The 57,201-nt window shown below is 47.3% G+C and carries 57 protein-coding genes, 5 tRNA genes and 3 pseudogenes; 29 read left to right on the top strand and 36 right to left on the bottom strand.

What is annotated here, in order from left to right:
* Positions 1-78: 78 nt before the first annotated feature.
* The 5 genes from Q0238_RS03635 (at position 79) to Q0238_RS03615 (ending at position 4,035) form a co-directional block, all read left to right on the top strand.
* Positions 79-519, top strand: a complete 441-nt coding sequence (locus Q0238_RS03635; protein WP_297942984.1) for a GNAT family N-acetyltransferase — start codon at positions 79-81, stop codon at positions 517-519.
* Positions 520-606: 87 nt separating this feature from the next.
* Positions 607-858 (top strand): hypothetical protein, encoded by a 252-nt coding sequence (locus tag Q0238_RS03630; protein WP_297942982.1) that lies wholly within the window; start codon positions 607-609, stop codon positions 856-858.
* Positions 855-1,136, top strand: coding sequence for a type II toxin-antitoxin system RelE/ParE family toxin (locus tag Q0238_RS03625; protein WP_297942981.1), 282 nt, complete (start codon positions 855-857; stop codon positions 1,134-1,136). Before Q0238_RS03630 ends, Q0238_RS03625 begins: the two co-directional genes overlap by 4 nt.
* Before the next feature lie 251 nt (positions 1,137-1,387).
* Positions 1,388-2,710, top strand: a complete 1,323-nt coding sequence (locus Q0238_RS03620; RefSeq protein ID WP_297942979.1) for an MATE family efflux transporter — start codon at positions 1,388-1,390, stop codon at positions 2,708-2,710.
* Positions 2,686-4,035, top strand: coding sequence for a M48 family metallopeptidase (locus tag Q0238_RS03615; protein ID WP_297942977.1), 1,350 nt, complete (start codon positions 2,686-2,688; stop codon positions 4,033-4,035). Before Q0238_RS03620 ends, Q0238_RS03615 begins: the two co-directional genes overlap by 25 nt.
* Positions 4,036-4,208: 173 nt before the next feature.
* On the opposite strand, the gene Q0238_RS03610 is transcribed toward Q0238_RS03615, so the two are convergent.
* The 3 genes from Q0238_RS03610 to dnaJ form a co-directional block, all read right to left on the bottom strand.
* Positions 4,209-4,649, bottom strand: coding sequence for a hypothetical protein (locus Q0238_RS03610; protein ID WP_297942975.1), 441 nt, complete (start codon positions 4,647-4,649; stop codon positions 4,209-4,211).
* A gap of 212 nt (positions 4,650-4,861) precedes the next feature.
* Positions 4,862-6,106: a hypothetical protein gene (locus tag Q0238_RS03605; protein ID WP_297942973.1), complete on the bottom strand. Its 1,245-nt coding sequence runs from the start codon at positions 6,104-6,106 to the stop codon at positions 4,862-4,864.
* Between the two features lie 225 nt (positions 6,107-6,331).
* Entirely contained in the window at positions 6,332-7,423 is a 1,092-nt protein-coding gene (gene dnaJ / locus Q0238_RS03600; protein WP_297942971.1) for a molecular chaperone DnaJ, read from the bottom strand.
* 128 nt (positions 7,424-7,551) lie between these two features.
* Between dnaJ and Q0238_RS03595 the strand changes: the two genes are divergently transcribed.
* The 10 genes and pseudogenes from Q0238_RS03595 to Q0238_RS12255 all read left to right on the top strand — a co-directional run.
* The gene (locus Q0238_RS03595; protein ID WP_005870149.1) at positions 7,552-8,223 is read left to right on the top strand and encodes a response regulator transcription factor; all 672 of its coding nucleotides are present in this window, start codon (positions 7,552-7,554) and stop codon (positions 8,221-8,223) included.
* Positions 8,220-9,461 carry an ArsS family sensor histidine kinase gene (locus Q0238_RS03590; protein ID WP_297942969.1) on the top strand — a complete coding sequence of 414 codons (1,242 nt, stop codon included), beginning with the start codon at positions 8,220-8,222 and terminating at the stop codon, positions 9,459-9,461. Before Q0238_RS03595 ends, Q0238_RS03590 begins: the two co-directional genes overlap by 4 nt.
* Positions 9,458-10,027 (top strand): recombination mediator RecR, encoded by a 570-nt coding sequence (gene recR / locus Q0238_RS03585; protein WP_297942967.1) that lies wholly within the window; start codon positions 9,458-9,460, stop codon positions 10,025-10,027. The genes Q0238_RS03590 and recR overlap by 4 nt, the downstream gene beginning before the upstream one ends.
* 130 nt (positions 10,028-10,157) lie before the next feature.
* Positions 10,158-10,373, top strand: coding sequence for a hypothetical protein (locus Q0238_RS03580; RefSeq protein WP_297942965.1), 216 nt, complete (start codon positions 10,158-10,160; stop codon positions 10,371-10,373).
* 111 nt (positions 10,374-10,484) lie between these two features.
* The gene (gene murC, locus Q0238_RS03575; RefSeq protein ID WP_005870158.1) at positions 10,485-11,792 is read left to right on the top strand and encodes a UDP-N-acetylmuramate--L-alanine ligase; all 1,308 of its coding nucleotides are present in this window, start codon (positions 10,485-10,487) and stop codon (positions 11,790-11,792) included.
* Between the two features lie 61 nt (positions 11,793-11,853).
* The gene (locus tag Q0238_RS03570) at positions 11,854-12,624 is read left to right on the top strand and encodes a hypothetical protein (RefSeq protein WP_297942963.1); all 771 of its coding nucleotides are present in this window, start codon (positions 11,854-11,856) and stop codon (positions 12,622-12,624) included.
* Complete coding sequence (locus Q0238_RS03565; protein WP_297942961.1) at positions 12,614-14,821, top strand: endonuclease MutS2; 2,208 nt, start codon at positions 12,614-12,616, stop codon at positions 14,819-14,821. The genes Q0238_RS03570 and Q0238_RS03565 overlap by 11 nt, the downstream gene beginning before the upstream one ends.
* Positions 14,822-15,607: 786 nt before the next feature.
* Entirely contained in the window at positions 15,608-16,327 is a 720-nt protein-coding gene (locus Q0238_RS03560; protein WP_297942959.1) for a CorA family divalent cation transporter, read from the top strand.
* Between the two features lie 17 nt (positions 16,328-16,344).
* Positions 16,345-16,758 carry a hypothetical protein gene (locus Q0238_RS03555; RefSeq protein ID WP_297942957.1) on the top strand — a complete coding sequence of 138 codons (414 nt, stop codon included), beginning with the start codon at positions 16,345-16,347 and terminating at the stop codon, positions 16,756-16,758.
* A 444-nt stretch (positions 16,759-17,202) separates the two neighbouring features.
* Positions 17,203-17,601, top strand: a pseudogene (locus tag Q0238_RS12255) (methylated-DNA--[protein]-cysteine S-methyltransferase); the annotation flags it as partial.
* 809 nt (positions 17,602-18,410) lie between these two features.
* Here the strand turns inward: Q0238_RS12255 and Q0238_RS03540 are convergent.
* Positions 18,411-18,527, bottom strand: coding sequence for a hypothetical protein (locus Q0238_RS03540; protein ID WP_297942951.1), 117 nt, complete (start codon positions 18,525-18,527; stop codon positions 18,411-18,413).
* Positions 18,528-18,699: 172 nt separating this feature from the next.
* Between Q0238_RS03540 and Q0238_RS03535 the strand changes: the two genes are divergently transcribed.
* Together Q0238_RS03535 and pepE are read left to right on the top strand one after the other, a co-directional pair.
* The gene (locus Q0238_RS03535; protein WP_297942949.1) at positions 18,700-19,236 is read left to right on the top strand and encodes a hypothetical protein; all 537 of its coding nucleotides are present in this window, start codon (positions 18,700-18,702) and stop codon (positions 19,234-19,236) included.
* A 229-nt stretch (positions 19,237-19,465) separates the two neighbouring features.
* On the top strand, positions 19,466-20,299 hold the full coding sequence (gene pepE / locus Q0238_RS03530; protein WP_297942947.1) for a dipeptidase PepE: 834 nt from the start codon (positions 19,466-19,468) through the stop codon (positions 20,297-20,299).
* A gap of 155 nt (positions 20,300-20,454) precedes the next feature.
* Here pepE and Q0238_RS03525 read toward each other — a convergent pair whose 3' ends face one another.
* Positions 20,455-20,622, bottom strand: a complete 168-nt coding sequence (locus tag Q0238_RS03525) for a hypothetical protein (RefSeq protein ID WP_297942945.1) — start codon at positions 20,620-20,622, stop codon at positions 20,455-20,457.
* Positions 20,623-20,784: 162 nt separating this feature from the next.
* On the opposite strand from Q0238_RS03525, the gene Q0238_RS03520 reads away from it, so the two are divergent.
* Positions 20,785-21,039 carry a hypothetical protein gene (locus tag Q0238_RS03520; protein ID WP_297942943.1) on the top strand — a complete coding sequence of 85 codons (255 nt, stop codon included), beginning with the start codon at positions 20,785-20,787 and terminating at the stop codon, positions 21,037-21,039.
* A 366-nt stretch (positions 21,040-21,405) separates the two neighbouring features.
* Here the strand turns inward: Q0238_RS03520 and Q0238_RS03515 are convergent, their stop codons facing one another.
* Together Q0238_RS03515 and Q0238_RS03510 are read right to left on the bottom strand one after the other, a co-directional pair.
* Positions 21,406-21,975, bottom strand: a complete 570-nt coding sequence (locus Q0238_RS03515) for a nitroreductase family protein (RefSeq protein ID WP_297942941.1) — start codon at positions 21,973-21,975, stop codon at positions 21,406-21,408.
* Between the two features lie 70 nt (positions 21,976-22,045).
* Positions 22,046-22,612 carry a glutathione peroxidase gene (locus Q0238_RS03510; RefSeq protein WP_297942939.1) on the bottom strand — a complete coding sequence of 189 codons (567 nt, stop codon included), beginning with the start codon at positions 22,610-22,612 and terminating at the stop codon, positions 22,046-22,048.
* A 351-nt stretch (positions 22,613-22,963) separates the two neighbouring features.
* Here Q0238_RS03510 and Q0238_RS03505 point away from each other — a divergent pair, with 351 nt between their 5' ends.
* A complete protein-coding gene (locus Q0238_RS03505) occupies positions 22,964-23,707 on the top strand; it encodes a DUF4272 domain-containing protein (protein WP_297942937.1) in 744 nt (247 codons plus the stop codon).
* 567 nt (positions 23,708-24,274) lie between these two features.
* Here Q0238_RS03505 and tpx read toward each other — a convergent pair.
* The 20 genes and pseudogenes from tpx to Q0238_RS03405 all read right to left on the bottom strand — a co-directional run bounded on the left by tpx (position 24,275) and on the right by Q0238_RS03405 (position 42,654).
* Positions 24,275-24,790: pseudogene (gene tpx, locus Q0238_RS03500) on the bottom strand (thiol peroxidase).
* A 645-nt stretch (positions 24,791-25,435) separates the two neighbouring features.
* A complete protein-coding gene (gene fusA / locus Q0238_RS03495) occupies positions 25,436-27,511 on the bottom strand; it encodes an elongation factor G (RefSeq protein WP_297881524.1) in 2,076 nt (691 codons plus the stop codon).
* Positions 27,512-27,520: 9 nt separating this feature from the next.
* A complete protein-coding gene (gene rpsG, locus Q0238_RS03490) occupies positions 27,521-27,991 on the bottom strand; it encodes a 30S ribosomal protein S7 (RefSeq protein WP_177386837.1) in 471 nt (156 codons plus the stop codon).
* Positions 27,992-28,060: 69 nt separating this feature from the next.
* Positions 28,061-28,435: a 30S ribosomal protein S12 gene (rpsL, locus tag Q0238_RS03485; protein WP_005872613.1), complete on the bottom strand. Its 375-nt coding sequence runs from the start codon at positions 28,433-28,435 to the stop codon at positions 28,061-28,063.
* A gap of 83 nt (positions 28,436-28,518) precedes the next feature.
* Positions 28,519-28,908 carry a DoxX family protein gene (locus Q0238_RS03480; RefSeq protein WP_297942935.1) on the bottom strand — a complete coding sequence of 130 codons (390 nt, stop codon included), beginning with the start codon at positions 28,906-28,908 and terminating at the stop codon, positions 28,519-28,521.
* A 35-nt stretch (positions 28,909-28,943) separates the two neighbouring features.
* Positions 28,944-33,458, bottom strand: a complete 4,515-nt coding sequence (gene rpoC / locus Q0238_RS03475) for a DNA-directed RNA polymerase subunit beta' (protein WP_297942933.1) — start codon at positions 33,456-33,458, stop codon at positions 28,944-28,946.
* Complete coding sequence (rpoB, locus tag Q0238_RS03470; protein ID WP_297942931.1) at positions 33,455-37,591, bottom strand: DNA-directed RNA polymerase subunit beta; 4,137 nt, start codon at positions 37,589-37,591, stop codon at positions 33,455-33,457. Before rpoB ends, rpoC begins: the two co-directional genes overlap by 4 nt.
* Before the next feature lie 90 nt (positions 37,592-37,681).
* Entirely contained in the window at positions 37,682-38,065 is a 384-nt protein-coding gene (gene rplL / locus Q0238_RS03465; protein WP_297942929.1) for a 50S ribosomal protein L7/L12, read from the bottom strand.
* Positions 38,066-38,085: 20 nt separating this feature from the next.
* Positions 38,086-38,565 carry a 50S ribosomal protein L10 gene (rplJ, locus tag Q0238_RS03460; protein ID WP_295152864.1) on the bottom strand — a complete coding sequence of 160 codons (480 nt, stop codon included), beginning with the start codon at positions 38,563-38,565 and terminating at the stop codon, positions 38,086-38,088.
* A gap of 113 nt (positions 38,566-38,678) precedes the next feature.
* Entirely contained in the window at positions 38,679-39,380 is a 702-nt protein-coding gene (gene rplA, locus Q0238_RS03455; RefSeq protein ID WP_291939398.1) for a 50S ribosomal protein L1, read from the bottom strand.
* Between the two features lie 56 nt (positions 39,381-39,436).
* Positions 39,437-39,862 carry a 50S ribosomal protein L11 gene (gene rplK, locus Q0238_RS03450; protein ID WP_005872629.1) on the bottom strand — a complete coding sequence of 142 codons (426 nt, stop codon included), beginning with the start codon at positions 39,860-39,862 and terminating at the stop codon, positions 39,437-39,439.
* 20 nt (positions 39,863-39,882) lie between these two features.
* On the bottom strand, positions 39,883-40,413 hold the full coding sequence (nusG, locus tag Q0238_RS03445; protein ID WP_291939405.1) for a transcription termination/antitermination protein NusG: 531 nt from the start codon (positions 40,411-40,413) through the stop codon (positions 39,883-39,885).
* A gap of 13 nt (positions 40,414-40,426) precedes the next feature.
* Positions 40,427-40,600, bottom strand: a complete 174-nt coding sequence (gene secE, locus Q0238_RS03440) for a preprotein translocase subunit SecE (protein WP_005872632.1) — start codon at positions 40,598-40,600, stop codon at positions 40,427-40,429.
* A 12-nt stretch (positions 40,601-40,612) separates the two neighbouring features.
* Positions 40,613-40,688, bottom strand: a tRNA-Trp gene (locus tag Q0238_RS03435).
* A 7-nt stretch (positions 40,689-40,695) separates the two neighbouring features.
* A complete protein-coding gene (rpmG, locus tag Q0238_RS03430) occupies positions 40,696-40,869 on the bottom strand; it encodes a 50S ribosomal protein L33 (RefSeq protein WP_005872634.1) in 174 nt (57 codons plus the stop codon).
* Between the two features lie 55 nt (positions 40,870-40,924).
* Positions 40,925-42,124, bottom strand: a complete 1,200-nt coding sequence (tuf, locus tag Q0238_RS03425) for an elongation factor Tu (RefSeq protein ID WP_040304280.1) — start codon at positions 42,122-42,124, stop codon at positions 40,925-40,927.
* A gap of 56 nt (positions 42,125-42,180) precedes the next feature.
* Positions 42,181-42,255 (bottom strand) — tRNA-Thr (locus Q0238_RS03420).
* A gap of 113 nt (positions 42,256-42,368) precedes the next feature.
* Positions 42,369-42,445 (bottom strand) — tRNA-Gly (locus Q0238_RS03415).
* Positions 42,446-42,457: 12 nt separating this feature from the next.
* Positions 42,458-42,542, bottom strand: a tRNA-Tyr gene (locus tag Q0238_RS03410).
* A gap of 36 nt (positions 42,543-42,578) precedes the next feature.
* Positions 42,579-42,654 (bottom strand) — tRNA-Thr (locus Q0238_RS03405).
* A gap of 126 nt (positions 42,655-42,780) precedes the next feature.
* Between Q0238_RS03405 and Q0238_RS03400 the strand changes: the two genes are divergently transcribed.
* Entirely contained in the window at positions 42,781-42,993 is a 213-nt protein-coding gene (locus tag Q0238_RS03400) for a hypothetical protein (protein WP_297882846.1), read from the top strand.
* Positions 42,994-43,609: 616 nt separating this feature from the next.
* Here the strand turns inward: Q0238_RS03400 and Q0238_RS03395 are convergent.
* The 7 genes from Q0238_RS03395 to hemB are packed head-to-tail and all read right to left on the bottom strand — an operon-like array spanning position 43,610 to position 49,294.
* Positions 43,610-44,914, bottom strand: coding sequence for a (Fe-S)-binding protein (locus tag Q0238_RS03395; RefSeq protein ID WP_297942927.1), 1,305 nt, complete (start codon positions 44,912-44,914; stop codon positions 43,610-43,612).
* Positions 44,915-44,925: 11 nt separating this feature from the next.
* On the bottom strand, positions 44,926-46,290 hold the full coding sequence (gene hemN / locus Q0238_RS03390; RefSeq protein WP_297942925.1) for an oxygen-independent coproporphyrinogen III oxidase: 1,365 nt from the start codon (positions 46,288-46,290) through the stop codon (positions 44,926-44,928).
* Positions 46,283-46,765 carry a DUF2603 domain-containing protein gene (locus Q0238_RS03385; protein WP_297895436.1) on the bottom strand — a complete coding sequence of 161 codons (483 nt, stop codon included), beginning with the start codon at positions 46,763-46,765 and terminating at the stop codon, positions 46,283-46,285. Before Q0238_RS03385 ends, hemN begins: the two co-directional genes overlap by 8 nt.
* Before the next feature lie 14 nt (positions 46,766-46,779).
* Positions 46,780-47,703 carry an ornithine carbamoyltransferase gene (argF, locus tag Q0238_RS03380; RefSeq protein WP_297942923.1) on the bottom strand — a complete coding sequence of 308 codons (924 nt, stop codon included), beginning with the start codon at positions 47,701-47,703 and terminating at the stop codon, positions 46,780-46,782.
* Positions 47,700-48,092 (bottom strand): type II toxin-antitoxin system death-on-curing family toxin, encoded by a 393-nt coding sequence (locus Q0238_RS03375; RefSeq protein ID WP_297942921.1) that lies wholly within the window; start codon positions 48,090-48,092, stop codon positions 47,700-47,702. Before Q0238_RS03375 ends, argF begins: the two co-directional genes overlap by 4 nt.
* A 9-nt stretch (positions 48,093-48,101) precedes the next feature.
* A complete protein-coding gene (locus Q0238_RS03370; RefSeq protein ID WP_297942919.1) occupies positions 48,102-48,317 on the bottom strand; it encodes a hypothetical protein in 216 nt (71 codons plus the stop codon).
* Between the two features lie 2 nt (positions 48,318-48,319).
* Positions 48,320-49,294 (bottom strand): porphobilinogen synthase, encoded by a 975-nt coding sequence (gene hemB, locus Q0238_RS03365; protein WP_297942917.1) that lies wholly within the window; start codon positions 49,292-49,294, stop codon positions 48,320-48,322.
* Between the two features lie 63 nt (positions 49,295-49,357).
* Between hemB and ribA the strand changes: the two genes are divergently transcribed.
* From ribA to Q0238_RS03345, 4 genes are read left to right on the top strand one after another with little or no spacing between them, the layout of a single operon-like run.
* Positions 49,358-49,918 (top strand): GTP cyclohydrolase II, encoded by a 561-nt coding sequence (gene ribA / locus Q0238_RS03360; RefSeq protein ID WP_297942915.1) that lies wholly within the window; start codon positions 49,358-49,360, stop codon positions 49,916-49,918.
* Positions 49,915-50,493, top strand: coding sequence for a 16S rRNA (guanine(527)-N(7))-methyltransferase RsmG (rsmG, locus tag Q0238_RS03355; protein ID WP_297942913.1), 579 nt, complete (start codon positions 49,915-49,917; stop codon positions 50,491-50,493). The genes ribA and rsmG overlap by 4 nt, the downstream gene beginning before the upstream one ends.
* Positions 50,493-50,699, top strand: coding sequence for a hypothetical protein (locus Q0238_RS03350; protein WP_295153197.1), 207 nt, complete (start codon positions 50,493-50,495; stop codon positions 50,697-50,699). The genes rsmG and Q0238_RS03350 overlap by 1 nt, the downstream gene beginning before the upstream one ends.
* A complete protein-coding gene (locus Q0238_RS03345; protein WP_297942911.1) occupies positions 50,696-51,238 on the top strand; it encodes a hypothetical protein in 543 nt (180 codons plus the stop codon). Before Q0238_RS03350 ends, Q0238_RS03345 begins: the two co-directional genes overlap by 4 nt.
* Positions 51,239-51,543: 305 nt before the next feature.
* On the opposite strand, the gene Q0238_RS03340 is transcribed toward Q0238_RS03345, so the two are convergent.
* Positions 51,544-51,696, bottom strand: a complete 153-nt coding sequence (locus tag Q0238_RS03340) for a hypothetical protein (protein ID WP_297942909.1) — start codon at positions 51,694-51,696, stop codon at positions 51,544-51,546.
* Positions 51,697-51,821: 125 nt separating this feature from the next.
* Between Q0238_RS03340 and Q0238_RS03335 the strand changes: the two genes are divergently transcribed.
* The 4 genes from Q0238_RS03335 (at position 51,822) to Q0238_RS03320 (ending at position 55,399) form a co-directional block, all read left to right on the top strand.
* Entirely contained in the window at positions 51,822-53,024 is a 1,203-nt protein-coding gene (locus Q0238_RS03335) for a chloride channel protein (protein WP_297942907.1), read from the top strand.
* A gap of 199 nt (positions 53,025-53,223) precedes the next feature.
* The gene (gene lysM, locus Q0238_RS03330; RefSeq protein ID WP_291939442.1) at positions 53,224-53,646 is read left to right on the top strand and encodes a peptidoglycan-binding protein LysM; all 423 of its coding nucleotides are present in this window, start codon (positions 53,224-53,226) and stop codon (positions 53,644-53,646) included.
* 286 nt (positions 53,647-53,932) lie between these two features.
* Positions 53,933-54,604, top strand: coding sequence for a hypothetical protein (locus Q0238_RS03325; RefSeq protein ID WP_297942905.1), 672 nt, complete (start codon positions 53,933-53,935; stop codon positions 54,602-54,604).
* A 273-nt stretch (positions 54,605-54,877) separates the two neighbouring features.
* Positions 54,878-55,399: a hypothetical protein gene (locus tag Q0238_RS03320; protein WP_297942903.1), complete on the top strand. Its 522-nt coding sequence runs from the start codon at positions 54,878-54,880 to the stop codon at positions 55,397-55,399.
* A gap of 88 nt (positions 55,400-55,487) precedes the next feature.
* Here the strand turns inward: Q0238_RS03320 and Q0238_RS03315 are convergent, their stop codons facing one another.
* Positions 55,488-56,546, bottom strand: a complete 1,059-nt coding sequence (locus Q0238_RS03315; protein WP_297942901.1) for a DUF3137 domain-containing protein — start codon at positions 56,544-56,546, stop codon at positions 55,488-55,490.
* 498 nt (positions 56,547-57,044) lie between these two features.
* On the opposite strand from Q0238_RS03315, the pseudogene Q0238_RS03310 reads away from it, so the two are divergent.
* A pseudogene (locus tag Q0238_RS03310) lies at positions 57,045-57,201 on the top strand (radical SAM protein); the annotation flags it as partial.

Genomic DNA, 57,201 nt, shown 5'->3' with positions numbered 1-57,201 from the left:
TAATTGATATTTAATGCCGTTTTAAAGCTACGGCGATATACTTGCGATTTGAAAAGTTATTTCAATTAAGGAGCGAAGATGGAGTTTGAAATTTTAGAAAATTCCGCCGATTTTAAGCCTAGCGATATAGATGAGATAATGATCTCGATCGGCTGGGATACGGAACAAAACGCAGCCTCCGTGCCGCCGCACGAAACATACAGGGTGTGGCGAACCTATGATTACGTGGCGATCGCCAAAACGCAAGGCAAGACCGTGGGGGTGCTGGAGGCGTTTTGCGACCGCGACAACTTCGCTACAAGCTATCTTTACTGCGTGATAGTTCATAAGGATTATCAAAGGCGCGGTATCGGCACGGCGCTCGTGAATGCCTTTAATAAACGCTTTGCGCACACCACCACCTTTGTCGTGACCCCTCTACACAAGGCCGAGGGTGCCGGAGAATTCCTGCAAAAATGCGACTTTAAGGACGCGTCGGAGCACTTTACGATCCACATGAGGAAGCGAAATTCGATCTAGCGAGCATAAATTTTAAAATTTTATGAGCTTTGGCTATATTAAATTTAGCTATGAGCTGCTATAATCGCTAAAATTTAAGGAGCCAAAATGATCACTATGCAGATTCAAAGCGGCGTCGATCGCGATACTCTCGAAACTTTTAAGAAGCTTTTTTTAAAAATTGATCCCTCCGCACAGATCACTCTAAGCGGCGAGAAAAGCTTAGAAATGATTCTATCGGAGTTTAAATCCGGCGAAAGTTACGACGAGATAAAAAACGGAATGGATGTAGATTTAAAATCATACGCAAACGGCGATCTAAGCGGCTTTGAGAAGCTAGGCAAGGGCTGGAAAAATTGAAAATAATCCAGTCTAAAAGATTTCGCGCGCAGCTTAGCAAGATCGTAGAATTTATCGCAGAGCGCTCAGAGGATGCGGCGGAAAATTTTAAAAACGAGCTTTTTGCGCGGGCAGGCGAGCTTGGCTTTATGCCGTATAAATTTCGTAGATCAAAAAGCTTTGACGATAATAAAATTAGAGATTTCATATTTAAGGGTTTCGTAATCCCGTATCTAATAGACGAACCCGACGATACGATCGTTATCCTGGCGATATTTAAGCAAAATTTATTGAGATAACTTGATGTTTATTTAAAAACATCCGCGTTTAAATTCCGCGCTCCATTTATTAAAACCGCTCATTCGCCGCTGCTACAGCGCCAAAGAAAATCAACCGCTCATCCGCACTAAATCACCGCATATTCGCGCACGGCGCCGTAAATTTCAATTCTACGCGCAGCGTGCGAAAACAACTCCGCTCGCCCCCCCCCTGCGCAAAAGCAAACCTAAAAGAATTTTCGGCTACAATTTCCCCCAAATAAAGGCAAAATATGAAAGAAATCTCGCTACTCAGGCTCTCGCTAGCAATCTACGTCGATATGTTTTTGCGCCTAGTAACCACGTTTATCAACACCTACATGATCTCGCGCGTGGACGTCTCGCTCGTGGGCGCGCTGGGGGCGGGCAACGAGATATTTTTGCTCTTCGTCACCGTTTTCGGCTTCCTCGCCGTGGGCTGCTCGGTACTCGTAGCGCAGGCGCTGGGGGCGAAAAACAAAGTCCTAGCCATGCGCGCGATCCACACGAGCATCGCATTTAACGCGCTTGTGGGGCTTTGCAGCGGCGTTTTCGTCTTTAGCTGCGCGCCGTTTTTACTCCGCGCGCTGCAGGTGCCCGCCGAGCTTTTAAGCGAAAGCGCGATCTATCTTAAGGTCATTAGCATCGTCTTTGCGATAGACGCCGTCGCGATCGTGCTTAGCGCCATCGTGCGCGTTTACGGATACGCAAATTTCATCATCGCGGTCTCCGTGGTTATGAATTTAGTAACGCTCGCGGGCAACTACGTCGTGCTCTTTCGGCCGTTCGGACTGCCGTACTACGGGCTTGAGGGCATCGGCGTGAGCACGATCGCGGGGCGCATGATCGGCGTATTTTTATTCTTCCTCATCATCACGAAGGTGCTAAAGATAAAATTTTACCTCACGATGTTTTTAAAGATCAAGCTCGCCACGCTGCGTAAAATTCTATCCGTAGGGCTTCCGAGTGCGGGCGAAAACATGCTGTGGATCGTGCAGTATCTCGTCGCCTTCGCCTTCGTCGCGAGCATGGGCGAGGCGAGCCTTACCGTGCAGACGATCTATTTTCAAATTTCATCATTCATATTCTTCGGCGGAAGCGCGATCAGTATGGCAAACGAAGTGATCGTAGGCCGCCTCGTAGGCGCCGCCAAGCCGCAGGAGGCGTACCGACACACATTTACCGCGCTGCGCTTCGGACTCGGGGCGACGGCGCTTTTCGTCGCGATCGTGTTTTTGGCGCGCGAGCAGATCATGGAGATGTTGAGCCTAAGCGAGGCGCACAAACAGGTCATGCGGCTGCTTTTTTACCTCACGCTGGGGCTTGAGTTCGGGCGGACGCTTAATATCGTGTTCGTAAACGCCCTGCGCGCAAGCGGCGACGCGAGGTTTCCCTTTGCGATGGGCGTGATCTTTATGTGGGGCGTCTCGATCCCGGTGGGCTGGCTTTTGGGCATTCATCTGGGGTATGGAATTTTGGGCGTTTGGATCGGGTTTTTCTGCGACGAGTGGCTGCGCGGCAGCGCGAATACGGCGCGATGGATAAGTAAAAAATGGCAGAGCAAAAAGTTAGTTTAAATTTGCTAGGCTTGCAGATCAGCCTGCGCTTTAAGCGGATGAAATACGCGCGCATCCGCATTAGCAAGGACTGCGAGATCAGCGTCAGCGTGCCGTGCTCCTACACCGTGACGCAAGCGAAAGACTTCATCCTAAAGCACGAAAGCTGGATTCGCCAAACGCTAGAGCGGCTGCGAAGCAAACTACTAGCGAGCGATCAGGTTAGAATTTTAGGCAAAATTTACAAGCTGAAATTTAGCCGCGAGGGCGGGCTCGGTACAAACTGCGGCGCGAATGAAAATTTAGGAGATAGCGGCGCGGGCGGTGCAAATTCAGCTCATTTACAAAGCGGCGCGAGCATAGGCGGTAGCGGCGACGACGTGAGAGGCAGCGCAAATAACGGCACGGGCGGCATGAATGACGGTGCGTGCGGCGGCACGGGAAGTGAAATTTTAAAATTTCACTCGGGCGAACGCACTTCGCAAAGTAATGCGGCGGGCGAGGATTTGAAATTTAACCTGCACGGTGATGCGGTGCAAGGGCTCGTACAGCAAAGCGCAATGCGACAAAGCGGCGGGTTTATAGATACGGCGTCGCAAAGTGTTCGTAAGCAATCCTACGGCAAAAATTTAAAATTTCACTCGGACGGGTGCGTTTCACAAAGTAGCGATGCGGGTAAATTTAACTCCGCCTCAAGCGGCGAAATTTTAAAATTTGATCCCGCCGCAAAGGGTGAAATTTTAAAATTTAAACCTATCGCGGGTGAAGGAATTTCAAAATTTAGACCCGCCGAGAGCGGAGGAATTTCAAATTTTAGCTCTGTCGTGGGCGAAGAAATTCCGCTCATGAGCGAAAAAATTTCAAAATCCGCGAGCGAAAACGTGCCGCAAAATGTAGCGCAAAGCGCGCAAACTGCAGCGATCGAGCACGATGAGCCTGATTTTACGATCAAAAATTTTATCCAAAGCTCTAAATTTAAAGATAAAATTTTCGTATCGGAGGGCACGATCTTTTGCGAGAGCGAGGGCGAATTTGCGGCGTTTAAAAAGGCTTTTGCGCTTGAGCTTTATCTGCGCTATATCGAGAAATTTTCGTCGCGGATAGACCGCAAGATCGCGCGGGTGCGGGTGCGCAAAATGCAGACGCGCTGGGGCAGCTGTAACCACGCTAAGGGCTATCTCAACTTCTCGCTAAGCCTGATAGAGCGGGATCCGCGCTTCGTCGAATACGTCGTGCTGCACGAGCTCGCGCACCTCATCCATGCAAACCACGGAGCGGATTTTTACGCGCTCATCGCGCAAATCATGCCCGATTTTAGGGCACGCATCAAGCTAGGCAAGGGCTAGTTCGCGAACGGAGCGCCCGTTTAAATTTCACGTCACTGCGGCACAATCTTTGCAGCCGATAAATTTCAACCGATCTTTCACTCCTCTTCCGCCCTGCCGTAGCAGACCGCAGCCCGATCCGAATTTGCGCAGCACAGACGGCGAAATTTCGCAAATTTTTGCGGATCCAAACGCTAATCTAAAGCCGCAAATTCCACGTATTTCTCCATCGCAACCAGCAGGAGCCAGCGCGCGGTAGGACTGAAAAAATAGTGGTGTTCGGGAACCTGCTCCATTATAAATTTTAAAAAATCGTAAAAATATTCGGGCGCAAATTTAACCTCGGCACTCGTTAGGCTATCGCCTAGATAGTGGATTTCGCCGCTCAAAATCCTTGCTTTTACCGCGGGGTTTGCGTCTATGAAGCTTCTGGCACCAGCAAAGCTGGGGCAGTCCGCGGTCGCGTAATCTTTCAATTCCCGCAAGACGGGTTTGGAGCCGACGAAGGTGAAATTTTTTTCTATAAATTTCACTCCGCCCTCGCTCACCTGCCAGCGATCGCCCAAGCTCGATAGAAACGCAAACATCTCATCATCCGCGGATTTGAAATTTGCAGGCTCATTTTTGCGATCCATCTTCGTCCTTTTTAAATTCATAGTTGCTTTTATTTTGAAATTTTTACGATAAAGAACAGAAAATATGTTTGATTTAATCTTTTTAAAATCATTATATTGAATTAGGCTAATCAAGGTTTCCCGAGCTCTTTTTATTTCAAGCGAAATCCTTTACCGCTTTAAAATTCAACCAATTCAAATAATCATTCTTTCTTTATTTTTTTGAACTTTATTTATTTGTTATCATCAGTGAACTGCTCTTTGACAAGATCTTTGATATCGCTTTTAATACTTTTAGTATCAACTATTGAATCCTCACCCAGCTTCTGAAATTTTTCTTTATCTGCCTTCGTATATTCCTGTTCATCATCATATTTTTTTGTGATCAACCGAATCATCTTGCGACGCAAAAACTTCTCATCTCTAACATTTGACCTCTCTTTGATCCACCCAATTAGTAATACCATCAACATTATAAAACCAATATAACCTAGAATTGGATACATAATCGATACTAATTTTTTAAAGCCCATAAAGGATAATATATACCCTACAACTACGGTGCCAATCATAATTGGATAAAAACGTTTTGATTGATTAGATGAGAAACGTTTTGCTAAGGCATAGAATAAACTGAAAGCAGTATTAAAGATCAAGCCGAAGATAACAAGTGCATACACAAACGCAAATGCAGGGTGAATCTGTTTGGCAATAGCCAACATAGGAATATCAACAGTCGTTGCAAGTTTTACATTTGCATATAAGATACAGGTTGTAACTGTGATGATAATACCGATTATAAATCCACCCAAAGTACCACCTTTTTCTGCTACACCAATCCTTATAATGGATCCCCCTAATACAAAAGCCATTGATACACCTGTCATAACGCAGAGCGAAAAATAATTCAGAACAGAAAACCAGATATTTGGCATTGGAGTAGAGATTGTATTTGCAATTGTTTCTAATTCTTTAAAATCAAAACGTTGACTTGCAAAGGTATATACTGCCATAATCATAATCATGATAAAAATAATAGGCGTAAATATTCCGATCACATTCGTGATTTTTTCAAAATCAAGAAAGCTAACAAGGATTATCAATACGGCACATAGGAGTGCTCCTGACCAGAATGGCATGCCAAATTGCTGATTAAGATTTGATCCAGCCCCGGCAATCATGACAAAACCTACCACAAAACAGCAAATAATTAAAGAAATATCAAGAATTTTATTAGTGATAGATCCAGCAATTTGTGAAAGAACTTCAAAGTGATCATTGGATCTAAAATAACTACCGAATGTAATAATGATTTTACCAAAGACGGCATTGAGGATACCAAGAATAACGGCTCCAAGAATACCCCATTTGCCAAAACTGACGAAATATTGCATCAGATCCTGACCGGACGATAATCCAGCACCGACAATAACCCCAACATATGCTAACGCTACATTTAAAATTTGTTTTAACATCATCCTACCTCTTAATTATAAAAAATTTTAATTTGCTTTACTAATATTAAGAATCTTTAAATTTAAATAATATTAAATGCTAATTAAATTTTATCCAAATAATGACACGAAATTTACACCGAAATTACATCCAAACTCTTAGCGAGATTCCAAGCGAAAATCCCGTACTTTGGTGAATAAAACCGCAAGACCGCCGTTCAAAACAGATCAAGGCAAATCAAAGGCAGCTTACTTGAAAAAATTCTTGATTTTATCGAGTATCCCCTCGTCGTCTCCGCCCTTGCTACCGAAGCTTTCTTGAAGCTCGCGCAAAAGTGCCTCTTGCTTCTCGTTCAATTTTTTAGGCGTCTGGACGTTTACCTGCACGATCAGATCGCCGTTTTTCTTGGTGCGGATATTCGGCGCGCCCTCGCCGTAGATCGTGAAGCGCTGCTTGTCCTTGGTGCCTACTTTGAGTTTCAGCTCCGCCTTGCCGCGCGGCGTCGGCACCTCGATGCTCTCGCCCAAGATCGCCTGCGTGAAAAACACCGGCACCTCGATATACAGGTCGTCTCCGTCGCGCAGGAAGTGGCTATCCTCCTTCACGCGCACGATCACGTACAGATCCCCGATCTCGCCGGTTTTAGAGACGTTGCCTTTGCCGCTTAGGCGCACGCGCTGTCCGTCGTCGATGCCTGCAGGAATATCAAATTTAAGACTCACGTCCTCTTCGGTAAAGCCCTTGCCGCCGCAATCCTTGCACCTATCTTTTACGATCTCGCCCGTGCCGCCGCATTCGGAGCAGCTTTGAATGAAGCTCATATATCCGCGCCTGACCGCGACGCGCCCCGTGCCGCCGCAAGCGGAGCAAGTATGTCTTTTTTTATCCTTCGAGCCGGTGGCGTCGCAGGCAGAGCACGGCTTTTTGATTTTGTATTTTATCTCCTTGTGAACGCCCTCTAAAGCCTCTTTAAATTCCAGCGTTACGGCCAGTTCGGTATCTATGCCGTATGGATCGCTAGGGCGCGAACGACCGCCTCCACCGAATGCCTGCTCAAAAAAATCGCCGAAAATCGAGCTAAAATCAAATCCTCCGCCGCTCGCGCCGCCGTATGCGCCGCTGATGCCCTCTTTGCCGTAGCGATCATACATTCTGCGCTTTTGATCGTCACTTAAAATTTGATACGCTTCGTTGATCTTTTTAAATTTCTCCTCCGACTCCTTGTCGCCTTGGTTACGGTCGGGATGGAATTGCAAAGCGAGCTTTCGAAACGCCTTTTTTATCGTCTCGGCGTCGGCATCGCGCGCCACGCCTAAAATTTCATAATAATCTTCTTCCACGAAATTCTCCTTAAACTATACAAAAGGGGCAATTTTATCTAAATTTAATAAAACGCAAGTTAAGACTTAACTATTTTTATGTATAATGCAATATTTAAATTTCAAATCAACGATGCAAAGGATAAAAAATGATAAATGTATTGATGATAGAAGACGACAGCGAGTTCGCACAGCTTCTAACCGAATATCTGGCTAAATTTAACATCCAAGTTACAAACTTCGAAGACCCGTATCTGGGCATTAGCGCTGGGATCAAAAATTACGATCTGCTGATTTTGGATCTTACGCTTCCGGGGATGGACGGACTTGAGGTCTGCAAAGAGATCCGCGAGAAATACGACATCCCGATAATCATCAGCTCTGCTAGAAGCGACGTGAGCGATCGCGTAGTGGGTCTTCAGATCGGTGCGGACGATTATCTACCTAAGCCTTATGATCCAAAAGAGATGCACGCGCGCATTATGAGCCTCATCCGCCGCTATAAAAAAGCTAGCGAGAAGGAAGAAACCGCCACGGATAGCGTATTTCGTATCGACGACAAGCGCCATGAAATTTACTTCGGCGAAGAGTCGCTCGTGCTAACGCCTGCGGAGTATGAAATTTTAGAATACCTAATCAAGCAGCATAGCTTTTCGGTATCTCGCGAGCAGCTCGTATACCATTGCAAGAGCCTAAAAGATAAGGACTCAAAGAGCCTAGACGTCATCATCGGGCGCCTACGCACCAAGATCGGCGACAGTTCCAAAGCGCCTAAGCATATCTTTTCGGTTCGCGGTATCGGCTACAAGCTCATCGGATGAAGCACTCCTTAATCACCAAAATTTCGGTTTTTTTTGTAATCGCGATCATCTTAGTCTGCGTGCTTTTCATCACGTTCGCGCGAATGCAGATGAATAGAGCCCTAGGCAGCATGCAGGCTAATCAAATAAATGCGGTCAATAATCTACTTGAGCTATACAAGCGTAATGCGCCTCCCAGCGATATTGAGCGCTACTTCTCCAGCTATGGCTTGGAGCTTGTAAAAGACAAAAATATCATCCAAAACATCATCACGAGTGGTAAAATTTTTTTCGTTCAAGATACTTCTATCGGCGAGTTTAGCTCGGTCGAGTATAATAATTCATTGTTTTTAAATATCAAAAACAACTCTTTCGTCGTGGTTTTCGAAAGCCTTGGCACGAAGAATTTAAACGATCCGCTCTGGGTCGGATTTCTGCTTACGATGGCGGTTTTGATCTCACTTTATCTATCGATAGTGCGAAGTTTTACGCCGCTAAAAAAACTAAGCAAAAATATCAAAAAATTCGCCCAGGGCAACTTGGACGTAAATTTAGCCGCCGCTCACAGCGAGGACGAGATCGGGCAGGTCGCGCAGGAATTTAACAACGCGATCGCCAAAATTCAAGAGCTGATCCGATCGCGCCAACTGTTTTTGCGCACCATAATGCATGAGCTCAAAACCCCGATCGGCAAGGGCAGGCTCATTACGGAGATGCTCGAGGACGAGACGCAAAAAGAGCGGCTCGTCAATGTCTTTGAGCGGCTTGAAATTTTAATCAACGAGTTTGCCAAAATCGAGCAACTGCTCTCAAAAAGCTACTCGCTAAATTATCAGGATTATCATTTTAGCCTCATTTTAGAGCAGGTAAAAGATATGTCAATGCTTGATAATTGGGACGAGCTCATTAGCGCAGATATCGAGTGCGATGCGGTGATAAACGTGGATTTCGGGCTATTTGCGCTGGCGATTAAAAATTTGATCGACAATGCCCTAAAATACTCCAGTGATAAAAAAGTCCGCATCATCTGCGATGAAAACAAAGTAAGCGTCGCCAACCGCGGCGCAGCTCTTGCAAAATCATTCGAGCACTACAAGCAAGCCTTTATCAGAAATAAAGACGAGAAAGCCACCGGCATGGGGCTTGGGCTTTACATCATCGATAAAATTTGCGAGCTGCACAAATTCCGCTTCGAGTACAATTACAGCGACGGTACGCACTACTTCTCGATCGTCTTTTCGCCGAAGGGCGCCATATGAGCGGCACAGACAGGTTCGAAGAGCTCGTCGCGAGCTTTGAAAAGCTTCCCGGCGTGGGCAAAAAATCCGCCCTGCGCTTTGCCTACTACGTAAGCGTGCAAAACTCCTTTTTGGGGCTAAATTTAGCGCACAATATCGAAGAGGCGGTGCGCGGACTGCACAGATGCCGCATCTGCGGTGCGGTATGCGAGGGCGAGATCTGCGAATACTGCGCCGACGACGAGCGCGAAAGCGATAAAATTTGCATCGTCGAAAACCCAAAAGATATCTTTATTTTAGAGAGCAATAAAATTTACAACGGTCGCTACTTCGTGCTAGACGCCGCCGACGAAGATAAAATCGCGGCGCTACGCGAGATGGTGAGCCGAAACGGCGCGAGCGAGCTGATTTTCGCGCTGACGCCCGGCATCAACTCCGACGGGATCATGCTTTACGTCGAGGACAAGCTCGCGGATCTGGGTTTGAAATTTACCAAGCTCGCTCAGGGCGTGCCTACGGGCGTGAGCTTAGACAACGTCGATATGCTCTCGCTAATAAAGGCGATCAACGGGCGCACCGATATTTAAAATTTCGACGAAATTTTAAATTTATGCGGGTAAATTTATAAGCTAAATTTAAAGCGCAAAGCGGCGAATAGGCTTTGCCGCGGGGCCAAGCGGCGAAATTTGAGGCGCTAAATTTAAAAGTGGACGCGCGATGAACGCGATGAAATTTACCGAAATTTACGCGGCTTCGGTATGCGATACGATGCGGCAGGCATGGCGGCACCCTGCTAGCCGCGAGGCTTTAACGGCGGATTTGAGCCGTAAAATTTTAAGCGCTCTCGTTTCAAGGCGGAATTTCGAGCGCTTAAATTTTAAAAGCACTTTCGAAAGTAGCGAGACGGGGTTGCGCGACGCGGCGAGCTCGTAAAATTTAAAGGCGCTTTTCAAGGCGCGCAAAACGGTTTAAATTTTTAAATTTCGCCGGAGCGGGATTTAAAAATTTAAACGTAATTATCTATTATATTATTTAAGGACAAAGGTGAAAAAGGTTCATTTTATCGGCATCGGCGGCATAGGGATATCGGCATTAGCGAGATTTTTACACGAGAAAAATTTTATCATCTCAGGCTCGGATATCAAAGAGAGCGAGACGACCTACAAGCTAAGAGCGGACGGCATGGAGATCATCACTCCGCACGACGCTTCAGCGATCAAGGATCAGGAGATCGTCATCTACTCCGCCGCGATCAAAGAGGACAACGTCGAGCTGCAAGCCGCGCGCAAAAAGGGGATCGTCTGCCTCTCGCGCAAGGAAGCCCTGCCCTTCGTGCTAAAAGACAAGCGCGTCTTCGCAGTCGCCGGCGCGCACGGCAAAAGCACCACGAGCGCGATAACCTCGGCGCTGATAAACGGCTCGGTCATCATCGGCGCGATCTCCAAGCAGTTCGGCTCGAATATGAAATATGAAAATAGCGAAAACATCATCTTTGAAGCCGATGAGAGCGATTCGAGCTTTTTAAATTCCAACCCCTACGTCGCGGTCGTGACCAACGCCGAGCCCGAGCATATGGATCATTACGACAACGATTTGGATAAATTTCACGCGGCGTATCGCGGCTTTTTGGAACGCGCCAAGATCCGCGTGATAAACGCCGAGGATGAGTTTTTAAGCTCCATCAAACTCGGCTGTATCAAGCTCTTTCCTTCGCGCGACATAACGGATCTGAAGGTGCTGCTGCGCGATCATCAACCGTTTATGAGCTTTAATCTTAAAGAGCTCGGACGTTTCGAGGTTTACGGGCTAGGAAGGCACATAGCGATTGATGCGTCGCTGGCGATCCTAGCCGCGGCGTGCGAGACGGGACTAGAGCAGATCCGCAAAAATTTACTAAATTACAAAGGCATAAAAAAGCGCTTCGACATCCTGTGCGCCACCCCGAACTTCGTGCTGATCGACGACTACGGCCACCATCCCACCGAGATCAGAGCGACGCTGCAAAGCGCGCGCGAATACGCTAGCTTGCTAGGGCTTAGCAAGATCACGGCGATCTTTCAGCCGCACCGCTTCAGCAGGCTTAAGGCGAATTTAAACGCCTTTAAAGAGTGCTTTGCGGGCGTGGAGGAGTTAGTCGTACTGCCCGTTTACGCTGCGGGCGAGCCTAGCAACGGTATCGATCTGAAAGAGGAATTTAAGGGACTCGGAGCGCTATTTACCGAGCGGGTCTTTAGAAACGGCGAGAAGATAGAATTTAGCGATATTTTCGGCGTCCGCCACATCATAAACGACGGGCTCGTGATCGGATTTGGCGCAGGCGACATCACCTATCAGCTGCGCGGAGAATTTTAGGCTTGAAAACTCTCGCCGAATTTACGAGCCGAACTCCGCTGCGGGCGGGCAAGGATAAAATTTGAGATTTTTAATATTTATTTTCGCATTTTTATTTATCGCGGCGATCTTTTTCGTGCGGGACGAAATTTTAAGCAAAAGGGCTAAAATCATCGTCACGGCGCTGATCGTGCTGCTGTGCGCGGGGGCGTATCTTTACGAAAGCGCGAGCGAGCGATCCGCCAAGCTTGAGGAGGAGATGGTGTTTAAATTTAACGCAGGCGCCAGATTAAGATGCGGCGGCGCGATAAATTCCGCTTCTGAAACGCGCGGCGCGGCAAGTTCCTCTCCCGAAAAACACGGCGCGGATGCGAGAAATTTTGGCGCGCAAGAGGACGAAGTAAATTTAAACGCACAGGGCGAGACCGCTTCCGCCGCGCAAAGCTCCACCGCACAAACGAACGAGCAGGCTTCCGCTGCGCAAATAAACGGCGCCGTCTTGGGCGGACAAAATTCCGCACAAAGCCCTACTTCGCAAAATTCTGCGGGCAAGAACGATACGCAGAGCCGCATGCAGCAAAATTTCGCGAATCAAGGAGGTACGCAAAGCTCTGCCTTACAAAATTCCGCGCAACGAGGCGACACGCAAACCTATAGTCCGCAAAGCTCCGCGCAGAATTCTAAAGCTACGCAAAATTTCGCCGCAGATAAAGAGCAAAGCTCCGCGCAGATCGTAACGCGAGAGAGCTTCACCTACTCCTTTTCGATGGGCGCTTTCATCGCCAAAAAAAGTGCGGGCGCGGAGTTTAGGGGCAAAACCTACAAGATCAAAGAGTGCGTTTATGATCAGTGATGAACTTTTTACGCGCCTCGATCTGGGCGAGTATCTAGCCAAATTTAAAAGCTTTTTAGCGCGCGAAAAGCCGCTGTTTTTAAGCGGCGATAGCAAGCTAAATTTTGAAAAAATTTCAGAGCTTACGAAATTTGATCTGGCGCAGTGCGAGAGCGTCGCGAACCTAGACGACGCGCTGATGCGCATCTCAAAGCATGGCGTGCTTCATATCAGCGAAATTTACGAGTTTAGCAAGATCGTCCGATATTTTTTGTATCTCAAAAAGCAGCCTTTTGAGGGCAAACTCGCCGCTTGGCTTGCAAAGATCGAGATCCCGCAGCCCATCGCGCAACTAAAAGATTATTTCGACGATCAGGGCGGCTTTCGCGACGCGATAGACGAGCGCTTCGGCGCGCTAAACGAGGCGTTTAAGATAAAAAAAGGCGAGATCGAGCAGACGCTAAAAAGGCTGATCTATTCCAAAGCCCTTTCGCCCTATCTCGCCGACACGCAGATCCACTACATAAGCGACACCGAGGCTCTGCTGGTGCGCGGCGGCTTTAATCACGTGTTAAAAGGCAGCGTCGTAGCGCGCTCAAGCGGAGGCTATTTTTACGTGCTTCCAGACGCGATCGCGGCTCTGAAGTCCGCTCAAAGCGCGATTTTGGATAAAAAAGAGCAGATCGTATTCGAGCACTGCAAGCAGATCAGCGCGGTTTTTAATAAGAATTTAGCTTTTCTGAAATTTATAAACGTCGCTTTCGACGCGATTGACGCGCTGATTGCGCGCGCGGCGATGGCAAGAGCGAGCGATTATGAGTTCGTCCTGCCTGAGCCCTCGCGCGACATTGTCCTAGACAGCTTCGCCCACCCCGCGCTTAAAAATCCAAAGCGCGTGAGCGTGGAATTTAGCGGTAAAATTCTGCTCATCACAGGCGTGAATGCGGGCGGAAAATCGATGCTTTTAAAAAGCATTCTAAGCGCGGCGCTGCTAGCTAAGTACCTCCTTCCGATGCCTATTCGCGCAAGCCTCAGCCGCATCGGCACCTTTAAGGAGTTCGAGCTCATAATGGAGGATCCGCAAAACTCCAAAAACGACATCTCGACCTTTGCAGGCAGGATGGTTGCCTTTAGCAAGCTTTTCGGGCGCAAAGAAATTCTAATCGGCGTCGATGAGATCGAGCTGGGTACCGATTTTGAGGAGGCTGCGAGCCTATATGGCGCGATGATCGAGCAGCTGATAAGCGGCGACGTGAAAATAATCATCACCACGCACCACAAGCGCCTGGCGATGTTGCTGGCGAAAGATCCGCGCGTGGAGCTGCTGGCGGCACTTTACGACGAGAAAAACAGCGCGCCGAAGTATGAGTTTTTAAAGGGCACTATCGGCAAATCCTACGCCTTTGAAACCGCGCTGCGCTACGGCATAGCGCAAAATTTGATCGCCGCGGCGCGCAAAAACTACGGCGAAAACAAAGAGAACTTAAACGAAGCGATCTCAAAAGCGATAAATTTAGAGCTTGAACTAAAGCAAAAACTAGCCCAAACGCAGCAAAAAGAGGCTAAACTTGACGCGCTGAGCGAGGCGCTAAAAGATCAGCGCGAGCGCGCGCAAAGCGAGCTGAAGGCGGAGCTTTCAAGGCTGCAAAACGAATACTACCGCGCCATTTCGGAGGCCAAACGCAGCGTGAGCCTAAGCGACGTGCGCGAAAAGCAGCGCGCCATAAACCGCGCAAACGAGCTTGCACGGGCCGTGCAGCAGCCGGAGTTTATTGCGCCGGAGCCGCAAAGCTTCAAGGTAGGCGATCGCGTAAAATACGGCAAGATCAAGGGCGAAATTTTATCGCTTAGCAAAACCCAAGCGCTGATGCTAAGCGACGGCATCAGGCTGCGCGTGCCGCTTAGCGAGCTAAAGCGCAGCGGTGCGGCGCCCGCGCCCGTAAAAAACATCAGCATCAAGGTGCAAAAGCCCTCCTCCGCGTCGCTCGTGCTCGATCTGCACGGCTTGCGCGCCGAGGAAGCGATCAGCAGGCTTGATAAATTCATCAGCCAAAGCCTCGTGATGGGCTTTGATGAGATCATCGTCAAGCACGGCATCGGCACGGGCAAGCTCGCGCTCGCGGTAAAGGAGTTTTTAAAATCGCATCCGAGCGTCAAGGGCTTTCGCGATGGCACGCCCGCAGAAGGAGGCTTCGGCTCAAAGGTCGTATCGCTTTAGGCTCTAGATCAAAGAGTTTTTCGCTTCAGCCGCCAGCGCAAACGATGCGGAATTCGCTCATTTCATCTATACCTTCGCCGAGGTTTTTTAAGCGCGGGTGCTTTTAACGTAGAATTTCGCCGCGGGATTTATAGCTTGGCTTTTACACTAAAATTTCATGCGGCGTAGCCGCGATAGAAAATACAGCGCGGACGTAGTCCGCCCCTTATAAAGCGTCGTCGGGGGATGGGTGGGGTTTGTGGGCGAGCGGAGCAATGCGGTGCTGCGGGGCAGCGCCGCCTCCGCGAGAAGTGTGACCTCGCAATTCAAGCCCCCTTCCCGCCCCAAGAGAAAGAAATCACGGCATAAATTTTGCAAGCTGTGAATTTATAGATGAAATGTTATTTTGTAAATTTCTATAAAATTTTATGGATATAGGTTGGTGTCTGGATGCATTATACGTGATATTCGTAAGGAGGCGGCGCTCAGAGTTGCGAGGCGCGCCCGCCCCCTTACCAACCCCCACCCGCGCGACGCTAGCGGTGCGAGCTACGCTCGCGTTAATTCTTTATATTGCGACTACGCCGCATAAAATTCCACCAATCCTAAAAGATCTGATAATAAAATTCTTTCGTGCTTAAAATTTTAAAATTCCAAGCGCAAAAGAATTTTGAAATTCCAAATACGATAAAATTTAAGTGACTGCGGAATTTTAGAATTCCTATTATTGGCGAAATTTCGGAATTCTGATCGGCAACGAAATTCTAAAATTCCATAAATTTAAAACGACTGAATAAGGAGGCCTCATTGAACCCGATTACCGAAAAGCGCAGCGTTTCGGGCTATTACTACGCCGAGGATCGCGAGTATGTATATTTCGTAACGGACGCGCCACGCGAGCAAAACTACCGCTTTATTTTCGACGCGGACGCGATCTATTTGCAGGAGGGTGCCGCCGAGGTGCGGCTTAGCAGCGAGGCGGAGTTTTTCGCGGTCGTCAAAAAGATCCTAGCACAATATCGCGATAAAATTTTAGAGCACTCCGCAGAGCTTGAGAATTACGAAAAAATCTACACGCGCCGCGGCGATTTTTCAAAATTTATGAAAAGGCATTCGATCCTAAAATATGAAATCCGCAAATTTCAAAACAAAATTTCGCATTTTTACGAGGCGCTTCTCATCTGCGCAAACGAGCAGCCGGCGCTGAAAAAGCAGCTGAAAAACTACGCCTACGAAGCGGGCGTTTTTAAAGGCGTGATGAGCGAATATGCCGTCAGGATCGAGGATATCTATCAATTCATCCAGGGGCTTAAAAACGACAAAATTAGCCGCAACATCTACATTCTCACGATCATCTCGTCGCTGCTGATGCCGCTAAATTTCATCACGAGCTTTTTCGGTATGAACACGACGGGGCTGTTTTTAAACGGCTCGACGCACGGCACGCTCATCGTGACGCTTGCGATGTGCGTGATTTTCGCGGCGATGGTTGGCTTTCTTATGCTCTACGCCAAAAAGCGAAACTAAAGCGAAGGAGTTAAATTTTGAACAAAAACGAGCTAAAAAATATCCTAGGCGGATACTTCGGAAGGGAGATTGCGGGCGATTTTAGAGTGCTGAAAGAGTATGAGATCGCACGCTGCAACGACGCGGCAAAATTTCCTTTTGAGGGCGACAGCGGGCTGCTGCGCGAGTTTTGTATATTTGCAGACGGCGGCAGCGGCGATCTTTGGTTGCTAAGCTCTGGCGGCGAGATCGCGTTTTACGACCATGATTTGGAGTTTTTGTCCGAGGCAAATTTGAAAAAATTCGATCTAAATCTTGCGGGCTGGTTTGAGATAGCGGAGCTTTTTGCTAAATTCGAAGCCCTTGACGAACCGAACGCCTCGCAAAAGGCGGAGTTTGAACAAAGCGTAGCTAAAATCTGCCCGCAAATTTTAGAAATTTGGGAAATTTAAGCGCTGCTTGCGGCGCCTAAATTTAATCGCAAAACAGGAGAAACAATGAAATTTATCGCATATTACGACTCGCCGCTTGGTAAAATCACGCTCGCGGGCGATGGAGCGGGGCTTTGCGGACTGTGGTTCGAGGGCGAGAAATACTACGCGCACGCCCTCACGGCAAGCGGTGCGGATAAAAAGCGGGGCGACGACGATCTGCTCGCAAAAGAGCGGCACGCCGCGAGCGAAACGCAGCGCGATTTTGCAGCATTGAAAAAGAGTGAAGAGAGCGATTTTGCGGCAAAAGCGGCGAACGGCGCAGACGAAAAGTACAACGCGCGCGATTTTGCAGTTAAAGACACGGGCGAAAAACCTCGCGCGACCAATCTTTCGGCGCAAGGTGGGAGCGGAAAATTCTGCGCGAATGAGCAAAACGAGCAAAGCTGGTACTTTGAGGAGAGAAACCTAGCCGTTTTTGATCAAACTAGGCGCTGGCTTGATCTGTATTTTAGCGGACGCGAGCCGGGTTTTACGCCCGCTCTAAATCCCGTAGGCTCGGCGTTTAGGCGCGCCGTGTGGGAAATTTTGCTTAAAATTCCATACGGAAAAACCACGACCTACGGGCAGATCGCGCGCGAAATCGCCGCAGCACGCGGGCTAGCGAAGATGTCCGCGCAAGCCGTGGGCGGCGCCGTAGGGCACAACGAAATCTCGATCATCATCCCCTGCCACCGCGTCGTAGGCACGCACGGCAGCCTCACGGGCTACGCAGGCGGCATCGATAGAAAAATAAAGCTGCTGCAGCCAGGGGGCGTCGATATGCAAGGCTTTTTCACGCCCCCAAATAGCACCGCGCCGTAAGAATGCAATTTAAGCGGCTAATAGCGCGCCCAAGGCCCAAAAAAGCTAACCGGATAGCAAAGCCGCGCAAGATGAGGCCTGCCGCCAAAAGGACGATAAACGTTGCGAGCCGTATCGCTAAATGAGCCTAGCTATGCCGCCAAAACGGAGCCCCGTGCGAAACTCAAATCGGCGCACCGCAAAACGTCCCGCACCGGTGCGCTCAAAGAGCGGATTGAGTAAATTTTAAAATTTCGCCGCTTTTCTCCGCCTTTCACAGAAGTCGCATCGATTTAAAATTTTAACGCGCCGAGGACGGATAGATCGGCCGCCAGTTCGGCCGCTACAAAATTTGCGATAACCAAAATCTACAAGCGGCGCCGAAACGGGCGCAACAAGAAAACTAATAGGCGGCGTCGCATCTGCTTAGTAAAACTGCGGCGGACTGATGCCGAGGAGCCGCTTAGTGCAGCATTTAAGCCGCCGCGCAAAAAAGATAAATTTTATTTTTTCACGCATGATGATTTGCGCCGCATCTACAAACAAATGAAGCTCGCAGGCTCTTGGCGGTCGGTGGCGCTGCCACTACGCCGCTTAAACCTGCGCGGATATAAAATTTTATAAATTAAAATTCCATGCCGCGGACAATTCAAAATTTCGCGCTTCGAATGATCCGTAAATTCCGCACCGCACAGGGGCAATAAAATTCCATGCCTAACACTCCCAGCGGTGCTTTTTCATACGGGCGCGCTCGCCTCTAAATTCCACGCCTTCGGCCTCTAGCAGTTCGCGCTGAGCCGCAAAGCTCGCCGCCAAGGCGCCTGCGTGGTTTACGACGCGGTGGCACGGGTAATCGCCGTAGAGCACACTTGCGAGAGCACGCGCCCCACGAGCCGCGAGCAAGCGGGCAGCCCGATCAGGCGCGCGATCTGTCCGTATGATGCCACCCTGCCCGCGGGGATTTCCTCGACAAAGGTAAAATTTCATAGATCAAATTTTGCGTCAAAACCATGGCGCGATTATACTCTTTCGCGTTTAAATTTAGACCTAAATGTAGCCGCTTTGCAGCGCCAAATTCGATATAATTTCTAAAATTTAGCGCTTTAAAAGAAGTGAGCTGTGGATAAAAAATTTCAATCAGACACAAAAGAGCTGGACGAGAAATTTGCCGCTATCCCTGAAAATTCAAAGAAGCGATACGATAGGCATAAATTTATTAGACGCGTGATTATAGGGTATTATTCGTCGGCGGCTACAACCATCTATTTCTCGCTAATGCTAATGTTTTTTCTTGATTTGCTTTTTTCGAATATCGGTATAGAATCGTCGTCTAAAATTTTTAGAGATATTCGTGATGTCGCGATAATAGTTTTGCCTATATGCGCGACGATCTGTTTTTTAAGATACACTAAGACTAAGCGATACAGCAACCTTTTTATCAAGGATCAAGGAGATAGTTTGTTGGTCTTTACGATAGAAAATTTTGCCAGTATAGTTTTGCTTTTATATCCGACCTTGATTTTTACCGGGATATTGGAAGGCGCCGCAGCTCATATATTTTTGTACGCCTTAATCGTAGCGCCGATTTGCGGAATAGTTTTTGGGGTATGCTATTTTTTCAATACGGGCTCATATACCCCGAAAGACGAAGCGTAAATTTCACTAAATTTAACCTAGTGTCGGCGCCATGAATTTCATTAAATTTGGCCGCGTTTTTAAATTTTACGACGCAGCGCCTCGCTGAATTTCGGAATTTGGTAGTTTTAAATTTTACCTTGCCGAGGCCTTGGGGCGAGCGAAATTTAAACCGAATATTCAGCCCCTCTTTATATGTAAAGGAATATAATTTTAAAGTAAATACAAACTTTGATTTAAAGGAGAAAAGATGCAAAATCAAAGACGAGACCTACTAAAGGTGGCCGCTTTGGCGGCGGGCGCTGCGATGCTCGGTACGAGCGAACTAGCTGCGAGCGAAAAGGCGTTTAAGCTCTCAAAGCGCGATCATAGCAAGCAAAGAGCGCTGCTGCTCTCAAGCTCGGGCTACAAAGACACGAAGTATCTATCGCACGCGGTGTCGTGGATCGGTAAATTTGCACAGGAGAACAACCTCGCGGGCAAAAAAATCGTTTTTATTCCTTACGCGAGCCTGCGCAGGAGCTACGACGAATACGAAAAGCGCGTCAAAGAGGCGCTTGCGAGCTTAAATTTAAACATCGTCGGCGTCCACCACGCTAAAAACGCCGCAAAGGAAGTCGCGAGCGCGGATTGCATATTCGTAGGCGGCGGCAACACCTTCAAGCTCGTGCACGATATGTACGAAAACGAGCTCATCGCTCTGATTAGCAAAATGGTCGAGGACGGCACGCCGTATATCGGCTGGAGCGCGGGCTCGAATGTCGCGGGCGCTACGATGATGACGACGAACGATATGCCGATCATCGAGCCCGAGTCGTTTAATACCTTCAATATCTTCCCGCACCAGATCAATCCGCACTTCATCTCGGGCAAGCCTGCGGGGCACAACGGCGAGAGTAGAGAGGAGAGGCTGGAGGAATTTTTGATCGCTAATCAAAAATCGACGGTGTACGCGATGCCGGAGGGTACAGCGTTTTGGCTTGAGGGCGAAAAGGCGACCGTGCTAGGGCCTGCTGCGGTGCTTAAGATGAACTATAAGCAAAAGGTTAAGTTGATCGAGCCGGGTAGCTCATTTAAGTATTGATCGTACCCGCTCAAATTTAACCGATAGATGCGCCTGATCACCGCTCGTTTGAATGCGCAAATCGGTTAAATTTTTAATTGCGGCGCTCGGCTAAATTCGGGCGTCGCTTTTTAAATTTACGCGACAAAGCGCGTTTTGCTTATGTGAACGCGCGATCAAAAGATAAGCATCGATTTAAGCGGCGTGCGATCGCCGAAGCCATAAAAAGTAAAATTTAAAACGCAGATAAAATGCCCTACATCCACTTTCTTATGCCGCTCGGCGATTTTATTCCGTATATCGCGGATATCCTTGCCGGCTGCGGCGGGACGGTATATTTGCAAAAAAGAGCGCCTATGGCGCCGCCAAAACCGGTTCGAGTAACCGCCGAAACTTAACCGACCTGAGGCAAGGCTTAAAATTTTTATCTCGCCGGAATCGCCGCAAGAGCCCGAATTGCCTGCAAAGGTATTTTACGACGATATGTATCGAAGCATCTCGAAGGCATGGGCGGGCGGGAGACGCAAGAAGCTATAGATATGATCGCGCTACGGCTCCTCGCAAAAAATCAGGGCGCGGCTACTTGGGGAAATTTATCCGCGATCAAAAATAAACTAGAAAACGACGAAGCGATCGGTCGCGGGCTTAGCTGCGGCGCTTATTTTTACAAAGATTATTTTTACGCGAAGCGCTGCGCGGACGGTAAAATTTTAAAATTTGATCCGAACGACGACAAACTGCCGAATATTACGACGCCGTAAACGGGCGGCACCGCTAGCGCGAGCAAAAGGCGACGCTTACGCAAAAAAGCGCTGCTTGAATCACGCGCGCTTTTAGAATTTAATCGTTTTCCCGCCTAAACGGCTTGGTTATGCAAGAAAAAGCGGCATCACTCGCGCAAGGGCGCCCATGTAAGCAAAAAATCGCCCCGCCGCATCGTAAGCCGCACGATCTCAAAGCCGCCTTCGCCGCCGCTAGTTTGCGCCGCTTGCCGCAGACGGCTCGCAAAGGGCTATAAATTTAAAACGCCTGCAAATTTAAGCGTTTAGCTACTATAAACGTATCCACTCAGACGCCACATTAGGCTTCGTTGCAGGCGCAAATTTAAACGCCAGGGCGCAAGTAAATTAAATATAATGATCGCAACTAGGCTTACGCTCCTCGCATTTAATGTCGCTTTTACCGATCGCAAGCGAGCAAAGCGGCGAGTATCCCTCGGGGATGCCCACGCGAGCTGCGAGAACAGGCTCGTCAAAAAGCGTAACGACGACTGTATTTATCGGGCACGAAGCAAGCTCAAGCGAGGTTGCGCGAAGCTGCATATTTTGCATCACAGAACCCATCGCCCAGTAAATCCCGCGGTGTAGGTTTTCAAGCTTGGCGCCTTCGCATTCCTTCGGCAGTTCCGTCGCGAATTTACCCGAAAGCAAGATAAGAACGGGCGCGCCGTAAAGCGTAGTTTTGGTTTTCATCCCCATGTTTTCAAGCATTTTGCCGAATTTCTTAACGGCCGCCGCATCAAGCTCGCGCAAAAGATCTTTGTCCGTGATAACGCTTATGTGAGCATCCTTCGTGGTAAAAAGAGCGGGCGCTAGATACGCTGCCTCCAAAATCGCCTGGATCTCCTCTTTTGACGGGACTTCGGCGTTAAATTCGCGCACGCTTCGACGCTTTTTCATAGCTTCGAGTAGTTGCATTTTCTCTCCTTAAATTTGATTTTATATTTCAGGCTCGCCGCGCTTTACTCAAGCGCCCGCGAGCAGCCGTTTAGCCTAATATCTTTTTCACGCACGCTTTTATCTGTTCAAAGCTAGCCGTCGGCTCAAATCTCGCTATGACTTCGCCGTTTCTATCCACTACGAATTTCGCAAAATTCCATTTCACGCCGTCGCCTTCTAAAATTTCAGAGAAGTTGCTTTTTAGCGATTCTTCAAGTTTTGCGCTTAACGGATGGGCTACATCAAAGCCTTTAAACCCCTGTTTTGAAGTTAGAAATTTAAACAGCTCTATCGCACTCTCGCCGCGCACGTCGCCTTTTTTAAATAGCTCAAACGTTACGCCAAAATTTAGCTTGCAATTTTGCTCTATCGTCTCGTCGTCATCGGGTTCCTGATGAGCGAAATTATCGCTAGGAAAGCCCAATACGCAAAGCCCCTTGTCTTTAAACTCCTGATTTAGCACCTCAAGCTCCTCGTATTGGTTCGTAAAGCCGCATTTACTGGCCGTATTTGCGATAAGCAACACTTTGCCGCGGTACTCGCCCATAGATTTTTGCTCGCCTCTGCCTGTAGTTACGTTAATGTCGTAGATTTGTATTTTTCTCCTTTGTGGCACTTTTCGCCTTAAAATTTTTAATAAATTTTAGCGAGTGAATGTGTTCTCAGCGTGTTCTTTTGCGATTTTAAAAATTTATCTGCCGTCCCATTCGCCGCTCCTGCATTAAATTTGCCGAATTTTACCATAATTCGGCCGCCCTCTTGCGGCGCAAACGATCCTTTTTCATTGCCTTATTATGGCGCGGGCGAGCCTGAACGGCGCCGTATAAATTAACAAGATGAGGCACGGAATTTCCGTCCGATTGCAAAGCTTGAGTTTGAGTTTAAATTTAAAAAATCCGTCCCGCCGCCGTAAGTTGAAATTTTGCGCGATTGTTTTAAAATACGTTTAAAATTTTAAGGAGAGCTCATGGCATTTTCAGATTTTTTCAAAAAAGGTGGCAAAAATAGCGCAAACGCCGCAAAGATCGGCAAGACCGCGCAGGAGCGCAAGGATATAAGCATCGAAATTTTAAAATCGCAGGGCGTGCCGTATATCGATCATCTGCCGCTACGGTACGAGACGAGCGAGGTTTCCCCGCGCGAAAAAGACGAGGTCATCGCCCGCGCGATCTGCTCGTACGCGGCGATAATGTGCGCCTGCTCTATCAGAGACGAGGGCAAGCTCGCAGACGAGGATAAGCAGGGCGTACGGGGCTTTCTAGATAACCGCTACGGCTGCATAGACAAGCTCACGCGCATGGAGTGCCGCGTCGTGCAGGGCGAGGCGAGCCGCGACGAGGCCGTAAATATGGGCTGGAAATACGAGTCGCTGTGGGCGCTGATGTGGGCGATGGGGCTCGTGGATGAGCTTAGCTTTCCGAGCGAGATCTGCGATTGCGCCTTTGTGATGGACACCTTTAGCGGCGGTGATTTTTCGGAGCGCGTGAAGCTACGAGATACGGATGAAATTTTGCAGGCGCTTGATCTCATCTACCGCTACCACTGGGCGTGCGTCAATGCTCGCGTGCACGGCACGAATAGCGCGGGGCTCGACGAAGAGATCGTGATGGAGAGGCGCGGCGGGCTAGAGTGGCTGTGCTGCAAGGGGGCGGAGAACGATAATCTGACGGATGAATATAATGCGTGGGATTATCCGGACTTGAATACTTAGCAACCCCTCTTTCCTTTATACATCGTTGGAAACTTCGCCGAATTTCGGTCACGTATTATAATATACGCTCCTTCATTCGGCTCATTTCCGCCTCGTCTAAAGAAAAAATACTTCGCCTTATCTTTGCGCGCGCTGTCTTATTTTGCTATACGTCGTTGCATCTGAAATTTGCTCGGTTACATATTTACATACACGCTCCGCCCGCAAATTTCATCCCCGCCTCGTCTAGCTTTGCTATACTGCCGCCCGTATTTTTGCGCTAAAATTTAACCCTGATCGCGCGCTGTTTTTTCTAAATCCAAAATATGTGCCGACGGATCGAAAGGCATACCGAATGTGAGAATTTATGAATCAATTGGAGATTAAAATTTTAAAATTTTTCTTGCAAACTGCGCAAAGAGGATCACAAACGCAGATCCGTCGAAATTTTAGACGCGGCATGCCAAATTTCAGGGCGCCGCGGAATTTTAAAATTTAAAGTTGCGGGCGAGCAAGGCGCCCGTCCGCGTATTTTAAGCCCGCTAAATTTAAGCGGGCAACGTCTGCGCCGCAGACCTAGAAATTGCATCAGCCCTGCGTCGCAGCGCTTCCGTTCGCAAACGCCGCCGCATTGAGCGCCGCGTTGTAATCGGGCTCATCTACGATGTCGTCCGTGATCTGCTTGTAAGCGATCTTGCCTGCGGTATCCACGACGAAAATCGCGCGGCACGTTAGCCCCGCAAGCGTGCCGTCCGCGATCAGCACGCCGTATGCGCGCGCAAACTCCTTATCGCGAAAATCGCTTAGGGTGCGTAAATTTTTGATCCCCTCGGTCGAGCAAAATCTGCCCGCGGCAAACGGCAGATCCATCGAGATCACGAAAACCTCGGTATTTTTTATACTCGCGGCGCGCTCGTTAAATTTGCGCGTCTCGATCGCGCACACGTCCGTATCCAGAGACAGCACGGCGATGATGACCTGGGCCTTGCCCGTGCCGCCACCGACTTTGACCTCGCTAAGATCGGCCGCGACCAGACTAACCTATGGCGCCTCATCTCCAAGCTTAAGCTCGCTACCCGAAAGACCGACGCTTACGCCTTGCAATTTGGTTTATTGCATAATTTTCCTTTGTTTTGAAATATTTAAAACGGGCGCATTATAGCCCGCGAAAGTAAACGCCTGCTAAATCCGAGAACAGGCGAGCTCGGGCGTCGGCTCGGCCGATATGATCGGCGCGTAGATCGCTCTGCGAAGATCAAATTTTACGGCGCAAAGCGGCGGCAAAATTTAAACACCCGCCTGCGGAAAATATCGCAACTTAACATAAAGCGCTGACGATCGCAATCCGATATAAGTCTATAATAGCGCTCCGCCTTGAGGCTACGCCGAAGGTAAAATTTCGCCCCGTTTGCGCGATTCCGCTTGCGGCGATTTTATCCGTAAATAAAAATCAAAGCGATAGCGCTGCGTATGTTTAATCCGCGAGGGAATAAATTTTGATAAAGCAAATAGACGACGCCGCGCGCACTTTAAGTTATGCTTTAAATTTTTAAATTTAATTGAAATTTTTTGATCTAAATTTACGATCGGCGGAAGTTAAAATTTATGAATTGAAATTTTATTCGGAGTCGGAGTATGAATTTAAATTTACGCTAGTAAAGCGGGTTAAATTTGAAGGGCTATTTTAAAATTTCAAGAAGCGCCAGGGTTGGCGATAAAGCTATCGCCGCACCCTAGCGTCCATTAAGCTTAGCCGTTGCGCTTTTTGATGATCTCTTCGCCGACGTTTTTAGGAACCTCGTCGTAGTGATCAAATTCCATCGAATAGGTCGCGCGACCCTGCGTCTGAGAGCGCAGATCGGTCGAGTAACCGAACATCTCCGAAAGCGGGCAAAACGCGTCGATGATCTTGTTGCCACCGCGCTCGCTCATATTATTAACCTGTCCGCGGCGCTTGTTTAGATCGCCGATGACGTCGCCCATATACTCCTCAGGGGTTTCTACCTCGACCTTCATCATAGGCTCCAAGATTACGGCACCCGCTTTTCTAGCGCCCTCTTTAAAGCCCATAGAAGCGGCGAGTTTGAACGCCATTTCGGAGCTATCGACTTCGTGGTAGCTTCCGTCATAGACTGTTACGCGCACGTCCTCGACCGGATATCCCGCCAAAACGCCGTTTTGCATCGCCTCTTGGCAGCCTTTATCGACTGCAGGGATGTATTCTTTCGGAATCGCGCCGCCTTTGATATCGTTTACGAACTCATATCCGGTGCCAGGCTCCAAAGGCTCTAGGCGCAAAAATACGTGACCGTATTGACCGCGACCGCCCGACTGCTTGGCATATTTGTATTCCTGCTCGACCTTTTTGCGGATAGTCTCGCGATATGCGACCTGCGGCTGTCCGACCTCTGCTTCGACTTTAAATTCTCTAAGCATTCTATCTACGATGATCTCGAGGTGCAGCTCGCCCATTCCCGAAATGATCGTCTGTCCGCTCTCCTCGTCGGTCGCAACCCTAAAGCTTGGATCTTCTTGCGCCAATTTTTGAAGCGCGATACCCATTTTTTCTTGATCGGCTTTGGTTTTAGGCTCTACCGCTACACTGATAACGGGATCAGGAAATTCCATACGTTCTAAAATTACTTTATCTTTTTCGCTAGCTAGCGTATCGCCCGTAAGAGTATCTTTCAGACCCACGACGGCACCGATCTCGCCCGCATAAAGCTCTTTGATCTCTTCGCGTTTATTCGAGTGCATTCTTAGCAAGCGGCCGATGCGCTCTTTTTTACCCTTGCCGGTATTTACGACATAGCTGCCGCTTTCCAAAACGCCGCGATATACGCGCACAAATGTAAGCTGACCTACGAAAGGATCGGTCATAATCTTAAATCCAAGACCCGCGAACTCACCCTCATCGGTAGAGCTTACGTGAACCTCGCTGCCGTCCTCATACTGACCCTTAATCGCAGGCACTTCATCAGGCGCAGGTAGATAATCTACGACCGCATCTAGCAAAGGCTGCACGCCCTTATTTTTAAACGCGGTGCCGCATAGCATAGGAAAAAAGCTTAGGCTTAAGCAGCCTTTCTTGATGCCCTTTTTAATCTCTTCTACGCTTAGCTCTTCGCCGTTAAAATACTTCTCCATCAAAGCTTCATCAGTCTCTGCTACCGCCTCAATCATCTTGTCGCGGTACTCTTGCGCTTTTTCTCGTAATTCAGCAGGAATTTCAACGATCTCGGGAGCAGAAGGACCCTTGCTATCGTCCCAAACGAGCGCTTTCATAGTAACCAAATCGATAACGCCTTTAAAATCGTCCTCAGCGCCAATCGGAATTTGAATCGGAACCGGATGTGCTTTTAGTCTATCTTTTACCTGCTGTTCGACATTATAAAAATTTGCGCCGACGCGGTCCATCTTATTTACGAAAATGATGCGTGGAACATGGTATTTATTCGCTTGACGCCAAACGGTCTCGCTTTGAGGCTGAACGCCACCTACAGAGCAAAATACTGCTACCGCGCCGTCTAAAACGCGCATCGAGCGCTCGACTTCGATAGTAAAGTCAACGTGACCCGGGGTGTCGATCAAATTTATCTGATGATTATTCCAAAAGCAGGTAGTTGCCGCAGACGTGATCGTGATGCCGCGCTCGCGCTCTTGCTCCATCCAGTCCATAGTAGCAGCGCCCTCGTGAACCTCGCCGATCTTATGACTCATGCCGGTAAAAAATAGAATTCTTTCGCTTGTAGTGGTCTTTCCGGCATCGATGTGGGCGGCAATACCGATGTTTCTAACCATATGTAAAGGGGTTTTTCTTGCCATGATGCCCTCCTACCAACGATAATGCGCGAAAGCTTTGTTGGCTTCCGCCATCTTGTAGGTATCTTCTTTCTTTTTAAATGAAGAGCCTTTAGAATTTGCGGCGTCCATAAGCTCGTAAGCCAGGCGCTCTATCATCGTGCGCTCGCTTCTTTTTCTTGCAAAAGAGATGATCCAGCGAATAGCCAAAGCCTGCTGGCGAGCCGGTCGTACCTCGATCGGAACCTGATATGTGGCGCCGCCTACACGACGAGATTTTACCTCCATCAAAGGTTTAACGTTATCGATGGCATCGTTAAAAATTTCGATGCCTTTCTTCTCACCGCCTTTATTGTCGATGAAATTTAAGGCGCCGTACATAATCTCGGTAGCGACGCTCTTTTTGCCGTCGAACATAAGCGAATTAATAAATTTTGTGATTACCTTGCTGTCATAAATCGGATCAGGCATAACTTCCCTAACGGGAGCTTTTCTTCTTCTCATTTTATTCCTTCAAATTTTAAAATTTTACTCAAACTCGGCAAAATCTAGTGCCGGTCTGTTTCGGCTAAACTATTTTTTAGGTCGTTTAGCACCGTATTTTGATCTTGCAACGGTTCGTTTCGCAACGCCTGCAGTATCGAGCGCACCGCGGACGATGTGATATTTAACGCCCGGTAGGTCCTTTACGCGACCGCCGCGAACTAGCACGATGGAGTGCTCTTGTAGATTGTGACCTTCACCGCCGATATAGCTGATGACTTCAAATCCGCTAGTAAGCCTTACTTTGGCAACTTTACGAAGCGCTGAGTTTGGCTTTTTAGGGGTCGTAGTATAGACCTTAGTACAAACTCCTCTTCGTTGAGGGCAATTCTTTAGCGCCGGAGACTTCGATTTCTCGGTAATCTTCTTGCGCTCTTTTCTGACCAATTGATTTATGGTTGGCACATCTTTCCTTTCACAAAAATTTATTCAAAAAGATTTGGATTATACTTTGTTTAAACTTACAGAAACGTAAATTTAACTAAATTTTAATCTCTAATCAGTACAAACTCTCCGCCGCCGCAGATCACTAAGCAGATCGCAGCAGAAAGATACAGATATATGATTTCCAGCTCAAATCCGCCCACGCCGGTAAGCGCGCTCAACGGAGTGTGTAGGACATATATTATCATGAGCACGTTTGCGATCACAAGCAGAGCGCCTATGCGGCAAAATACGCCTATGATTATCATCGCTGGCGCCAGCACCTCGCCTACGTATGCGCCGTAAGCCACTAAATCCGGAATTCCTCTGGCTACCAGCATCGATTTTACGCCGTCGATACCATGAGTAAGCTTAAAAATTCCGTGCATTAAAAGACAAACTCCAAGCCCCAACCTGATAAACAACAGACCGAAATTTATGTTGATCATATTCATGTTTCATCCTTTAAATTTAGGGCTTGCGCCCAAAATTATTTTTTGAGTTTAACTTCCTTATCTTTATACAGACCTGTTCCGACCGGAATTATGCGACCTAAAATCACGTTTTCTTTTAAGTCCTCCAATCGGTCAAATTTACCCGCGATACTAGCCTCGGTTAGAACCTTCGTAGTCTCTTGGAAGGACGCTGCCGAAATGACGCTATCGCTTCCTACGGCCGCACGAGTTACGCCCAGTAGCACGGACTCCGCGATCGCAGGCTCGCCACCAATTTTCATAATGCGCTCGTTTTCTTCTCTAAATCTACGGCGGCTAATCAGATCGCCGACGATTAGCTGAGTATCGCCGCTATCGACAATTCGAACCTGGCGGAGCATCTGAGATACGATAATCTCGATATGCTTATCGCTGATGACGACGCCTTGAGAGCGGTAAACCTGTTGAATTTCGCTTATCAGATAGTAATGCAGCGCCTTTTCGCCTAAAATTCTAAGCACGTCGTGCGAGCTGATAACTCCGTCGGTAAGCTTCTCGCCAGCGTGGACGAACTCGCCGTTTCGCACTTGGATCTGGCGGCTCTTATCGATCAGATACTCCGCACTCGTTCCATCCTCGCCCTCGATTACGATGCGCTCTTTTGCGCGCAGTGCCTTATCAAAGCGGACGGTTCCGTCGATGTCCGCGATAATCGCGGTATTTTTCGGACGGCGCGCCTCAAATAGCTCCGATACGCGCGGCAAACCGCCGGTGATATCTTTTGATTTCGCAGCAGCCTTCGGCGTCCTAGCCAAAATATCTGCAATCGCTACTTGATCGCCCTTATTTGTAAAAATCGCAGTTTTCGGTCCTAGATTATATTTGATAGGCTCACCCTTGCTAGGAGTTACGATGATAGCCGGTTTAACGCCCTGCGGTAGATATTCGTTGATAACCAAACGGCTTTGACCGGTAGTCTCGTCATATTGCTCCGTAGCGGTGTATCCCGGCTCGATATCCTCGAAGCTGATCTTACCCTCGCACTCTGCTGCTACCGGGATAGAATACGGATCCCACTCAGCGATAATCAAGCGATCGTCTTTCTTAGGCTTAGCGATAAGATCTTCGCTTTTTACGACGCTATTATCATCATAGGTAATGACCGATTCGCGCGGTATATAGTGGCGGATCGCCTCTCTGCCGTTGTCATCGGAGATGACTACGTACATACCCTTTTCGCTTACGATGTGACCTTTTTTGATATCTCTTAGTCTCTCCAAATAATCACCCTTTAGGATGAAATATTTAAGCGTACCATTTGCTCCAGCTTTGATCTTTTGGGTTACCGGCTCGCCGTCTTTGACGCGAAGTTCGCTGGCAAACGGAATTCGAGTAGGGATATTCCAGTCTTCTTTTATAACCTCTACTAAACTATCATTTTCCCCAACGGTTTCGCCGTCTTTGAAAACGATGTAGAATTTCCCCTCTACCTTGCCGCTTACGCCTGCAAGCTCGGTAGGCTTGGCTAGATCGTGGCGTCGGATAGTATATTTAAATTCTTCTTTCTTACCTTTTAGCGTTATATTTACGTCGTCGTGAGTTATATCGATGCTTACCTTGCCGGTAATTGGAGCTTTGATCTTTGGCTCTACCAAAAGCACCGCAGCGTTTCTGCGGTTCATTACGATATTTTTGCCGCCGTTTTCGTAGGTCTTTACGTTGTAATATCTGATAAAGCCTTCTTTATCGGCGATTACTTGGCGATCTTGCTGCTCGGTAGATGCTGTACCGCCAGCGTGGAAGGTTCGTAGCGTAAGCTGCGTACCCGGCTCGCCGATTGATTGCGCAGAGATGATACCAACCGCTTCACCCGGTTTTACCAGCTTGCCCTCACCTAAATTTACACCATAGCACTTCGCACAAACCCCTTTTTCAGCCTTGCACGTAATAGGCGTACGGATGCTTACGGATTTGATGCCGGCATCGACTATGGTGCGCACCTCGTTAACGCCCAGAAGCGTGCCTTCGGTGAATAAAATTTCATTCGACACCGGATCAATCACATCCGAGCTTAGCACCCTACCCATAATCCTATCGGCTAGGCTTTCGATCTGGGTTCCGTTTTCTACGATCTCAGTAACCTCGATACCCTCGTGCGTGCCGCAGTCGTGCATCGTAACTCTAACATTTTGCGCGACATCGATCAGCTTTCGCGTCAGATAGCCCGCGTTTGCGGTCTTTAGCGCCGTATCGGCAAGACCTTTACGCGCGCCGTGAGTCGAGATGAAGTACTCGTTTACATTCAGACCTTCTCTAAAATTTGAAGTGATCGGCGTTTCGATGATTGAGCCGTCGGGCTTACTCATAAGACCTCTCATGCCCGCTAGCTGCTTGATCTGCTCAGCGCTACCTCGCGCGCCGCTATCGGCCATCATATAGATGGAGTTAAAGCCATCCTTGTCCTTCTCCATCATCTTCATCATCTCATCGGCTAGCTTTTTGCTGGTGCTGGTCCAGATGTCGATCGTTTTATTATAGCGCTCGCCGTCAGTTAGCAAGCCCGCGCCGTATTGGTTCTGAACCTCTCTAACCTGCTTTTTAGCCTCTTCGACGAGGCTTGCTTTGGACTTCGGCACGATGATGTCCGAAACGGAGATCGAAACGCCCGCTTTAGTCGCGGATTCAAAGCCTAAATTTTTAAGATTATCCAAAAATTCCGCGCTTATCTCAAGGCCGCCGTTTTTATAGACATAATCGACGAGCTCAGCGATATCCTTTTTCTTCATGATCTTATTCCAAAGATGATCCGGAATGAAGCTAGGCAGGATCGATTTGATGATCAATCGCCCCGCGGTCGTAAAGATAATGCGATGATCGATCATCGTTTTAATTTTAGCGTGGATGTCTAGGGCGTTTGCCTCCACGGCGAGCATTACTTCATCGACGTTTGCAAAAATTTTATTTGTTCCTTTTGCACCCGGCTTTTCGAGGCTTAGATAATAAATTCCTAAAACCATATCCTGGCTAGGCACCGCGACAGGCTTTCCGCTCGCAGGAAGCAAGATGTTCATCGAGCTAAGCATTAAAATTTTACATTCCGCGATCGCCTCTTGGCTAAGCGGCACGTGCACCGCCATCTGATCGCCGTCGAAGTCCGCGTTGAACGCGGCGCAGACTAGCGGATGCAGCCTGATCGCCTTACCCTCGACGAGCACGGGATGAAACGCCTGAATAGACATCTTATGAAGCGTCGGCGCGCGGTTTAGCATAACCGGGTGATCCTTTACGACCTCCTCCAAGCACTCCCAGACCTCGTTTAGTTTATTTTCGATCATCTTTTTGGCCTGCTTAACGGTCGTTGCGTAGCCCTTCTCTTGCAGGCGGGCGATTAGATGCGGCTTGAATAGCTCAAGCGCCATCGTCTTAGGCAGACCGCACTGATCCATGCGTAAATTTGGACCTACGACGATGACGGAACGACCGGAAAAATCCACGCGCTTGCCGAGCAAATTTTGACGGAAGCGACCCTGCTTGCCCTTAATGATCTCGCTTAGAGATTTAAGCGGTCGCTTATTGGCGCCCTTTACGGCGTTGGCGCGACGTCCGTTGTCAAAAAGCGCATCCACCGCCTCTTGAAGCATTCGTTTTTCGTTGCGGATGATGATCTCGGGTGCGTCGAGCTCCATCAGCCTTTTGAGCCTAGAATTTCGATTTATGACGCGGCGATACAGATCGTTTACGTCCGAAACCGCAAATTTTCCGCCTTCAAGGCTAACGAGCGGGCGTAGATCGGCAGGTAGCACGGGAAGATTCGTAATCATCATCCACTCGGGCTTATTGCCGGAATTTAAAAAGCTCTCGACGACCTTTAGACGCTTGACGATGGTTTTTTTCTTCGCTTCGGAGTTTGTATTAGCCATCTCCTCTTTCAAAGAATTTAAAATTTCAACTAAATCAAGCTCGGCTAGCATATCGCGGATTACCTGACCGCCCATTTTGGCGACGAAGCCCGTCTGCGAAAAGCGCTCTTTTAGGCTCTGGTACTGCTCTTCGTTTAAAACGTCGTATTTCTCGACCTTTTTAGAATTTTCATTATCGTAAAACGCCTCGCCTGCACTTTCTACGATATACGCCTCGTAGTAAAGCACGCGCTCGAGATCCTTCATCTTGATGTTTAGCAGCGTACCGATGCGGCTAGGTAAGGAATTTACGTACCAAATATGCGCCACCGGCGTTACCAGCTCAATATGCCCCATTCTAGTGCGGCGAACCTTCGAGCTCGTGATCTCGACGCCGCACTTTTCGCACTTCCAGCCCTTATAACGCATCTTTTTATACTTGCCGCAGATGCACTCATAATCCCTTACGGGGCCGAAAATTTTAGCGCAAAAAAGACCGTCGCGTTCCGGCTTGAGCGTGCGGTAATTGATGGTTTCGGGCTTTTTGACCTCGCCGTGGCTCCATGCTTTGATCTGCTCGGGGCTAGCGAGTCTGATAGCAAACGCGTCGAAGTCGTGAACTCTAGCGTCCTCTTTTATTTCTATTCTTTCTAAATTTGAATTATCGCTCATTTATTCTCTCCATTCTCGTAAATTTCAACGTCTAGAGCAAGCGATTTAAGCTCGTTAGTTAAAACAAAAAATGTCTCAGGAATTCCGGTAGACGGAACGTTTTCGCCTTTTGTCAGCGCCTTATACGCAGCCAAGCGTCCGTCGACGTCGTCGGATTTGATCGTTAGCATCTCGCGAAGCGTGTATGCAGCGCCGTATGCCTCCAGAGCCCAAACTTCCATCTCTCCGAATCTTTGACCGCCGAATAGCGCCTTGCCGCCGACCGGCTGCTGCGTAACTAGGCTGTAAGGACCGGTGCTTCTTGCGTGAACCTTCTCGTCGACTAGGTGGTGTAGTTTGAGATAATACATGCAGCCCACGTTTACGCGCTCTTTGATCTTTTCGCCGGTGCGACCATCGTAAAGCTCGGTCTTGCCGTCCTGATCGATGCCCGCCATCTCAAATAGCTTTTTGAAATCCTCCGGCACGATACCTTCGAATATCGGAGCGGAAAATCTAACGCCCTTAGCCCAGTCTCTAGCGTATTTTAAAAGATCCTCGTCGCTGATCTTCTCAAGCGTTTTTTTAGCCTGCATTAGTTTGGAAACGCCTGCGATCTCAATCATTTTGGCGCGAAGGGTTTTTATCCATTCACCCGTTTTCTCCTCTAAAATTTTAGCGATCTGCTCGCCTAAGCGCCAGCCCACAAGGCCCAAGTGGCTCTCCATTATCTGACCGATATTCATACGACTTGGAACGCCGAGAGGATTTAGCACGATATCCACGCGCTGTCCGCTAGGCAGATACGGCATATCGACCTCAGGAACGATATTTGAAACGATACCCTTATTTCCGTGGCGGCCCGCCATCTTATCGCCCACTTTTAGCTTGCGCTTAGTCGCGATATAGACCTTTACGAGCTTAACGACGCCGCTTGGCAAGATATCGTCTTTTTCTAAAATTTCGATCTTTTCGTCATGCTCCTCTTTGAGCTTGCGCTTCTCGTTTTGGAAATGGTTTTTTAGCTCTTCGTATTCCTTCTGAACAGCTTTAGAATAAGCCTTGACAAAGGAATTTAACGTAAAGCGGTTGGAGCTTTCAAGCTCCTCTTTTTTAACCTTATCGCCCTTTTTATAATCTTTTTTATTTAGGCTTTGATCGCTTTGCAAAGCGCTTTTTGAAAGAAGCGCCACTACCTTTAACATCTCTTCTCGATCGAGCATCAAAAGCCTATCGTGATGCTCCCTTTCGAGCTCGGTTTTTTCATCTTCATAGGCTTTGTTCGTGCGTGGATCTTTCTCGTAGCCCTTTTTGGTAAAAATTTTAACGTCGATTACCACGCCTTCCATCGAAGCGGTAGCGTAAAGAGATTTATTTACCACATGTCCCGCCTTCTCGCCGAAGATCGCGCGTAAAAGCCTCTCTTCAGGCGTCGGTTTAACCTCGCCTTTCGGAGTTACCTTGCCTACTAGGATCATGCCCGGCTTTACGTGAGTACCGATCTTTACGATACCGCTATCATCGAGGTGGGTAAGCTCCTCCTCTTTGATATTAGGGATGTCGCGCGTGATCTCCTCCACGCCGTCTTTAAGCTCTCTAGCCTCGATCTCTTTTTCATAAACATGCACGCTGGTGTATTCGTCGGCACGAATCATCTTTTCGCTCATGACGACGGCGTCCTCATAATTATAGCCATGCCACGGCATGAAAGCTATGAGGGCATTTTTGCCGATCGCGAGCTCGCCGCCGTCCATGCTAGGACCGTCGGCTATGATTTGACCTGCCTTTATCACGTCTCCTTTTCGCACGATAGGGCGCTGTGAAAAGGTAGTGTTTTGGTTGGTGCGTAAATTTTTCTCCATCGAGTAGTGATCGATAAACGGTCCCTTCTCGTCTTCGCCCAAAATGAATATGTTTTTATTATCGACCTTTTCTACGACGCCGTCGCGTTTAGCCTTGATCGCTTCCCACGAATCTCGTGCGATTATCGCTTCCATGCCCGTTCCAACGATAGGGGCGGTAGAGTGTAGAAGCGGCACGGCTTGGCGCTGCATGTTCGAGCCCATAAGTGCGCGGTTAGCATCGTCGTGCTCCAAAAACGGAATCAACGACGCCGCTACGCCCGCGACCATACCGGAGCAAAGATCAATCAGCGAAATATCCTCGCGCTTAGCCATGATGTTTTCGCCGTCTTTTCTGACCTCCAAAAGCTCCTCTACGATATTGCCCTCTTCGTCCAATTTAGCGGACGCAGGAGCGATTACGAGCCCCTCTTCCTGCGTAGCGGTAAGATAGACGATCTCATCGGTAACCTTGCCGTTTACGACCTTTTTATACGGAGCTTCGACGAAGCCTAGATCATTTACCTTCGCATAGGTCGCTAGGGTGTTGATCAGGCCGATGTTTTGGCCCTCCGGAGTTTCGATAGGACAAATTCTACCGTAGTGCGTAGGATGGACGTCACGCACCTCAAAGCCTGCGCGCTCTTTAACCAAACCGCCCTCGCCCAGCGCGGATAGACGACGCTTATGCGTAACCTCGCTAAGCGGGTTGGTCTGATCCATAAACTGGCTTAGCTGACCGCCGGTGAAAAATTCCATAAGCGTAGTGGTGATGATTTTAGGGTTTACGAAATCATACGGCATAAGCTCGTCTAAATTTCCGCTAATGCCGGTAAATTTATCTTTGATCGCCTTTTGAACCTTGATAAATCCAAGGTGCATCTCATTTGCCAAAAGCTCTCCGATCGAGCGGATGCGGCGGTTTCCAAGATTATCGCGATCATCGATGAAGCCGTCGCCGTTTTTAACTCTAATTAGATATTTCGCCGTCTTGATAATATCCTCGCTGGTTAGTACGGTTACGTACTCCGGCGCCTCGATGCCTAGTTTATGGTTCATCTTCATACGGCCGACTTTAGTTAGATCGTAGCGCTCCGGGTTGAAAAACAGATCGTTTACGAAGCTCTTTGCCGCTTCTTTTACCACCGGCTCGCCCGGGCGCATAACCTTGTAAATTCTAATCGCAGCCAGATCGTTCTCGTCGTCTATGCCCTCACTTTGCTGCAAGAGCTTAAGCGCGTCAGCATCTTGAATGAAAGAATTTATGATAGAAGTATCTACGCCGCTAGCTAGGTCGTTAGCGATCGTAAATTTTTTCTCGGCGTTAGCGATCTTGGCTAGCTTGCCCTCATCTAGCGCAGTTAGCGAATCAAAAAGTACCTCGCCGCTGTTTTTATCGACGATGGCATCGGCTAGGTAGCGCTCGGCTAAAATTTCAGCTGGATACTCGATGAGTTTTAGTCCGTCCTCTGCTAACTTCTCCGCTTTTTTGGATGTTAGGCGCTTGCTTGCTTGATGAAGCACTTCGCCCTTTTCGTTTATAATGTCGTAATCGAGCCTGCCCGCGTATTCTTTCGGATCGAAATCGGTTAGGAATTTTCCTTTTTTAATATAGATCGTCTTAATAGGATAAAATAATTTTATTATGTCTTGTTTTTTGTAGCCTAGTGCGCGAAATAGGATCGTTATCGGAACCTTGCGCCTTTTATTTATGCGCACATATAGTACGTCTTTTACGTCGTATTCGAAATATAACCAGCTGCCGCGATCCGGTATTATTTGAGCGGTGTAGATGAGTTTATTTAAAACCGTAGGGCTCTCTTCCTCTTTGAAGATTACGCCCGGGCTTCTGTGCAGCTGATTTACGACTACGCGCTCTACGCCGTTTATGATAAATGAAATTCTATCGGTCATTAGAGGAATGTCGCGAATAAATATATCTTGCTCTTTGATCTCTTTTACGCCGATTTTTTTGCCCGTCTTTTCATCGCGCTCATGCACGAGTAAGCGGAGCTTCATCTTTAAATTTACCGAATAAGTAAGCCCTCTTTCCATGCATTCTCTAATCGAATACTTTGGCTTTGAGATTTCGCTGCTTACATACTCGATACTTAGTCTATTCTGTGCATCGTGGATAGGAAAAATGGCTTTGAAAACCTTCTCTATGCCGCTTTCTCCACCCGAGTTATCAAGATTTAAAAAATGATCAAAACTTTTCTTTTGTAGTTGTAATAAATTCGGAATTTCGATGTCTTTGGGAACCTTTGAAAAATCCACTCTAAGACGATTTCCTGAATATAGGCTGTTTAACATTCCACTACCTCGTAGTTGTATTTTAAAGAAAGAAGTGCCGATGCGACGCACCGGCACACATTTGTATGCGAAATTTTAAAATTCCGCGATTTATTTGAGTTCGACTTTAGCGCCTGCTTCTTCAAGTTCTTTTTTGGCCTTCTCGGCGTCTTCTTTGTTGAGTCCCTCTTTAAGAACGGACGGAGTAGCCTCGGTAGCGTCTTTGGCTTCTTTTAGACCAAGACCTGTTAGGGCGCGAACAACCTTAATTACGTTGATTTTCTTGTCACCCGCCTCAAGCAATACGACGTCGAATTCTGTTTTTTCTTCAGCCGCTGCCGCACCTGCACCACCTGCACCTGCGCCGCCAGCTACCATAACTGGAGCTGCGCTTACGCCAAATTTTTCCTCAAATTTTTTAACTAGTTCGCTAAGCTCTAGCACCGAACGATTAGAGATATACTCCAAAACCTCTTCATCTGTTGAAATTGCCATTTTATTCTCCTAAATTTTAATTAAGCGCTAGCTTCTTTTTTCTGCTTAAGCGCATTTAAGCCGATCGTAAAATTTTGAATCGGCGCATTCCATACTTGAAGTAACATCGCAATAAGCTCGTCTCTCGAAGGCATCTTCGAAAGCGCTCTAACCTTATCTACGCCGGCTACTTCCCCATCGATATGAGCGGTCTTAAGCTTAAAAATTTCATTTTTCTCTTCAAATTTAGCCGCTACTTTACATACAGAAAGCTGCTCGCCCCATAAGAAGATATTGGTATCTTTAAAGCTAAGTCCGTTTTTTTCGGCATTTTTTAAAGCGATATTGGCTAGGGTATTTTTGATAACCCGAACCTTTACGCCCGCTTCGCGCGCGCTATTTCTAAGATCTTCAAGCTGCTTAACGCTAAGGCCTTTAAAATCGGAAATTACTATAGCTTCGCTAGCCTTGAAAGCCTCGCCAAGCTCCGCTACTATCTTTGATTTTTCGTCTCTCGTCATTAGGTCTCCTTTCCGATCGGTGATTTCAAGCCAAGCGATCGAAATTGTGAAATTTCGACCAATTAAGTTAAAAACCTTGAGCTATCTCCAATCTAAGATAAAAATTTAAAATTTTATTTTAAATCGATTATTTCTTGATTATCCAACGTAACCGCAGGACTCATAGTAAGTGAAAGCGATGCATGAGTTACGTATCTACCCTTCGCAGTCGCTGGCTTATGCTTATTTATGGTTTTGATAAACGTCGTAAGATTGTCTAAAAGCTGCTCTTTGCTAAAGCTCGCCTTGCCAAGGCCTGCGTGGATATTTCCTTGCTTATCGACGCGGAAATTTACCTGTCCACCCTTAGCATTTTTAACGGCCTGAGCGACATCCATAGTAACGGTACCGGTTTTAGGGTTCGGCATAACGCCTTTTGGACCAAGAATACGACCTACCTTACCGACTAGTCCCATTAAATTTGGAGTGGCGATAAGAACGTCGAAATTTATATTTCCCTTTTGAATCTCTTCGATCAGATCATCGGCGCCCACGATATCGGCACCTGCTTCGCTAGCCTCGCTAGCTTTTGCGTCTTTTGCAATCACGGCTACTCGAACGCTCTTGCCAGTACCAGCAGGCAAAACGACCGAGCCGCGCACCATCTGATCGGCATGTCTTGGATCTACGTTTAGTTTAAGAGCGATCTCCACTGTCTCGTCAAATTTAGCAGAAGCTAAAGTTTTTACCGTGCTTACCGCTTCGTCTACACTATAAATTTTATTTACGTCAACTTTTTTTAAAAGTTCGTTGAATCTTTTTGAATTTTTTGGCATATATTTCTCCGCAATTAAAGTGCTACCGCTTTTTTAAACCTTAGCGGTCAAAAGGTCTAGTCAGTGACCGTAATACCCATAGAACGAGCCGAACCCGCTATAATCCTAGCCGCCTGCTCTCTATCTTTGGTATTCAGATCGGCGATCTTTTTCTCGACGATCTCTAAAACTTGAGCCTTAGTTAAGGACGCTACCTTCTTTTTAAGAGGGTTGTCCGAACCCTTATCTATCTTCGCCGCTTTTTTGATCAAATCCGTCGCAGGCGGTTGTTTAGTGATGAAAGTAAAGCTTTTATCGGCATAAACCGTGATGATGACCGGGATATTAAAGCCCGCCATATCTTTGGTTCGTTCGTTAAATGCTTTGCAAAATTCCATAATATTAACGCCCTTTTGACCTAGTGCAGGACCTACCGGCGGGCTTGGATTTGCTTTTGCGGCTGCTATTTGCAGCTTGATTTCGCCAACAACTTTCTTAGCCATAAATTTACTCCTTATAAAATTTAAATAATCTTTTCAACTTGCGAGTATGAAATTTCAATCGGCGTGCTTCGTCCGAAGATCGAAACATTGAGGCGAAGCTTGCCGTGGATCATATCATACTCTTCTACGATGCCGTTGAAATTAGCAAAAGGTCCATCGACGATTCTAACCGTCTCGCCCTCATCGAAATTAATCTTGGGCTTAGGAGCCTCGCGATTATTGATCTTTTCTAGAATTATTTCGATATCTTTTTCCGGTAGCGGAGAGGGCTTTTTAGCCTCGCCGATAAAGCGACTGACCTTAGGTAGCATCTGAATTCTATGCCATAAAGTAGTATCCAGATCTAAATTTGCAAAGCAATACCCAGGATATAAGCTGCGCTCTTTAATGGTTTGCTTTGTATTTTTGACCTCTATAACATCTTCGGTAGGCACTAGCACTTCGCCGATCTTAGCCTCAAGCGCTTCGTCTTGCTTTAGCGCTTCTATCGCGCGCTTTACCGCCATCTCGCTGCCGGCGTAAGTTTGTATCGCATACCATTTATTTGCCATATTGTATCCTTGCTTAAGCCGTTATTAAAGCGGACATAATCAGATCCACTAGCGCTAAAAACAGTGCAATAACTACGACTACGACGACCACAGAGATATATGCTGTTTTAGTCTGATCTTTAGTCGGGAAAATTACCTTATCTAACTCTACTTTTGCTTGTTTATAATACTCTTTTACTTTTTCCATACCCAATCCTCGTGGCAGGGCAAGAGGGATTCGAACCCCCAACCATCGGATTTGGAATCCGGCGCTCTACCGTTGGAGCTATTGCCCTATAACAATTAGCCTTTTAACTTGACTTCTTTATGAAGCGTGTGCTTTTTTAATCTAGGGCAATATTTTTTAAGTTCTAGTTTTTCGGTCGTAGTTTTGCTATTTTTATAAGTAGTATAGTTAATATCGCCACTTTCGGAGCATTTTAATCCGACCTTTACTCTACTTGAATTCTTTGCCATTTAGTTTCCTTGAATAAAAAAGCAAGCGGAATTTTAAAATTCCGCTTGCAAAAAATTAAGCGATGATTTTCGAAACGACGCCTGAGCCTACGGTATGACCGCCTTCGCGAATCGCGAAGCGCGTACCTTGCTCAAGAGCGATCGGAGCGATTAGCTCAACGGTGATTTTAACGTTATCGCCAGGCATTACCATCTCGGTCCCCTCAGGAAGAGTAATCGAACCGGTAACATCTGTCGTACGAACGTAAAACTGCGGTCTATAATTATTAAAGAATGGAGTATGGCGTCCGCCCTCTTCTTTAGTTAGGATATAAACCTCGCCCTCAAATTTAGTATGAGGAGTGATCGATTTTGGTTTGCATAAAACCATACCGCGCTCTACTTCTTCTTTCTTGGTACCGCGCAATAAAACACCTACGTTATCGCCGGCTTCACCTTGATCCATCTCTTTTCTAAACATCTCAACGCCGGTAACGGTAGTAGTTTGAGTAGGTTTAATACCTACGATCTCGATAGTATCGCCAACTTTAACGATACCTTTTTCGATTCTACCAGTTACAACGGTGCCGCGACCGGAAATCGAGAAAATATCTTCGATCGGAAGAAGGAAGTCTTTGTCGGTATCGCGAACAGGAGTTGGGATATAGCTATCAACGGCATCCATAAGCTCCATAATCTTTGCAGACCACTCACCATCTTGTCCGGCTTTAGCCTCTTCAAGAGCCTTAAGCGCAGAACCTTTAATGATCGGAGTCTCGTCGCCAGGGAATTTATACTCTTTAAGAAGATCTCTAACTTCCTCTTCGACTAGCTCTAAAAGATCCGGATCATCAACCATGTCGGTTTTATTTAAGAAAACTACGATATATGGAACGCCTACCTGGCGAGAAAGTAAGATGTGCTCGCGAGTTTGAGGCATAGGACCATCTGCGGCGGAAACAACTAAAATAGCGCCGTCCATCTGAGCCGCACCGGTAATCATATTTTTTACGTAGTCGGCGTGACCAGGGCAGTCAACGTGAGCATAGTGACGCTTCTCGGTCTCATATTCGATGTGAGACGTAGCGATAGTAATACCGCGCTCTTTTTCCTCTGGAGCGTTATCGATATTGTCGTAGTCTTTTAGCTCGGCTAGACCCTTCCTGGAAAGAACAGCAGAAATAGCAGCTGTCAAAGTAGTCTTACCATGGTCAACGTGACCGATGGTACCAATGTTTACGTGTGGCTTGTTACGATTAAATTTTTCTTTAGCCATCATATCCTCCGTTATTGATTTGTGGATTACACAACAAACTAAGCGACTCTATTTTATGGAGCTCATAGCGGGACTTGAACCCGCGACCTCTTCCTTACCAAGGAAGTGCTCTACCTCTGAGCCATATGAGCCTAAACTCAGGCAAAGAGAAATCGCTACCAATACCCAACAATGCGACCAAAATTTAGATTATGTAAGCATATAAAAGCAGTTAAGTTTTACAGCTCCCAGTAAACCTAAATGGTGGAGCGGGAAACGGGGCTCGAACCCGCGACCCTCAGCTTGGAAGGCTGATGCTCTAGCCAACTGAGCTAATCCCGCATCAAAAATTCATGGTGGTGAGACGTGGATTCGAACCACGGAAGGCAAAGCCAGCAGATTTACAGTCTGCCCTCGTTGGCCACTTGAGTATCTCACCCTTTGATGAAATCTGGTCAAACACTGTTACAAAAAATGGAGCTGGTGGACGGGATCGAACCGCCGACCCACTGCTTACAAGGCAGTAGCTCTACCAGCTGAGCTACACCAGCATTTTGAAATTGAAGTGGCAATTATAACCGAAAAATCCCCAATTGTCAAGGCTAAAACAGCCTATTTTAAAATTTCATAAAATTTCTGCTATAATGCGCGCAATTTTAAATTTTAAGGAATTTTATATGAAAATCGTACCTTGGATCATAATAGTTTTTATGATTTATTTGATTTATTATTTTATCTCCCGCTCGGAAAAGCGTCTAAATACCCTTGAAAAGCGCTTAAATAAAATAGAAGAAAACTTAAGCGAGATAAAAAAAGCTACCGAAGCCAACAGGCTTTTGATCGAAGAAGCAAAGCTAGACTCTGAAGATGACGCAAAAGAGCAAGAATAAAATTAAATTTAAATCCATGATCTCGCTAGCTTAGCCTTTTTACCAAATATCTCGTGCTAAAAATTGTGAGTATATTTTATGCATACTTTGACATTTTTGAAAGAAATTTTGCCCCAACGTCAAAACCACAAAGCGCAAGAAGCCCATGCGTAACTAATTTGAAATTTTACGAAATTTAAAATTCGCGCTTTAAGCCTGCTGCGCCAAGCAAATCCGCGCAAATCAATAAATCAAAATTCCAGCCATTAGCCGCAAATTCCATAGAACTTCAAATAATGCCACGTAAAATTAAAATTCTGCCAAAATCCATCTTACAATTCAACTCCTTAAAATTTTGCGCAAATCCCTCAGCTAAAATTCTAAACTACAAAATTTTAGTATTTAAAATCATATTGCTCAATCCCACCGCAGCAGCAAAGCCTATGGGTTCGCACCGCACGCCACTTCAGGCTGATATATCCGAAAGCTTAAAAGCGTAGACCACAACCTCTGCAAGCTAATGATAAAATTTCATCATAATTTTTAAAAATCAAAATTTAAAAAGCACAGAATTTTACCCCAGGATTTGAATTGAGTAAAAAGACGGCGAAATGCAGGAGCTTCTAAAACGCAAAATTTATCCATTGGAATTTTCCTCGCCCACAAGCGCTTCAGCGATGAGTTCCAGCGGATTTACGCACCTCATCTGCGAGCCACTTAAAGAAAGCGAGTTATTTAGCTGCATCCTGCACGCGCTGCACTCGGCAGAAACTACGCGCACGGGTAGATCCGCCATTGCGCGCGCCTTAGCTAATCCTGCTTCACGCGCGAGCTCGTAGCGCTCGGTTTGCATCGTCACGCCGCCAAATCCGCAGCATTTATTAGGCTCATCCATCTCGGTTATTTCGTAGTTTTGAGCGAGCAAGCCGCGCGGTTCTTTCCAAATACCCTGCATTTTGCGGGCATGGCACGGATCGTGATAAGTAATCGCTAAAGCCCTTTTGCCGCGGCGCATCAAAAGATCACTTAAGTTTGTAAATTTATAAAAGTATTCGCTCGCCATAAAAATTTTACTCGCAAGCTTTTGCGCACGGGCTTTCCATTGCGGCTCGTTTTCAAAAAAATGCGCGTAATCCACCCGCAGCATTGCAGAGCACGTAGCCTCGGGCACTATAATCGCATCAAGAGCAGGCAGAGCTTTTTCGAAATATGCTATATTAAATTTTGCCACGCGTTCAACCGCTGCAAAATCTCCCGTAAAATACGCAGGGGCGCCGCAACAGGCTTGTTCCTTCATTAAATTTACGTTTAGCTTTAGCGCTCGCGCGATATGTAGAACCGCCTCGCCTACGCCCGTGTAAGCGTAGTTTGCCATGCAGCCTATAAAAATTCCGATAGTTTTTTCGCCGCCGTTGTCGATAAGCTCTGCGTGCGAGTTCATAAAGCTCTTTTTCGCAGGAGCAGGCAACAAGCGCTCTTTTTTAAGTAGTGGTAAGCCAAATCTAGGCGACATAGAGCTTTGCGTATCTTTTCGCATCTTAAAGCCACAGCTAAGAAACACGTATCCAAGCGCTGCTGCTAGATCCAGCGCTTTGCGGTGCCCGAGCAGCCAAAACGCAGCTTTTTTGTACCACGCGATGCCAAATTTTTCCGCAATGCGCGCGCGAACATTCTCGATTGCCGTATCTATGGGCAAAGACTCACCGCAAATATCTACGCAGTTGGTGCATAAAAAGCAGCTCTCAAAAATTTTCTTAGCGTTTTTATCAAGCTTTAGATCATTCCTGCCGTAAGCGCCCAAAAGATCCACGAATCCGCGTGGGCTCGTTACTTCATCGCCGTTAATGCCATGAACCGTGCAGATTTGGATACATTTACCACATTTTACGCAGCGCTCGCTAAGTGCCGCAAAATCGAACGCTCCAAGCTTTGCCCTACTCATAGCCGCGCCGCTTAAACGGTTTTAGAAAAGCGCTTCTCGCCCAAATTTTTAACCATATACTCATCAAAGCACATCGCGATATTGCGGATCAAAAGCGTGCCGGTGGGCGTTACGGAAATTCTATTCGGCGAGACTTGCACGAAATCCTTTAGCGCCTCAAGCTGCTTTAAGCTCGCGCCGAAATGCTCGAAAAATTTTATCTTAAATTTCTCCTCGATCGCCTCTATATCGACGCAAAAATTACTCATCAGCCCCATAATCACCTCTTTGCGCAGCAGATCCTCTTCATTTAGCAAAACGCCCCTGTAATACGGCAGTCTGCCCGCATCGATCGCGGCCTCGTAAGCGTCCATATCTTTGAAATTTTGCGCGTAGTGGCGCGCGCCCTCGCCGATGCTAGTTAACCCGATGCCGATCAGATCGGCGCCGCCCTTGGTCGTATAGCCCTGGAAATTGCGGTGCAGCGAGCCGTTTTTAAGTGCAGTATGAAGCTCGTCCGCGGGCTTTGAGTAGTGATCCATACCGATCATCTCATATCCGTTCGTGCTCAAAAAATCGTGCGTAAATTTTAAAATTTCAAGCTTCACTTTAGGCTCCGGCAAGGTCGTTTCATCAAATTTACGCATAGATTTTTTGATCCACGGCACGTGCGCATAGTTAAAGATTGCAAAGCGGTCCGGATCAAGCGAAAGCGCAAGCTCCAGCGTGCGCTTAAAGCTAGCTAGGCTCTGATACGGAAGACCGTAGATCAGATCCATATTTATCGATTTTATCCCCCTCTCGCGCGCCATGGCTATGACGTCCCTCGTAAGCTCGAAAGGCTGGATGCGGTGGATCTCCTTTTGTACGCGCTCGTCGAAGTCCTGCACGCCGTAGCTTATGCGGTTAAAGCCGTTTGAAACGAGCACGTCAAGCTGCTCGGCGTTCAAAAATCGCGGATCGATCTCGCAGCTGATCTCGGCTTCGGGGCTGAAATTTTTAAAATATTTTTTGATATTTTTTATGTGGCGCGCGAGCTGTTCGGCGCTAAAATACGTAGGCGTGCCGCCGCCGAAGTGCATCTGCACGACCTGGCGCGAGCCGTCCACGACGCCGCTTAAAATTTGCATTTCACGCTCGATATAGTCCAAATACCGATCCATCTTGTCGCGCTTGCCCGTGTAGATTACGTTGCAGCCGCAAAAATAACAGGCGGAGCGGCAAAACGGCATGTGAAAGTAAAGCGACAGCGGCGTGGAGCTTTTCTGATTTTTCAGCTCGTTCAAATACCCGTCGTAACTGAAGTTTTCGCTAAATTCCAAAGCGGTCGGATAGCTCGTGTAGCGGGGCCCCGGGCGCGAAAATTTCGCGTAAGCGTCGAAATCTATGCTATTCACGGCCGCCCGCCTTGGTTTTGATAAGCTCTTCGATGTCGATGAAAAGGTTTGGATGCAGGCTTTTTACGCGCGAGACGACGGCATCGACGTCTAAGCTTAATCTTTTCGCACTCGGATCTGCGCCCGTAAGCCTTCTGATCTCGTCCATACACACGATCCACGCGTCGCCGAAATCCACTGGCGTATGCTGCAAGATCGAGCGCTCAAGCTTGAGATTAAAATTTTCCTGCATCGCGTTTTTGGTCGCGGCGATAAGATTCGCAAGCGATTTTATCGAGATCATCGTGTGCACTTCGTTATTTTCGTCGATGCCGAACCACGGCTCCTCGTCGCTCCACGAGCCGCTTTTTAGCGTGAGTTTTTTCTCGTTGTCCTCGCCCTGCGAAATTTCAAAAACCGTCCTTTTCGAGCTATCCAGCCCAAAAAATTCGCTCGCTTTGTCGATCTTTTTTAGCGCCTTATCTTTTTCTTCCATGCGTTCTCCTAAATTTATCTTTTTTGATCCAGCCAGACCATGACGCCCTTTTGCGCGTGCAGGCGATTTTCCGCCTCTGCAAAAATTTCATCCGCGTGCGCTTCAAACACGGCCTCGCTCACCTCATATCCGCGGTACGCCGGCAGGCAGTGCAAAAAGATCGCGTTTTTTTCAGCCAGAGTCATTAAGCTTTCGTCCATGCAAAAGCCCGCAAAATCGCGAATTCTTTGCTCCTTTTCAGCTTCTTGCCCCATCGAGACCCAAGTATCGGTCGTCACGACGTTTGCGCCCGCTACCGCCTCTTTTATATCGTTCGTTATTAAAATTTTAGCCCCTGAAATTTTAGCATTTTCTTGCGCCTGCGCCAGTATCTGCGGATCAGCCTCGTAGCCCACGGGCGTCGCTACTCGCAGCTCAAAGCCAAGCTTGCTGGCAAGCATCAGCCACGAGTGAGCCATGTTGTTGCCGTCGCCCACGTACGCGGCTTTTATTTTTGGAATTTCAATACCGCACTCCACGATCGTCATCAGATCCGCCATTAGCTGCACAGGATGAAATTTATCGCTTAGCCCGTTTATCACCGGCACGCGGCTAAATTCCGCAAGCTCTATGAGCGTCTCGTGGCGATTTACGCGCGCCATGATCAGATCGCACATTCGCGAAATCACGCGTGCAGTGTCTTTGATAGGCTCGCCGCGCCCGAGCTGGATGTCGCGACTGCTCAAAAATAGCGCGTGTCCGCCTAGCTCGTTCATCCCCACATCGAAGCTCACGCGCGTCCTAGTCGAGCTTTTTTCAAATATCATCGCTAATTTTTGATCTTTCAAATATGGCTTAAAATTTCGCGCTTTGGCTTCTTTCTTTATCTCAAACGCTAAATTTAAAATCTCGATTATCTCGTCTTTGCTAAAATTGTTTAACGTAAGAAAGTGCCTCATATCGCTCCTTTATCTTTTATAAATTTACTAAAAAATTCTTTTAAATCGCCTTTCGTCATATCGCCCGCAGCCACCTTTACGACTACGTCTTCCATCGCCGCATAAAATTCCTCGTCGTCCAAAACTATAGAATTCACCGATAAAAACATATCGGCTAGCAAAATCGCCGTCCTTTTATTGCCGTCGATGAAAGGATGAAATTTTATGCACGAATGCGTCAAATGCACGAGTTTATCCGACATAGTAGGATAATACAGATCGTTTTTTATATTCTGCAACGCGGAAGATAAATAGCCAAGCGAAGTTTTATTATAACCTTTGCTTCCGCCTATTTTTTCTAGCATTTTATCGTGGATGAGAATAGCCTGATGCAGCGTTAAATATTTCATTTGTCTTTTTCATTTATCCTTTAATCGCTCAAAAACGGCCCTATTGCTCGGCTTATCCAGTTTCGCAATAACGGCGCTCGAAAGCTCGTCGAAATTCTCTATGCACTCATCCCCGTTTACGGGTAAAATTTTAGCTTCAAATTTCATCTTTTTTGCCAGCTTCATCACCGCATCCAAGACGGCTTCCATTTCGTTACTTTTAATCTCTAGTGCTATCTTATTCATCGCTAGCCCCTGTTTAAAATTTCCGCGATCTCTTTGGCGTGATAGGTGATGATCATATCAGCACCCGCGCGCCTTATGCCTATCATCGTCTCCATCATCACGCGTTCATAATCGATCACGCCCGCCTTCTTGCCCGCCTGCAAAAGCGCATATTCGCCGCTTACGTTATACGCGCAAATCGGCAGCAACGTGCGCTCTCGCAGGTCTCTGATTAGATCCAGATACGCAAGCGCGGGCTTTATCATCAAGATATCCGCTCCCTGCGCCTCGTCCTGCAGACTTTCGTTGATCGCCTCAAATCTATTTGCGGGATCCATCTGGTAGCTGCTGCGATCGCCGAAACTCGGCGCGCTCTCCGCCACGTCGCGAAACGGCCCGTAGTAGCCGCTGGCAAACTTGCTCGAATACGCCATAATCGGTAAATTTTCAAATCCGCCGTGATCGAGCGCCTCTCGCAAGGTAGCGATAATGCCGTCCATCATGCCGCTTGGAGCGATCATATCCGCGCCCGCTTTGGCGTGGATGAGCGCCTGCTGCGCCGAAATTTCAAGCGTCGCGTCGTTATCCACCGTCTGATGAACGTGATCGATGATGCCGCAATGCCCGTGGTCGGTGTATTCGCAAAAGCACAGATCGGTGATTACTAATAAATTTGGAAATTTAGCCTTTATCGCGCGCAGCGAAGTCGCGATGATGCCGTCCTCGCTTAGCGCGTCCGAGCCGATGCTGTCCTTTAGCGAAGGAATTCCAAAAAGTAAAATTTTATCCAAACCAAGCGATGTGAGAATTTCACACTCTTTTAAAATTTCATCCAAGCTCATCTGAAATACGCCCGGCATCGAGGCGATCTCCTTTTTGATGCCGCTTCCTTCCACCACAAAAAGCGGATAGATTAGAAAGCGGGTTTGCAGATCTGTTTGTCGCACCAGATCCCTAAGTGCGGGGTTTATTCGTAGTCTCCTAAATCGTTTAAACATTATTTTTCCTTTTTTAGCTAGAATTGTAAGATTTATAATATCACAATCGGAGTAAATTTAAGCATGGATATAAAAATTTCAGAGGTCGCAAATCTCCCCTCCCGCTTCGGAAGCTTCCGCGTTCAGTCGTTTAAGCAAGGCGAGAAAGAGCATCTAGTGATATTTAAGCAACCTTTGGAGGGCGTCGTAAACGTGCGGATCCACTCGGAGTGCCTTACCGGCGATGCGATCGGCAGCCTAAAGTGCGACTGCGGCGAACAGCTCGAAGCGAGCCTAAAATATATCGAAGAGCATGGCGGCATGGTGATCTATCTGCGTCAAGAGGGGCGCAATATCGGACTTTTTAATAAAATCAACGCCTACGCGCTGCAAGACCGGGGCCTCGATACGATCGAAGCAAACCATCAGCTCGGCTTCAAGGCAGACGAGCGCACCTACGAGATCGTGGATTTCATACTCGCTCATTTTGGAATTTCGCGCATAAATCTGCTTACGAACAACCCGCAAAAGCTGCACGATCTAAAAGTCGAAGTGGTCGCGCGCGTGCCGATAATCATCACGCCTAATAAATTTAACGAAAACTATCTGCGCGTCAAAAAAGAGCAGATGGGGCATCTGCTGTGAAGCTTGCGCCCGGCGAGAGCTTTAACGAGCAGGTGGCTAAATTTAAAGCCTGTCTGCAAAAATTTAACCGCGTCCATAGCCTCACGAATTACGACGATTTGGACGCGGTGGTACGCGACAGTCTAAGCGGAGCGAATTTCATACCGCGCTATCCGCGCATCGCGTGCGACATCGGCTCGGGAGCGGGCTTTCCAGGGCTATTTTTGGCGCTCGCGCTGCCGCTGTGCGAGTGGCATCTGTTTGAGCCCAACCAGAAAAAAGCGGCGTTTCTAACCTATGCAAAGGTTAGCCTTGCTCTAGCTAACGTAAAAATCCACGCTGAGCGCGTGCAAGACGGCGCAAAGCTGCGCACCGATCTGATAAGCTCGCGAGCGCTGATGAGTGCGCGAAGCTTAATTGAAATTTGCCGCGGCTTTTACGACGAAAACACGACGTTTTTGCTCTACAAAGGCTCGGGCGCAGAGGCGGAAGCGGAGGAATTCCGCAAGGAATTTACGAGCGCACGCTGCGAAATTTTTAGCGGCGAAAACGCTTTGAAAAATAGAAATTTTTTAGTGATCAAAGGGGTAAAATAATGGGAAAAATTCTAGCCGTCGCCGTTATCGCGGCGCTCATATATTTTTTGATAGTGCCTAGATTTCGCATAAAGAAAAAGGACGATGCGACCGAGCTTTTGGCGTGCGACGAGTGCGGGACGTACTTTAGCAACGACGAGCTTGCCCTGCGCGATAAAAAGCGCCTTTGCAAATCCTGCGAAGCCAAACTAAGGGGCGGCAAATGATCATCCTAGGCCACGCGCTCGTGCCATACGAGCCGCTGTATCTCATCAAAAACGGCGACGAAGTTTTCAAATACGACAATCTGCTCTTTAAATTTAACGACAAACTCATCGCCGCGGCGCAAAAGGCGCAGAAAAAATTTAGCGTTATTACGAACGATATAAATGAAATTTTACTCGCAAATGGCGCAGGCGCGCGCTTCATCATCGTGGATAAAAAATCCGCCGCGGCCGCACAAAAGCTAGCAAACGATTATCTTTTCGACGCCAAGATCGCGATGTTTATCGGCTCTGCGCGGGCGTTAAAAAACTTAGCCGAGCTCGGCATCGACGCGGCGATCTTTAAAGACGCGATCGCAAACGCGCCCAAATCGCTACTTGCAAGCATCGGAGATAGCGTAGGTTCGAAATTTCACTTCGGGCTTCCGAAAAAAGATGAAATTTTTGACGGCGCGCAAAAGCTCGCGGATAAAATTTCGGCTCTGGATAAAAAGCTAAGCGCGCCCTCAGCCAGCAAAAAAGACGATATTTGGAAAAAATAGCAAAATCCTAAGCGAATTTGTTCGCGAGGGGGCGCAAAATTCTATGACTCACACAAAATTAAAATTCCGCGCGAAATTTTGCCTAACCACGCAGCTTGGAATTTCACGCGAGATTTCGCCTGCTTACGCAGATCGGAATTCTACGCGGAATTTTGCCCTCTTTCGCAAACTAGAATTCTGTGCGAAATCTCACGTGTCCTCTGCAAAATTTTCTCGCTTACTCAATTGAAAATTTTACCCGCTCGGATAGATTCGGATAGATTTAAATTTTACGTAGAATTTCGCCTGTCTTCGAGGCAAGAAATTTAAAATAGGATTTTATCCTCCCGCGCGATGCGAAATTCTACTAAATTTTCTACGCGCGATATAAAATCTACGTAAATTTTACTCGCGCGATTAGCGTAAATAAAATTCCGCCTCTGCCTACGCTTCATAGAATTTTGTAAAATTTTACTCACAGAGATGATATAAATTCCTAGCCATTATTTTAAAATTTACTCGCGTTTTAGCTACTTTTATATGCACGGTAAGGATTTTTTAAAGCTAAAATTTTATATAATTATGCGTTTCAAAAAGGCATATTTTGAGTACTAAATTCTTTCTAGCGATCCTTGCGATAGGCGTTATAATGGGGCTTTGCGCGGGGCTCTTAAACTTCGGCATCAACGAAATTGAAACTTTTGCTTTCGGGCATAATGATGAGGAATTTCACATTATCACGGAGCAAACCACTGCGCTTAGGCGCTTTCTTAGCGTCCTCGCAGCCGGCGCAATCGTAACTATAATTAGAATTCTGCTAATAAGGCTAAAACCCTTTTTAAACGTAGCCTCGATGATGGATGGGCGAAATCCGCCGTTTTGGCAAAATTTAATCCACTCGGTTTTGCAGCTTGCAGCCATCGCCATGGGCGCACCGGTAGGCAGTGAGGCTGCTCCGCGCGAGCTGGGCGGCTTGTTTGCGGCTAAAATCTGCCGCGCCTTAAATATCGACGGAGATGAGCTTCGGCTATTTGTCGCATGCGGCGCGGGAGCGGGACTGGGCGCTGCATATAACGTCCCGCTAGCGGGCGCGCTTTTTAGCCTAGAAATTTTACTCAAAAGCTTTGATACTCGAGCGATTTTGTGCGCCTTTGCTACAAGTGCGGTGGCCACAGCTACAGCGGAATTCGGAGCTTCAAAAGAAATTTATTACGCAGTTTCGAACTTCGCCCCTACCCCGCAGAATTTACTCGCAGCGGCTCTAATCGGGCTTGTCACGGGAGTCGCAGCAAAATACTTTCAAGACGGAGTGCGCTTGTGCGAAAAGCTGCGCATAAAAAGCCTTAAAATCGCACTTACACTGCCGCTTGCGTTTTTACTTACCGCGGCGGTCGGCGCATACGTGCCTGAAATTTTAGGCAATGGACGCTCTGCAGCGCAGTTTGCTTTCAACTCCGCATCCTTCAGCCCGTATTTGCTTGCGATCTTGCTTTGCAAGGCATTTTGCATTTTGATGATCTTTCGCTGCGGCGGATATGGCGGCACGCTCACGCCGAGTTTCGCGCTGGGCGCAGTTTTGGGGCTATGCGTTGGATTTGCGATCGGCGAAATTCTACCTATCAGCCTAAGCGCAGCGGGGGTTTGCGGAGGGGCTGCCTTTTTAGCGATCAACCTAAACGCGCCGCTTTGCGCCTTTGCCCTAAGCGCGGGATTTTGCGGGCTAAATCTCAACTCATATTCGGTCGTCGTTTTTAGCATCGTATGCGCCGTGATCGCTAGAAATTTACTGACGAAAAATTTAGCGTAGTCGCAGCGCTGATAATTCATACGCTGCAAACATGAATCGATGGGCGCGGCGATGATGGTCCAAGGACCTGCTGTCGCGCATAGACTGAGCGCAGTAGGTCGCATCATTGGGCTAGGGCGGAGCCGTAAGGATATGCATCTAAGCTGATCGTTGGTAAATTTAAGATAAAATTTTGCCACTTTAACCAAAGGAGAAAACAATGGGTTTACTTTCATTCGTAGCCGAAGCAGGCAAGAAACTACTAGGTCTAGGCGATGACGCCAAGCACGTAAAAGACGAGATCGCCACCAATCTCAGCTCTACGCCGGTAGAAGGGCTAGAGGTCGAGGTGCAGGGCGACACCGTCAAAATCAGCGGCAACGCCGATAAGGAAACTCTTGAAAAAGCAGCCCTCATCGCGGGCAATACCGCAGGCATCAAAAACGTGCAGATCGAGGGCATTAGAGAGGATAGCGCCGAAAACTACTACACCATCGTAAAGGGCGATAACCTATCTAAAATCGCGAAGAAATTCTACGGCGACGCGAACAAATACAAGATTATTTTCGACGCCAACCGCGAGGTTATCAAGGACGCGAACCTCATCTATCCAGGGCAGAAGATCAGAATTCCAAAAGCTTAAGCTTGCTTTTGAATGCTGCGGCTTGATTTTGCAAACCGCGAATTTTACTTTTGCGAGCATTGCGCTGCGTTTATGCGAACTGCGTTTTATAAACCTGCGACGCAGCGCGATTTTGGCGAGCTAAATTTTACTAGTTAGCGAGGCGCCGCGTTTTACGTTTTAAGAGGCGTGGTTTTACGGGCCGTACGACGGCGGATAGTGGATTATCCGCCGCACTTGCTGCGCGCTGCCATCCTATTTGAGAACATATAAAACGCTTTGAAATTCTATTTATAAAGAGCTAAATTTGGATAAATTTAAAATCAGCGCTACGCTAAAAAAGACCGAAACTAGGGATTACGACAAATATCCGATAATCATCAAAGACAACGCGATAGAGATGATAAAGCTATATCTGCCGATTGTATTCATCTTAGATGTGTTGTTGCATTTTGCACCATATAGGCCGCCGCGTCCAGGAGAGTTAAATGAACGGCTAAAAGAGCTGGGAACCTGCTATATTAAATTTAAGAATTCCGCGATAGAGTATTTTTCTACGAAGAAGAATTTGATCTTATTTGAGATAGAGCTATCAAACATAGCGGAGATTAAGCGAACCTTCGGGCCTTCCTCCGAATTTCAATCATCAATTCCTACAAAAAAACTTATACTTAGCATCATTATAATTTATTTTGTTTTGATGTCCGCCGTTTTTTACTTCAAAGGCTACGCGATCGCTCCGTTCGTAGTGCCGATAGCGTTTGGCCTGGGCATACTTCCGCTCCTGATTTTTAGATTAATAAACGGGTTGGGGCTCGGATTAGATATACTCGGCAGCGACAGTTTGATCATTTTTGATAAACATTTTATTATCGATGCCTCGATTTTAACGAGTAAGCAATACAAAGAATTAAAAATCTATTTTTTGCTAAAGACCGGGAAGAATTTAGACAAAATTCGGCCGCAAATTTTTATATAAATCAAAGGAGTAAGTAATGGCGACACAAAGTAAAAATAGATTAGGCTATGCGAAAAAACCATTACGAGAGATCAAAATTTCATAAAAAGAATGTAAAGTAATGGAAATTTCTAATAACTCAGAGACTACGACAAAGAGCCGTTGGTCATAAACGGCTATGAAAAATTTTTTGCGATCGCTTGGTATTTGGTATTGTTATTTTCAGTCTTAACGATAGCTATAATAAAGGATTTTATGGAATGCGGATCTTTATGTTCGCCAAAAGGCGTAGTTATGAATTTGGTAATGTTAGGGATTCTTATTGCGATATGTATCTTTAAGTTAATTCGCAGCAAGCAACAAATAAGGTTTACGGATAGATATATAGAATTTATCGAAAACGGCGTCGTTAAGAGATTTTGCAAAGTAGAATTCGACGAACTGCGAAGGAGCTTTTCGATTGACGTATTTATTAGCTCAAAAATTTCGCGGAATATCTGCAATTTATCTCTTACGATAATGGGGCTCATAGCTTTAAAATGGGAACTTTTAGAGATAATATTTTTTATCTACCTATGGGGGTTTTTCTTAAATTTTATATTTTATCTATCGATGAATAAAAACCTTAAGGGTTTTAGTGCTATGCCGTTTATAGGGGTCGCCGAATATACAACTAACCCCGGATATCACAATATTTTACCAAGATACTATCTTATCTATATCTACAATGATAAAATTTACAACGATATCAAAGAGTATTTTTTGCAGAAAAATATAGATATCGACTACATCAAAAAGAATTATCTGTTCGCCTAAAACTATAAAGCTGCAAGTATAAGCCTAGACGATCGAAGCTCGGTTTGCCGCAAAAATCTATAAATTTTATCTAACCAAACTCGCTCGTCTAAATCCAAATCCTCACGTTCAGTTTTAAAATTTTAACGATACTCAGAAAGCTTAGAATTTCACTCTTTATCTCGCTTGCGGGATCGCGGCGCAGCACGCTTTCATAGACGCTAGGCTCGAAATTATCGCGCCCGGTGTGCACGAAAATATGGATCCGCCGCTCTCTGATGCTCGCCCAGATCTGCGCCCCGAGCGCGTCGCCCACCGCCAAAAATCGCTCCATAAATGCAGGCGTCAGCACGTACATCGCGTTTTGCGGCTCATCGCTTAGCACCTTGTAGCGCGCGGCAAACTCCACGTTATCCATCGCAACGGGCTTTAGGCCTACGTGCTGTTTGTTTTGTATCTCGCGCGGATAGATGAAAACGGGCGCGATGATGCGTTTGTTAAATTCCGCTACGAAAAATGCTCCCACGAGCTCGTGCTGCAAATTTTGATGAAAAAAGCTCACGTCACTAAACTCGAAGCTCACCCCCTGCCACGCGCCGCCTACGCGGTCATTGCCGCGCAGATTTTCGATAAACTCGAACAGATCGCTTTGCACCACGCGCCAAAACGGCACGCTGCCGTAGGAGACGTATTCGTAGCCGAGCTCGCGCACGAAAGGCGCCAGATAGTGCTGCTTGTAACTTTGGCGGTATCGCCCGGTAAAGATATCTTGTGCGCTTCTTACGCCGAGCGCATAAAGCCGCGCCGCTAGCCACACCGCAAGCGCAAGCGCAGCCAAGCCTATCAGCGCCTGCGGCAAGGCTGCGGAGTATTTGAAGATCAAAAACGAGATCGCGACTGCGCCGAATTTCAAAATATTTTCCGTGCCGATGAGATCCTTTTGCCAGCCGTTTAAGTGCACCTCGCGCAGGCTCACGGCGAGCGAGGCGACCGCCAGCAACACGAGCATCGTCGCGCTAAAGCTCTGCACGCCCTGCCTGCGCGCGAAATACGCGATGACGCCGAATACCGCAAACAGGGCGATCGTGCTTACGACGATGATGAACTTTAGCTGTTCCACGTGCTTTTTGGCGTCCAGTCGCAGACGCTCCAAATCGTAAATAGTCAAAATTTCGCCTTTTTTAAAATTTGCCCGCAATTTTAGCGAAATTCTAGGGATTTTGGAATTTCAAAGCTCACTCGTCTGCACATAAGGCGGATTTTTATATGAATTTCGCACAGCGCCCTAAATTTAAGGATAAATTTAAAACTCTAAGCTTAAAATTCCGTCGTAGCGGAACGGCGCGCAGAAGCGGAATTTCTCATAAAAGCGGCGCCAAATTTCGGCACGTGGAAGTTAAATTCCAAGGCATAAATTTGCTAGGTAGAATTTTCAAGGCTCGATGCAAAGCGTTATTGGTGCGAGACTTGAGATCGGTATAAATTTGCTACGTAGAATTTAAAAGCGGGATTTTCTAGCTAAATTTTTAAAAGCAAATTTCAGCAAAATTTCACGACGCGGAATTTCAAATTAAAATTTTGCAAATTAAAATTCCGCAAAGCAAAATTTAAAGCAAAATCTTGCGCTAAAAACGCCGCTGCACATAAATCAAATCATGGAGCAAAAATGAGATATATTTTCGGGCCCGTCGCCTCGCGTAGGTTCGGGCGCAGCCTCGGCATCGACCTGAGCCCGCAGCGCAAGCAGTGCAACTTCAACTGCGTCTATTGCGAGCTGGGCGCGGGCAAGCCGGTAAGCGCGATGAGCGAGCCCTGTGAGATCG

Origin of the sequence: uncultured Campylobacter sp. (assembly GCF_938045775.1) — a bacterium.
Classification (GTDB): domain Bacteria; phylum Campylobacterota; class Campylobacteria; order Campylobacterales; family Campylobacteraceae; genus Campylobacter_B.
The sequence above is the reverse complement of the archived record's forward strand: the minus strand, read 5'-3'. Positions and strand labels throughout refer to the sequence as shown.

Bases quoted from the DNA above. Each gene is read 5' to 3' on its own strand.
- fusA (WP_297881524.1), bottom strand. From the start codon at position 27,511: ATGGCAAGAAAAACCCCTTTACATATGGTTAGAAACATCGGTATTGCC.
- secE (WP_005872632.1), bottom strand. From the start codon at position 40,600: ATGGAAAAAGTAAAAGAGTATTATAAACAAGCAAAAGTAGAGTTAGAT.
- Q0238_RS03350 (WP_295153197.1), top strand. From the start codon at position 50,493: ATGGGAAAAATTCTAGCCGTCGCCGTTATCGCGGCGCTCATATATTTT.
- Q0238_RS03615 (WP_297942977.1), top strand. From the start codon at position 2,686: ATGGCAGAGCAAAAAGTTAGTTTAAATTTGCTAGGCTTGCAGATCAGC.
- Q0238_RS03565 (WP_297942961.1), top strand. From the start codon at position 12,614: ATGATCAGTGATGAACTTTTTACGCGCCTCGATCTGGGCGAGTATCTA.
- rpsG (WP_177386837.1), bottom strand. From the start codon at position 27,991: ATGAGAAGAAGAAAAGCTCCCGTTAGGGAAGTTATGCCTGATCCGATT.
- Q0238_RS03480 (WP_297942935.1), bottom strand. From the start codon at position 28,908: ATGAATATGATCAACATAAATTTCGGTCTGTTGTTTATCAGGTTGGGG.
- Q0238_RS03580 (WP_297942965.1), top strand. From the start codon at position 10,158: ATGAACGCGATGAAATTTACCGAAATTTACGCGGCTTCGGTATGCGAT.
- Q0238_RS03385 (WP_297895436.1), bottom strand. From the start codon at position 46,765: ATGGAAGAAAAAGATAAGGCGCTAAAAAAGATCGACAAAGCGAGCGAA.
- tuf (WP_040304280.1), bottom strand. From the start codon at position 42,124: ATGGCTAAAGAAAAATTTAATCGTAACAAGCCACACGTAAACATTGGT.
- recR (WP_297942967.1), top strand. From the start codon at position 9,458: ATGAGCGGCACAGACAGGTTCGAAGAGCTCGTCGCGAGCTTTGAAAAG.
- Q0238_RS03515 (WP_297942941.1), bottom strand. From the start codon at position 21,975: ATGCAACTACTCGAAGCTATGAAAAAGCGTCGAAGCGTGCGCGAATTT.
- argF (WP_297942923.1), bottom strand. From the start codon at position 47,703: ATGAGGCACTTTCTTACGTTAAACAATTTTAGCAAAGACGAGATAATC.
- rpoB (WP_297942931.1), bottom strand. From the start codon at position 37,591: ATGTTAAACAGCCTATATTCAGGAAATCGTCTTAGAGTGGATTTTTCA.
- Q0238_RS03610 (WP_297942975.1), bottom strand. From the start codon at position 4,649: ATGGATCGCAAAAATGAGCCTGCAAATTTCAAATCCGCGGATGATGAG.
- ribA (WP_297942915.1), top strand. From the start codon at position 49,358: ATGGATATAAAAATTTCAGAGGTCGCAAATCTCCCCTCCCGCTTCGGA.
- Q0238_RS03370 (WP_297942919.1), bottom strand. From the start codon at position 48,317: ATGAATAAGATAGCACTAGAGATTAAAAGTAACGAAATGGAAGCCGTC.
- Q0238_RS03620 (WP_297942979.1), top strand. From the start codon at position 1,388: ATGAAAGAAATCTCGCTACTCAGGCTCTCGCTAGCAATCTACGTCGAT.
- Q0238_RS03520 (WP_297942943.1), top strand. From the start codon at position 20,785: ATGGGCGGGCGGGAGACGCAAGAAGCTATAGATATGATCGCGCTACGG.
- rplA (WP_291939398.1), bottom strand. From the start codon at position 39,380: ATGCCAAAAAATTCAAAAAGATTCAACGAACTTTTAAAAAAAGTTGAC.
- Q0238_RS03505 (WP_297942937.1), top strand. From the start codon at position 22,964: ATGGCATTTTCAGATTTTTTCAAAAAAGGTGGCAAAAATAGCGCAAAC.
- lysM (WP_291939442.1), top strand. From the start codon at position 53,224: ATGGGTTTACTTTCATTCGTAGCCGAAGCAGGCAAGAAACTACTAGGT.
- nusG (WP_291939405.1), bottom strand. From the start codon at position 40,413: ATGGCAAATAAATGGTATGCGATACAAACTTACGCCGGCAGCGAGATG.
- Q0238_RS03345 (WP_297942911.1), top strand. From the start codon at position 50,696: ATGATCATCCTAGGCCACGCGCTCGTGCCATACGAGCCGCTGTATCTC.
- Q0238_RS03630 (WP_297942982.1), top strand. From the start codon at position 607: ATGATCACTATGCAGATTCAAAGCGGCGTCGATCGCGATACTCTCGAA.
- Q0238_RS03590 (WP_297942969.1), top strand. From the start codon at position 8,220: ATGAAGCACTCCTTAATCACCAAAATTTCGGTTTTTTTTGTAATCGCG.
- Q0238_RS03635 (WP_297942984.1), top strand. From the start codon at position 79: ATGGAGTTTGAAATTTTAGAAAATTCCGCCGATTTTAAGCCTAGCGAT.
- rplL (WP_297942929.1), bottom strand. From the start codon at position 38,065: ATGGCAATTTCAACAGATGAAGAGGTTTTGGAGTATATCTCTAATCGT.
- Q0238_RS03395 (WP_297942927.1), bottom strand. From the start codon at position 44,914: ATGAGTAGGGCAAAGCTTGGAGCGTTCGATTTTGCGGCACTTAGCGAG.
- rpoC (WP_297942933.1), bottom strand. From the start codon at position 33,458: ATGAGCGATAATTCAAATTTAGAAAGAATAGAAATAAAAGAGGACGCT.
- Q0238_RS03375 (WP_297942921.1), bottom strand. From the start codon at position 48,092: ATGAAATATTTAACGCTGCATCAGGCTATTCTCATCCACGATAAAATG.
- rplJ (WP_295152864.1), bottom strand. From the start codon at position 38,565: ATGACGAGAGACGAAAAATCAAAGATAGTAGCGGAGCTTGGCGAGGCT.
- pepE (WP_297942947.1), top strand. From the start codon at position 19,466: ATGCAAAATCAAAGACGAGACCTACTAAAGGTGGCCGCTTTGGCGGCG.
- Q0238_RS03400 (WP_297882846.1), top strand. From the start codon at position 42,781: ATGAAAATCGTACCTTGGATCATAATAGTTTTTATGATTTATTTGATT.
- Q0238_RS03320 (WP_297942903.1), top strand. From the start codon at position 54,878: ATGAATTTGGTAATGTTAGGGATTCTTATTGCGATATGTATCTTTAAG.
- Q0238_RS03605 (WP_297942973.1), bottom strand. From the start codon at position 6,106: ATGATGTTAAAACAAATTTTAAATGTAGCGTTAGCATATGTTGGGGTT.
- rplK (WP_005872629.1), bottom strand. From the start codon at position 39,862: ATGGCTAAGAAAGTTGTTGGCGAAATCAAGCTGCAAATAGCAGCCGCA.
- rpmG (WP_005872634.1), bottom strand. From the start codon at position 40,869: ATGGCAAAGAATTCAAGTAGAGTAAAGGTCGGATTAAAATGCTCCGAA.
- Q0238_RS03595 (WP_005870149.1), top strand. From the start codon at position 7,552: ATGATAAATGTATTGATGATAGAAGACGACAGCGAGTTCGCACAGCTT.
- hemB (WP_297942917.1), bottom strand. From the start codon at position 49,294: ATGTTTAAACGATTTAGGAGACTACGAATAAACCCCGCACTTAGGGAT.